General features: G+C 65.2%; 50 protein-coding genes and 1 tRNA gene (1 of these 51 running past the window's edge). 12 read left to right on the top strand and 39 right to left on the bottom strand.

Annotated features, from left to right (window positions below; all coding sequences use genetic code 11):
* Together GT613_RS13045 and wecB are read left to right on the top strand one after the other, a co-directional pair.
* Positions 1-537, top strand: the 3' portion of a protein-coding gene (locus tag GT613_RS13045) for a hypothetical protein (protein WP_161172662.1). The gene continues 30 nt to the left of window position 1, outside the view; the window shows 537 of its 567 coding nt (coding positions 31-567); its start codon lies off the left edge, out of view; the stop codon is at positions 535-537.
* Positions 538-818: 281 nt separating this feature from the next.
* The gene (wecB, locus tag GT613_RS13040; RefSeq protein WP_009608691.1) at positions 819-1,940 is read left to right on the top strand and encodes a non-hydrolyzing UDP-N-acetylglucosamine 2-epimerase; all 1,122 of its coding nucleotides are present in this window, start codon (positions 819-821) and stop codon (positions 1,938-1,940) included.
* Here the strand turns inward: wecB and GT613_RS13035 are convergent.
* Complete coding sequence (locus GT613_RS13035) at positions 1,937-4,072, bottom strand: phage adsorption protein NrfB (RefSeq protein ID WP_009608639.1); 2,136 nt, start codon at positions 4,070-4,072, stop codon at positions 1,937-1,939. The two genes, wecB and GT613_RS13035, sit on opposite strands and share 4 nt — an antisense overlap.
* A 157-nt stretch (positions 4,073-4,229) precedes the next feature.
* Here GT613_RS13035 and GT613_RS13030 point away from each other — a divergent pair, with 157 nt between their 5' ends.
* Complete coding sequence (locus tag GT613_RS13030) at positions 4,230-5,054, top strand: Ku protein (RefSeq protein ID WP_009307007.1); 825 nt, start codon at positions 4,230-4,232, stop codon at positions 5,052-5,054.
* Between the two features lie 36 nt (positions 5,055-5,090).
* Here the strand turns inward: GT613_RS13030 and GT613_RS13025 are convergent, their stop codons facing one another.
* Genes GT613_RS13025 through GT613_RS13015 form a run of 3 tightly spaced genes read right to left on the bottom strand, consistent with a single transcriptional unit; the run spans position 5,091 to position 6,565 of the window.
* Positions 5,091-5,633: a phosphatase PAP2 family protein gene (locus tag GT613_RS13025; RefSeq protein WP_009307006.1), complete on the bottom strand. Its 543-nt coding sequence runs from the start codon at positions 5,631-5,633 to the stop codon at positions 5,091-5,093.
* A gap of 9 nt (positions 5,634-5,642) precedes the next feature.
* Positions 5,643-6,119 carry a low molecular weight protein-tyrosine-phosphatase gene (locus GT613_RS13020; RefSeq protein ID WP_009608582.1) on the bottom strand — a complete coding sequence of 159 codons (477 nt, stop codon included), beginning with the start codon at positions 6,117-6,119 and terminating at the stop codon, positions 5,643-5,645.
* Positions 6,116-6,565 carry a thioesterase family protein gene (locus GT613_RS13015; RefSeq protein ID WP_009307004.1) on the bottom strand — a complete coding sequence of 150 codons (450 nt, stop codon included), beginning with the start codon at positions 6,563-6,565 and terminating at the stop codon, positions 6,116-6,118. Before GT613_RS13015 ends, GT613_RS13020 begins: the two co-directional genes overlap by 4 nt.
* A gap of 41 nt (positions 6,566-6,606) precedes the next feature.
* Between GT613_RS13015 and GT613_RS13010 the strand changes: the two genes are divergently transcribed.
* From GT613_RS13010 to GT613_RS13000, 3 genes are all read left to right on the top strand, one after another.
* The gene (locus GT613_RS13010) at positions 6,607-7,779 is read left to right on the top strand and encodes an Mbeg1-like protein (RefSeq protein WP_009608584.1); all 1,173 of its coding nucleotides are present in this window, start codon (positions 6,607-6,609) and stop codon (positions 7,777-7,779) included.
* Positions 7,776-8,705 carry a prenyltransferase gene (locus GT613_RS13005; RefSeq protein ID WP_015760655.1) on the top strand — a complete coding sequence of 310 codons (930 nt, stop codon included), beginning with the start codon at positions 7,776-7,778 and terminating at the stop codon, positions 8,703-8,705. The genes GT613_RS13010 and GT613_RS13005 overlap by 4 nt, the downstream gene beginning before the upstream one ends.
* Positions 8,706-9,005: 300 nt before the next feature.
* The gene (locus GT613_RS13000; protein ID WP_021409074.1) at positions 9,006-9,443 is read left to right on the top strand and encodes a hypothetical protein; all 438 of its coding nucleotides are present in this window, start codon (positions 9,006-9,008) and stop codon (positions 9,441-9,443) included.
* On the opposite strand, the gene GT613_RS12995 is transcribed toward GT613_RS13000, so the two are convergent.
* The 25 genes from GT613_RS12995 to GT613_RS12875 all read right to left on the bottom strand — a co-directional run bounded on the left by GT613_RS12995 (position 9,444) and on the right by GT613_RS12875 (position 38,276).
* A complete protein-coding gene (locus tag GT613_RS12995; protein ID WP_161172661.1) occupies positions 9,444-11,000 on the bottom strand; it encodes a helix-turn-helix transcriptional regulator in 1,557 nt (518 codons plus the stop codon).
* Positions 11,001-11,063: 63 nt separating this feature from the next.
* The gene (locus GT613_RS12990; protein ID WP_161172660.1) at positions 11,064-11,747 is read right to left on the bottom strand and encodes a ferric reductase-like transmembrane domain-containing protein; all 684 of its coding nucleotides are present in this window, start codon (positions 11,745-11,747) and stop codon (positions 11,064-11,066) included.
* Positions 11,744-12,433 (bottom strand): molecular chaperone, encoded by a 690-nt coding sequence (locus GT613_RS12985; protein WP_114527090.1) that lies wholly within the window; start codon positions 12,431-12,433, stop codon positions 11,744-11,746. The genes GT613_RS12990 and GT613_RS12985 overlap by 4 nt, the downstream gene beginning before the upstream one ends.
* Positions 12,434-12,543: 110 nt before the next feature.
* Positions 12,544-13,158, bottom strand: a complete 615-nt coding sequence (locus GT613_RS12980; RefSeq protein ID WP_161172659.1) for a 4Fe-4S dicluster domain-containing protein — start codon at positions 13,156-13,158, stop codon at positions 12,544-12,546.
* On the bottom strand, positions 13,158-15,986 hold the full coding sequence (locus GT613_RS12975) for a molybdopterin-dependent oxidoreductase (RefSeq protein WP_181872252.1): 2,829 nt from the start codon (positions 15,984-15,986) through the stop codon (positions 13,158-13,160). The genes GT613_RS12980 and GT613_RS12975 overlap by 1 nt, the downstream gene beginning before the upstream one ends.
* A gap of 29 nt (positions 15,987-16,015) precedes the next feature.
* Positions 16,016-16,693: a hypothetical protein gene (locus tag GT613_RS12970; protein ID WP_015760648.1), complete on the bottom strand. Its 678-nt coding sequence runs from the start codon at positions 16,691-16,693 to the stop codon at positions 16,016-16,018.
* A gap of 358 nt (positions 16,694-17,051) precedes the next feature.
* Complete coding sequence (gene gluQRS / locus GT613_RS12965) at positions 17,052-17,993, bottom strand: tRNA glutamyl-Q(34) synthetase GluQRS (protein WP_015760647.1); 942 nt, start codon at positions 17,991-17,993, stop codon at positions 17,052-17,054.
* 10 nt (positions 17,994-18,003) lie between these two features.
* Positions 18,004-19,368, bottom strand: coding sequence for a phenylacetate--CoA ligase family protein (locus tag GT613_RS12960; RefSeq protein ID WP_231566093.1), 1,365 nt, complete (start codon positions 19,366-19,368; stop codon positions 18,004-18,006).
* Between the two features lie 5 nt (positions 19,369-19,373).
* Positions 19,374-19,808, bottom strand: a complete 435-nt coding sequence (locus GT613_RS12955; RefSeq protein WP_009306992.1) for an amino acid-binding protein — start codon at positions 19,806-19,808, stop codon at positions 19,374-19,376.
* A gap of 3 nt (positions 19,809-19,811) precedes the next feature.
* Positions 19,812-20,423, bottom strand: a complete 612-nt coding sequence (locus tag GT613_RS12950; RefSeq protein WP_015760645.1) for an indolepyruvate oxidoreductase subunit beta — start codon at positions 20,421-20,423, stop codon at positions 19,812-19,814.
* A complete protein-coding gene (locus tag GT613_RS12945; RefSeq protein WP_015760644.1) occupies positions 20,420-22,171 on the bottom strand; it encodes a thiamine pyrophosphate-dependent enzyme in 1,752 nt (583 codons plus the stop codon). Before GT613_RS12945 ends, GT613_RS12950 begins: the two co-directional genes overlap by 4 nt.
* 162 nt (positions 22,172-22,333) lie before the next feature.
* The gene (locus tag GT613_RS12940) at positions 22,334-22,771 is read right to left on the bottom strand and encodes an FHA domain-containing protein (RefSeq protein ID WP_009306989.1); all 438 of its coding nucleotides are present in this window, start codon (positions 22,769-22,771) and stop codon (positions 22,334-22,336) included.
* Positions 22,772-22,796: 25 nt separating this feature from the next.
* Positions 22,797-24,200, bottom strand: coding sequence for a D-alanyl-D-alanine carboxypeptidase family protein (locus GT613_RS12935; protein WP_161172658.1), 1,404 nt, complete (start codon positions 24,198-24,200; stop codon positions 22,797-22,799).
* Positions 24,193-24,621, bottom strand: a complete 429-nt coding sequence (locus tag GT613_RS12930) for an amino acid-binding protein (protein ID WP_009306987.1) — start codon at positions 24,619-24,621, stop codon at positions 24,193-24,195. The genes GT613_RS12935 and GT613_RS12930 overlap by 8 nt, the downstream gene beginning before the upstream one ends.
* A complete protein-coding gene (locus tag GT613_RS12925) occupies positions 24,618-25,928 on the bottom strand; it encodes a phenylacetate--CoA ligase family protein (RefSeq protein ID WP_009306986.1) in 1,311 nt (436 codons plus the stop codon). Before GT613_RS12925 ends, GT613_RS12930 begins: the two co-directional genes overlap by 4 nt.
* 16 nt (positions 25,929-25,944) lie before the next feature.
* The gene (locus GT613_RS12920) at positions 25,945-27,927 is read right to left on the bottom strand and encodes a VanW family protein (protein ID WP_370516129.1); all 1,983 of its coding nucleotides are present in this window, start codon (positions 27,925-27,927) and stop codon (positions 25,945-25,947) included.
* Positions 27,928-28,248: 321 nt separating this feature from the next.
* Positions 28,249-28,902, bottom strand: coding sequence for a CDP-alcohol phosphatidyltransferase family protein (locus GT613_RS12915; protein WP_114551430.1), 654 nt, complete (start codon positions 28,900-28,902; stop codon positions 28,249-28,251).
* 358 nt (positions 28,903-29,260) lie between these two features.
* Positions 29,261-29,617, bottom strand: coding sequence for a 4Fe-4S binding protein (locus GT613_RS12910; RefSeq protein WP_009306983.1), 357 nt, complete (start codon positions 29,615-29,617; stop codon positions 29,261-29,263).
* Positions 29,618-29,624: 7 nt separating this feature from the next.
* Positions 29,625-30,713 (bottom strand): nickel-dependent hydrogenase large subunit, encoded by a 1,089-nt coding sequence (locus tag GT613_RS12905; protein ID WP_009306982.1) that lies wholly within the window; start codon positions 30,711-30,713, stop codon positions 29,625-29,627.
* 1 nt (position 30,714) lies between these two features.
* Positions 30,715-31,452, bottom strand: a complete 738-nt coding sequence (locus tag GT613_RS12900; protein ID WP_015760640.1) for an NADH-quinone oxidoreductase subunit C — start codon at positions 31,450-31,452, stop codon at positions 30,715-30,717.
* Positions 31,449-31,892: an NADH-quinone oxidoreductase subunit B family protein gene (locus tag GT613_RS12895; RefSeq protein WP_009306980.1), complete on the bottom strand. Its 444-nt coding sequence runs from the start codon at positions 31,890-31,892 to the stop codon at positions 31,449-31,451. Before GT613_RS12895 ends, GT613_RS12900 begins: the two co-directional genes overlap by 4 nt.
* 13 nt (positions 31,893-31,905) lie before the next feature.
* Positions 31,906-32,775 (bottom strand): complex I subunit 1 family protein, encoded by an 870-nt coding sequence (locus tag GT613_RS12890; RefSeq protein WP_114513121.1) that lies wholly within the window; start codon positions 32,773-32,775, stop codon positions 31,906-31,908.
* An 18-nt stretch (positions 32,776-32,793) separates the two neighbouring features.
* Positions 32,794-34,623, bottom strand: coding sequence for an NADH-quinone oxidoreductase subunit L (locus GT613_RS12885; protein WP_021410215.1), 1,830 nt, complete (start codon positions 34,621-34,623; stop codon positions 32,794-32,796).
* A gap of 367 nt (positions 34,624-34,990) precedes the next feature.
* Complete coding sequence (locus GT613_RS12880; RefSeq protein WP_009306977.1) at positions 34,991-36,472, bottom strand: MATE family efflux transporter; 1,482 nt, start codon at positions 36,470-36,472, stop codon at positions 34,991-34,993.
* A gap of 217 nt (positions 36,473-36,689) precedes the next feature.
* On the bottom strand, positions 36,690-38,276 hold the full coding sequence (locus GT613_RS12875; protein WP_009608693.1) for a YfcC family protein: 1,587 nt from the start codon (positions 38,274-38,276) through the stop codon (positions 36,690-36,692).
* A 227-nt stretch (positions 38,277-38,503) separates the two neighbouring features.
* On the opposite strand from GT613_RS12875, the gene GT613_RS12870 reads away from it, so the two are divergent.
* The 3 genes from GT613_RS12870 to GT613_RS12860 all read left to right on the top strand — a co-directional run bounded on the left by GT613_RS12870 (position 38,504) and on the right by GT613_RS12860 (position 41,103).
* Positions 38,504-39,475 (top strand): LuxR family transcriptional regulator, encoded by a 972-nt coding sequence (locus GT613_RS12870; protein ID WP_035585391.1) that lies wholly within the window; start codon positions 38,504-38,506, stop codon positions 39,473-39,475.
* Between the two features lie 88 nt (positions 39,476-39,563).
* A complete protein-coding gene (locus GT613_RS12865) occupies positions 39,564-40,055 on the top strand; it encodes an RNA polymerase sigma factor (protein WP_009306974.1) in 492 nt (163 codons plus the stop codon).
* A 52-nt stretch (positions 40,056-40,107) separates the two neighbouring features.
* The gene (locus tag GT613_RS12860; RefSeq protein ID WP_240132892.1) at positions 40,108-41,103 is read left to right on the top strand and encodes a DUF4179 domain-containing protein; all 996 of its coding nucleotides are present in this window, start codon (positions 40,108-40,110) and stop codon (positions 41,101-41,103) included.
* Between the two features lie 91 nt (positions 41,104-41,194).
* Here GT613_RS12860 and GT613_RS12855 read toward each other — a convergent pair whose 3' ends face one another.
* The 5 genes from GT613_RS12855 to hemH form a co-directional block, all read right to left on the bottom strand.
* Entirely contained in the window at positions 41,195-41,446 is a 252-nt protein-coding gene (locus GT613_RS12855) for a GlsB/YeaQ/YmgE family stress response membrane protein (protein ID WP_009306972.1), read from the bottom strand.
* 319 nt (positions 41,447-41,765) lie between these two features.
* Complete coding sequence (locus GT613_RS12850; protein ID WP_161172657.1) at positions 41,766-43,028, bottom strand: RidA family protein; 1,263 nt, start codon at positions 43,026-43,028, stop codon at positions 41,766-41,768.
* Between the two features lie 393 nt (positions 43,029-43,421).
* Positions 43,422-43,498 (bottom strand) — tRNA-Pro (locus GT613_RS12845).
* Positions 43,499-43,642: 144 nt separating this feature from the next.
* Complete coding sequence (gene coaBC, locus GT613_RS12840; RefSeq protein WP_161172656.1) at positions 43,643-44,863, bottom strand: bifunctional phosphopantothenoylcysteine decarboxylase/phosphopantothenate--cysteine ligase CoaBC; 1,221 nt, start codon at positions 44,861-44,863, stop codon at positions 43,643-43,645.
* Entirely contained in the window at positions 44,856-45,887 is a 1,032-nt protein-coding gene (gene hemH / locus GT613_RS12835; RefSeq protein ID WP_015760634.1) for a ferrochelatase, read from the bottom strand. Before hemH ends, coaBC begins: the two co-directional genes overlap by 8 nt.
* A gap of 94 nt (positions 45,888-45,981) precedes the next feature.
* On the opposite strand from hemH, the gene GT613_RS12830 reads away from it, so the two are divergent.
* A complete protein-coding gene (locus GT613_RS12830) occupies positions 45,982-46,797 on the top strand; it encodes a putative ABC transporter permease (protein ID WP_161172655.1) in 816 nt (271 codons plus the stop codon).
* Between the two features lies 1 nt (position 46,798).
* On the opposite strand, the gene GT613_RS12825 is transcribed toward GT613_RS12830, so the two are convergent.
* The 3 genes from GT613_RS12825 to ileS are packed head-to-tail and all read right to left on the bottom strand — an operon-like array spanning position 46,799 to position 51,382.
* The gene (locus GT613_RS12825) at positions 46,799-47,833 is read right to left on the bottom strand and encodes an RluA family pseudouridine synthase (RefSeq protein ID WP_015760633.1); all 1,035 of its coding nucleotides are present in this window, start codon (positions 47,831-47,833) and stop codon (positions 46,799-46,801) included.
* A complete protein-coding gene (lspA, locus tag GT613_RS12820; RefSeq protein ID WP_009306966.1) occupies positions 47,830-48,531 on the bottom strand; it encodes a signal peptidase II in 702 nt (233 codons plus the stop codon). The genes GT613_RS12825 and lspA overlap by 4 nt, the downstream gene beginning before the upstream one ends.
* 4 nt (positions 48,532-48,535) lie before the next feature.
* Positions 48,536-51,382, bottom strand: coding sequence for an isoleucine--tRNA ligase (gene ileS, locus GT613_RS12815; RefSeq protein ID WP_015760631.1), 2,847 nt, complete (start codon positions 51,380-51,382; stop codon positions 48,536-48,538).
* Between the two features lie 215 nt (positions 51,383-51,597).
* Here ileS and GT613_RS12810 point away from each other — a divergent pair, with 215 nt between their 5' ends.
* Positions 51,598-52,476 carry a DegV family protein gene (locus GT613_RS12810; protein ID WP_009306964.1) on the top strand — a complete coding sequence of 293 codons (879 nt, stop codon included), beginning with the start codon at positions 51,598-51,600 and terminating at the stop codon, positions 52,474-52,476.
* A gap of 209 nt (positions 52,477-52,685) precedes the next feature.
* On the opposite strand, the gene dinB is transcribed toward GT613_RS12810, so the two are convergent.
* On the bottom strand, positions 52,686-54,014 hold the full coding sequence (gene dinB, locus GT613_RS12805) for a DNA polymerase IV (protein ID WP_181817015.1): 1,329 nt from the start codon (positions 54,012-54,014) through the stop codon (positions 52,686-52,688).
* A 103-nt stretch (positions 54,015-54,117) separates the two neighbouring features.
* Here dinB and GT613_RS12800 point away from each other — a divergent pair, with 103 nt between their 5' ends.
* Positions 54,118-55,254 carry a histidinol-phosphate transaminase gene (locus GT613_RS12800; protein ID WP_114513114.1) on the top strand — a complete coding sequence of 379 codons (1,137 nt, stop codon included), beginning with the start codon at positions 54,118-54,120 and terminating at the stop codon, positions 55,252-55,254.
* Positions 55,255-55,306: 52 nt separating this feature from the next.
* Here GT613_RS12800 and GT613_RS12795 read toward each other — a convergent pair.
* On the bottom strand, positions 55,307-57,671 hold a 2,365-nt coding region (locus GT613_RS12795; RefSeq protein WP_161172654.1), incomplete at its 5' end, for a heavy metal translocating P-type ATPase.

Here is a 57,671-nt window from a genome sequence, read left to right as displayed (position 1 = left end):
TGCCTTGCCGCGGTCGCGCTGAGCGTCGGAGCCCTATCGCTCGGCGCCTGCGGCCCGAGCGCGGAGGAAGTGGTGCGACAGGGGGTGACCGACGAGCTGGAACGCCTGAAGACCCACGACGAGGCGCTGCTCGACGAGCTGGCGGCCGACAGCGGGGTAGACCAGCTGGCAACCTACGGCATCGATGCCAAGTCGTTCATAGCCGCTTATCTCGACGGATTCGACTATCGCATCGACGAGGTGAAGGTGGACGGCGACAGCGCCACGGCGACCGTGGTGCTTACCTGCAAGAAGTTCGACGCGTTCGCCCAAGCGCTTACGGAGGCTACGACGGCGCTGGCAGAAGATGGGCAGACGGCCGAGCTCGATGCCGACCAGATCAACGAGAAGGTCGGCCAGCTGGTGCTCGAAGCGCTCGGCTCGGTGGAACCGACCGAATCCAACCCGGTGGAATTGCCGTTCACGCGCACGGACAACGCATGGGGGCCGGCGAGCGGAGCCGAGCAGGCGCTGTCTACCGCGCTGTTCTCAGGCTAGAGTCCGCGTCATCTGCGGCGGTTACGTTTAGGATACTGCACGGTAACCGATATGAACGCTTTGGTGCGTTCGGTCTGCGGAATGGTATCGTGTGCGCCATGGATACCGTAGGCTCTTTGCAAGGAGGAATCATGGGGTACGTGGTTTCCCTGCTATGCTTCCTAGGCGTGTTGGGATGCGTTTCGCTCGTCCGACGTCTTGCATAACGGGATACGAACGAGAAGGGCCGGCATATGCCGGCCCTTCCTCCGTCTTGGAGCCGCAAGGAAACGGAGGCTTGCATGAAGCGCAGGAAGAGCGTGCTCATCGCATTCGGCACGCGCCCGGAAGCGGTTAAGATGGCGCCGGTTTTGAACGCGCTCGAAGCCGACAAGGCGTTCGAGGTCGAGGCGCTCTCGACGGCTCAGCACCGCGAGATGCTCGACCAGACGGCGGCTGCGTTCGACTTGCGCATCGATCATGACCTGAACCTCATGCGCGACCGTCAGACGCTCGACGGGCTCACGGCGCGCATTCTGACGGTCGCGACCCCCGTGCTGGAGCTCGCGGCGCCCGACGCAGTGCTCGTGCACGGCGACACCACCACTGCTCTCGCGCTGGCGCTCGCGTCGTTCTACCGACAGATCCCCGTGGGGCACGTGGAGGCGGGCCTGCGATCGGGAAACCGGTACTCCCCCTTTCCCGAGGAGATGAACCGTCGTCTTATCTCAAGCCTCTCCACCTGGCACTACGCCCCCACCGAAGGCAACCGAGCAAACCTCCTCGCGCAAGGCGTCGATCCGGATAGCATCCGGGTAACGGGCAACACCGTCATCGACGCGCTCCTTGAAACGGTAAGCTCTTCCTACCGCTTCGAGGAGCCGGCTCTCGAAGCGGTCGATTTCGACGGATTGCGCGTCTTAGGGTTGACGTGCCATCGGCGCGAGAACCTGGGCGAACCGATGGAGCGCATGTTCGCTGCAGTACGCGACACGGCAGACGCCCACGCTGACGTGCGCGTGGTGTACCCCGTGCACAAGAACCCCGCCGTGCGCGCGATAGCCGAGAGGGCGCTGGGCGGGCATCCGCGCATCACCCTCGTCGAACCGCTCGGATACGCCGATTTCTCCAACTTCATGGCACGATGCGCCTTCATGCTGACGGATTCGGGCGGCGTGCAGGAGGAAGCACCGGCCCTCGACGTGCCCGTGCTCGTGCTGCGCGACGATACCGAGCGTCCCGAAGCGCTTGAAGCGGGCTGCGCCGCCCTGGTCGGCACGACGTACGAAGGCGTGCGCGCATCGTGCGAGGCGCTGTTGGGCGATGCGGCGCTGTACGCGCGCATGGCGGCCGCTCCCGACCCCTACGGAGACGGACATGCGGCCGAGCGCATATGCAGCGCACTCCATGACGCCCTCGACTAGGAGAAACGCGACACGGCGAGGCCCATCTCGCAAGCGATGTCGTCGACCGAGCGGCCGAGATGCAGCGCGTAAGCCAGCGCCATGCCCGCCTGTGGCAGCTCTACGCTCGTCTCCTCCAGAAGCGTCGCCGCCCCGGCAGGTTGCGGAGCTTCCGCCGCGTTGTCGAACGCGAGAGCGCCTTCGAACGCTTCGAGCAGGTCGGCTGTGCTGGAGAACAGGAAGAACGTCGGTTCGCCCAGCAGAAACGCCAGTTCGTCTCGCTCCGCGCACGAAAGGTCGTCGTCCACGGCGACGATCCATCCTTTTTCGCTCTCGACCAGCGGCAGCGCGGCGAACCGATCCGCCGCGGCGAACGGCATGCGATCCATCAGCTCCAGAAGCACGAGGTCGGGCTGTGCGCGCACGTGCATCGACTGCTGCTGCAAGGCGTAAGCCTGCGTGAGGTGCCTCTCTTCGACCAATCCCTGCCTCAGCAGCTCCTGCCCCAACCGCACGCCGCGCGCACGCGCCGATCCCACGGCGTCTTCCAGATGCCCTGGCTCCACGAAACCCCTCTCCAGCAGCGCGTCGCCCAGAAGGCGCCGATAGCGTTCGAGCACCGAAGCGGGGAGAAATTCGTGGTCGGTCTTGTTCCATGCGGGACCTTCCTGCGCAGACGTCGCATTCGAGGTTTGCGCGTCGTCTCCGTCCGTTGCAGGCTTTCCTTCGCCCTCCTCCTCTGCCGCGTTGCCCCGATGCTCGACGACCGGCGCGGCGGCCGCCTTGGCCTCTCGTCCGCGCAGCAGCACGTAGGCGATCTTCTGCCGCCATGCGCGAAACGTCGCGCACATGTTGATGAGGTTGCCCCACAGAAGCCTGAGCGGGAACAGCGGCGGCAGCAGGATGGAGAACGCCATCGTCTTCCAGCCGTACACGTTCGCAAGCGCGCGTCCGCGAAGCACCTGCCGTTCCACCATCATGAACAGCAGAAACACGCACATCCACCACGAAGGGCTGTGCAAGGGGTACATGACGGGCAGCTCCAGCTGCGGCGCGAACGTCTGCACGAGGAAGTACGCGAGCACGGCGTAGCCCGGCAGCAGCACGAAGTTCGCGAACTTCGCCTTGAGGTCCTTGTACAGAAACGTGCGCTCGGCGAACGTAAGCTCGCTTTTGCCGAACACATCGGCCATGCTCGCGCTCTGCATCGTGATGCCGTACACCCATCGCGCTTTCTGCCGCACCGCCGCCTTGAACGTCGACGGGAACAGCGAGCGCGTGGCGATGTAGTCCCACACGGTGCGCCCGCGCGCGTCGACGCGCGGCACCTTCTCAAGCACGTAGTGCACGCGGAAGCCGCGCATGCGCAAGGTGAGCGACAGCTTGTAATCCTCGGTCAGGCTGTTGCGCGGCAGCAGTTCCTCGTCGCGAAACGCGTCGAGGACGCGCCGGCCGATGGCGAAGCCCGTGCCCGCCGAAGGAACGAAGCCCAGCTCGTCGCGCATGACCATGGTGCGGAAGTGGTGCTCGGCGAACTCGTCGGCGTAGGTGGACGAGGTCAACGTCTTGAAGAACAGCCGCAGCCGCGGCATGCGCTGCAGCGGGAACACGGGGAACTGGAGGGCGTCGTAGTCGTCGATCAAGTAGTTCGTCATCTTGAACTCGTTGGGGTGCACCACGTCCTCCGCGTCATGGATGGTGACGCTCGCGAAGCGCACGTCGCGCTCGGCCTCGTATTCCCGGATGGCCCGCACGGTATGGTTGATGTTGGCGGCCTTCGACGTGGGTCCGGGATCGTCTCCCACCACGCACACCACGGTGCCTCCATGGCGCGCCTCGAGCGCGCGAGCCACGGCCACGGTAGCCGCATCGTTGGGATAGACGCCCAAAAACACCCGGTACAGCGAGCGCGGGTACTGCGCGGAGGCCACGAGGTTGTCCACCACTTCGCCCAGCACGGCGTCCTCGTGCCAGGCGGCGATGACCACGGCCAGCATCTTCGGCGGCTTCTCGTTGATGAGCGACAGCTTCACGCGCTTCTTGCCCGTGCCGCGAAACAGCGCGAACACGTCCCACAGCACGTCGTCCGCGCCGAACACGATGAACGCGAGCGCAACGAAGAAGCCGATCCAATAGACGACCTGCTCGTCCATGCCCGCTTCCGCCTCCTTTCCTCGCCTCAGCTCATCTGCCAGCTTGCCCGCGTGAAAACGCCATCGTTGCAGTTCGTCCTCGGTCGATCTCCGAAGCGAGGCAGACGGCAAGCCCGCGCTACGATGCCGAGAAGCATCCGCGAGGAAGGAGCAGGTCATGGCCGGTAGGAAAGGCGCAATCGCGTTCGGTCTCGTGTACATCCCGGTGGAGCTGTTCACGGCGACGCAGGATGACGCCGTACGGTTCAACCAACTTGCCAAAGATAGCATGAAGCGCGTGCGATACGTGAAGACGTGCCCTGACTGTAAACGAGAGCTGAAACCGGAAGACATCGTGAAAGGCTACCAGTACGAGAAGGGCAAGTACGTAGTGGTGGACGACGAGGAGCTGGACGCCATCAAGACCGATGCCGATCGCGCTATGAAGATCGTGCAGTTCTCCGACATCGACGAGGTGCCGCCTCTCTACTTCGAGAAGCCCTACCAGGTGGTAGCCCAGCCCGGCGGCGAGAAGGCGCTCGAACTGCTTCGACGAGCCATGGTGGACGAAGGCAAGATCGCCATCGGCACGACGGTGCTGGGCAATTCGGAAACGCCCATCGCGCTCATCCCCCACGACGATGACCTGGTCATGATGACGCTGCACTATCAGAGCGAGGTTAAGGACATCCCCAAGACGCTCCAGCACCCCGACGTGGCCGACGAGGAGCTGTCCATGGCGAAGCAGCTGGTGGAGAGCATGACTGCGCCGTTCGATCCGAGCCGCTTCCGCAACACGTACCAGGAGAAGCTCATGCAGCTCATCCAGGACAAGATAGCCGGCAAGCAGATCGTGGCCGAAAGCCAAGAAGCCCAGCCGTCGAACATCATCAATCTCATGGACGCCCTGTCGGCCAGCCTCAAGGCGCGCGACGGCAAGGACGGCGGGCCGAAGAAGCCCGCTCCGGCGAAGAAACCCGCGCGCAAGCGGGCGTCGGCCTAGAGGCTCGCGACGGGAGAGGCCTCTTCGGCAACGCTTTCAGTCTGACGACGATTCGGGCCAGGTCTTCTCCACGAGCCAAACCGAACCGATGCCGACCGCGATGCCGATGACGGCGCCCGCCAGGATATCGGAGGGATAGTGCACGTACAGGTAGAGGCGCGAGAAGGCGATGAGGCATGCGACGGCCACGGCCGAGACCTTGAGCGCCAGCACGCCTCTGCCCTTCCCCGGCAGACAGCACAGCGCCGCGGCAGCGGCGAACGACACCATGGAGTGGTTCGAGGGGAACGAATCGCCCGACGGCGGCGGGATGAGCAGACCGGCGAACTCGTAGGCGACGAACGGCCGTGCGCGCCCGAACAGCGGCTTCAGCACGAACATGCCGAGGATCGCGGTCGCGACGACGGCCAGGAGCACGGCTACGCCCCACCTGCGGTACCTCGGCTGCGCGACGAGCACGGCGCCGGCGACGAGCCACACGAGGGCGAGGTCTCCCAGATGCGTGGCCAGCAGCATGATCTGGTCGAGCAGCGGCGTGCGCAGATGCTGCTGGATGGCGTCGAGAACGGCGATATCCACGCGAGGCTCCTACGAGCGGGGCGCGCCGGAGTCCAACCACGCGAGAAGCCCCGCGCAACCGGCCAGCACGTCGTCGTACGTGACGTCGAAATCGCCTGTGTACCAAGGATCGGCCACGTCACGCGCGGAATCGGCGAACTCGAGCAGCTTGAAGCAGCGGCCATCCGCAGCCCGTCCCAGCTGGCGACGCATATCGCGCATGTTCGCCTCGTCCATGCCTACGAACAGGTCCCATTCGTCAGCATCGGCGCGGCGCAGGCGACGGGCGGTCTTGCCGGAGCAATCGATGCCCTGCGCTTCCAGCACGGCGCGGGTGCCGTGATGCACGGGGCTTCCGATCTCGTCGTCGTGCGTGGCTGCCGACCCGATGACGAAGGCGTCGGCCATGCCTCGGCGCGAGACGAGATCCTTCATCACGAACTCAGCCATGGTTGAGCGGCATATGTTGCCGTGGCACACGAATAGGATGCGATGCGGCGCGCTCATCGGCTCTCCCCCTCCTCGGGTTCGAGGACTTCGAGGTAGCGTTCGTACAGCTCGGGCACGGCGCGCTTCAGGCTGACCGGCTTGAACGTTTCGGCATCAACGAGGCAATGGGTGCTCCGTCCCGTGCAGCAGGGCTTCTCGACGTCGAGATCCTGGCCTTCCCGGAACACCTCGTAGGCGTATACGGTCTTCGTCGGGCGCGAGGACACTACGCGCGTGCGCACGACGGCCGTGTCGCCGTAACGCAAAGGCGCGCCGTAGTCGCATTCGAAATGCGTGACGGGCGACAGGTAGCCCGCCTGCTCGATATGGTCGTACGGAAACCCGATAGCCTCGAGGAACCGCGTGCGCGCATCCTCGAAGTACAGCAGATAGTTGGCATGGTAGACGATGCCCATCATGTCGGTCTCCGCATAGCGTATGGTGATTGGCGTGCAAACCCGCATGGCTTCGCTGTCCGTCCTTTGCAATCGGCTACAATGTTCGCATGAGGAATATCGTAACGTATATGGCCGAAGAGCAGCGCACCTTCGCGGAATCACCGTTTAACCCCGTCGACTCGCTTGTGTTCGCGACGCTCGCGTACTTCAACTACGAGGTGGCGCCCGGCGTCGACCTCGCTTCCCCCGACGGCGTCCTGCTGCACGACGTGGTGATGCTGTCCGATTGGGAAGCGCTCACCGCGCACAGCTGGATGGAGGACGCGAAGGACACCGAGGCGTTTCTGCACGTCCTGTCGGCAAGCCGCCGCATGCGCGACGTGCGCGCCTCGTTCTATGCCAACGAGCGATCGGAGATCGTGGAAAAGCAATTCTCCGCCGTCACGCTGACGTTCCCCGCCGCCGACGGCGAGGTCGCCTACCTCGCGTATCGCGGCACCGACGGCAGTTTCGCCGGTTGGAAGGAAGACTTCAACCTCTGCTTCAAGGAAGTGATCCCTTCCCAATGCACGGCGGCGGCGTACCTGTCGGGCGTGGCGTCGGCGCTCGCCTGCCCGCTCATCGTCGGCGGGCACTCCAAGGGCGGCAACCTCGCCGAGTATGCTGCGCTCGTAGCCGACGAGAGCGCCTTCGAGCGCTTGCGCGGCGTGTTCAACCACGACGGGCCGTCGTTTCTGGACGATCCTTCGCCGCGCATCGACGACGATCGATTCCACGCCCTGCTGCACAAGACCGTGCCCGAGTCGTCGGCGTTCGGCATGATCCTCGAGCGCCGCGCCGACTACCGCGTGGTGCGATCCTCGGCTATGTCGGTGTTCCAGCACGAGCCTTTCACCTGGTTGACCGAAGACGACGACTTCGTGTACCAGGAGGCGCTCAACCCCTCCGCCGTATTTTTCGACGAGGCGCTTGACGCGTGGCTGCGCAGCAAAGCTCCCGACGAGCGCGAGCGCTTCATCGACACCATCTACGAGCTGTTCGCCTCCACCGAGGCCGGAACCTGGAGCGAGTTCCAAACCAAGCTGTTCGCGAACACGAGGCAGCTTTTAGGCGCGCGCTCGAAGCTGGACGCGGAGACGAAGAGCTTCATCTGGCAGACGCTGGGCTCGCTCGGAGGCATACTCAAGGACGAGACCGTCAAGCGCTTCAAGCCCGCCCCGCCCACCTGGCTTCCCCGACGCCGCGAAACGTACGACCCCGAGAAAGGAACCGAAGCATGACCGCTAGCGCGTACGGACGACTGACCCCCCGCATGGCCTGGCAGCTGGCCGCGCCGCATACCTGGCCGGCCGCCATCCTGCCCGTGCTCGTCGCCGCCGCGGCGGCGGCCGTCACCTCCTTCAGCATCTCGGCGACCATGGTATGCGTGCTGCTGGTCATCTGCGTGCTCATGCAGTCGGCGGTGAACACGTTCAACGACTACTACGATTACGTGAAGGGCGCCGACTCGGCCGACGACAACGTCGACCCGACCGACGCGGTGCTGGTGTACAACAACGTGAACCCGCGCGCGGCGCTGGCTCTGGCCGTCGGGTTCCTCGCGGCGGCGTTTCTGCTGGGGGCGTACGTGATCTGGATCGCCGGATGGATCCCGCTCGCCATCGGCGCGGCGGGCGCCGTCGTCGTGGTGCTGTACTCGGCGGGCAAGACGCCCATCTCGTACCTGCCCATCGGCGAGCTGGTCAGCGGGTTCGTGATGGGCGGGCTCATTCCGCTGGCGTGCTACCAGGCGCTTTCCGGCACGTTCGACCTCCGTGCGCTCTTGTGGGCCGTGCCCACCATCCTGGGCGTGGGGCTCATCATGTTCACGAACAACACGTGCGACGTTGAGAAGGACGTGGAATCGGGACGCCGCACGCTGTCGGTGCTGCTGGGGCGCGAGCGGGCGCGCAAGCTGTACCACGGCGTCGTGTACGCCTGGGTGGCCGCCATCGTCGTGCTCGTGGCTGCGTTCTTCACGAACGGGCTTCTGGTGATGCCGTTCATGCTGCTGGCAAGCTACCCCCTGCTCAAGGCGCTGCTGGGCAACCCGTTGGCGCCGCAGGCCCGCATCGGCGCCATGGCGCAGGTGTGTAGCGCGAACATCGCATTGGGCGCGTTCTACGCGGCGGCCATCCTGGCAAGCGGCATCGCGGTCGCGCTCTAGCGGAAGGAACGGGATCCCATGGAAGCGACCGTCGCGGCGGGGCTGTAGCGACTCGGGCCGATCTACCTCGCTCGAAGCACGACGACGCGAGCTCCCGAAACATCGTGCTCGCACGACGCACCGTGCGAGAGACCCTTCCGCTTTCGGGACATCTCGCGTCACGTGGTGGTCGGAAGGGCCGTGCATGCCGTATACTTCCAAGGACGTGAAAACGACGAGGCGGGAGACGCCGCCCGGGGCTGCGGCTACGATGCGGCAACGGCGACGGACGCCGCTTGCGAGGAACAAAGGAGAATGCGGATGGAGATCGCTCGTTTGGTTCTAGGCGTGTTGCTGCTGGTCGCGTTCGCGCTGCTGACGGTGCAGCTGTACAACGGGCGCTGGCTGTTCCTCATCGCCAAGCCCGAGAAGACGAAGAAGGGCACGTTCTTCCCCGAAGGAACCGCTAATACGGGAAAGCGCGCGGCATGGGTGATGGTCGCCTGCTTCGCCGTGACGGCCACGCTCATGGCCTACGAGATGAGCAAGATGACCGGCGTGCCGGCGTTCGCGCAAACCTCCTCCATCCTCAACAACATAGCGCTGGTGGCGTTCTGCCTGAGCCTGCTTTGGACGCTGTTCGCGGGTCGCGACGAGCAGAACTATCGGGATCGCTTCAAGAAGGACGGCGTGCGCCTGCTCGTCTTGCTGCTGGGAGCCTGCGCCGTCATGACCGCGCTCTCGATTCTGTTCGTCTGATCAGCGCTCCTGCGTACGTTCGGTGGCGCGGTCGACGAGGTCGATGAGCTCTTGGCGCGAATGGATATCCAGCTTCGCGTACACGTTGCGGGTGTGGGTTCGCACGGTATTCCACGACACCTGAAGGCGCTTGGCTGCGGCGCCGGCATCGTAGCCCATGGCAAGGCAGCGCAGCACGTCCTTCTCGCGTCGCGACAGCCCCGCCTGATCGGCTAGCGCATCGATGGCCAGCCCGAAGCGCCCCTTTTTGTTCGTATGCGCGTCAGCGTCGTCGGGGCGCATACCGGGCAGCTCGTCGCCCAGCAGGTCGTCGAGCGAGGCCTCCCCCTCCCCTTCGGGCTTGAACAGACGATCGAACTCCTTCTCCGAGAACAGCACGAACGCGCAGGCCAGCACTGCGAACGCCAGCACGAGGTACAGCACGATCGAGTTGCCCGTGGCTGCTATCTGCGGAAACACGTGCACGCCCGCCAGCCATCCTGCTCCCGACCCCGCCATGAACGCTCCATAACCGAAGCCGAACACGAGTACGGCCGAGATGTGGCGTTGGTACACCACGAACGCGAGGATGCACCACAGCACGAATTCGAAGACCGCCGAGAGGAACGTGACGAGCGCGCTCCATCCAAGGTGCGTGACGCCAACGATGGGACAGAACGCGATGAGCGCTACGACGGCGGCCATGATGACGGAGTAGATCTTTCCGAAATCGAACCGCTCGCCCTCCACGCCGATGGCGGCCGCTGCGAAGACGAGCGCCATCGCCATGCGCAGCAGCATGACCAGGCGCGTGTTGTCCAACGTGACGTCGATCGGCGACACCTCGACGAGCATCGAGCGCAGGGCAACCACGACGAACGAGAACGCGAACGTGACGGCTGCCAGCTTCCAGAACGAGCGCGGGAAGCGGGAGCGGCTCTCGGCGCGCTCCGCCTTCTCGCCCGACGGTGCGATGAACGACAGCGCGGCGGCTCCGGCTGCCGCAAGCGGCATGCCCACGAAGGCGAGGATGCCCGCGAGCGACGGCCCGCCGGGCACGGGCTGCCACGAGGGCGATCCGATGACGGTGAAGTAGATGACTGCGATCGCCACGTGCGACAGCGCCGTGTACAGGATGGCCTTGCGCGGCGCGATGGCGCCGTAGAGCTGCCCGCACTTCAAGCCGACGACGGCCGTGCCCAGCCCCGTGCAGGCGCTGGCGATGTAGAAAAGAGCGGTGATCAGGTCGTACGGAAGCACCTTCGTGAGGTAGTACGGCCCGATGAGGACGATGACGAGGCAGCCGAGCGAAGCGAACGCGCCGCCGGCGATCACCACGGCGGGGCGTTCGAGCAGCTGCCGTATGCGAGCCGCCCGAAAGGTGGACGCCAAGAGCACGATGCCGAACGTCAGCGTGGACACGATGTACATCGTTGATATGTTGGCGCCGTTCATCTCCGTGTCGGAGAGCCATGCCGTGCCGCTGTAGGCGATGTAGGCCCATGCCAGCCAGACGCCCAACGCCAAAAACGGCAGCGACGGGTACGCCTTGACGAGCTTTTCGAAAAATCCCTTCATGAAGCCGTCGACTCCCCCTCCCGAAACGGACGACAGCCCGAACCGCGCGCTTCCCCTCGAGCGTCAGACGGCTTCGCGGATACGGCGATCCTTCGCCGCGCGGACGAGCCGCAAAACGACGTATGCCGCGAACACGATCGAGTATACCGCAACGCTTGTCGTCGCCGCAACGCCGCCATGCAGCGCCGAAGGGGCCAGCATCAGCAGTAGGTGCACGTACGTGAGCAGGAAGAACGGATAGGCGAGCTTCTGCACCTTCTTCCAGGTTTCGGTGCGCATGCGCCTCTTCACCAGGTTGAACGACGTGACGCCCAGCACGGCCAGCAGCGCCAGCAGCACGACGGCCACCGCGAACGAGGCGACCACGTTGCCGTTCGTCGCCCCGCCCGTCGCGATCCGCGGCAGGTACGTGGCCCCGTACACGGCCACGTGGCCGAGCGACAGGAGCCAGGCGACGATGGACAGCTCGGCGCGCACGGGCTTGAGCCACATGCACGCGCGCGATCCGCGATCCAGCACGCCGATGTACATCACCACGACGAACAGAGCCAGCGGCAGCAGGCATTTCTGGATAAGGACGAAGAACACGCTCCACACCTCGCGCGGCATGCCCCAGAACGTCCCCGCCACGAAGGCGACGTCCACGAGCAGGGCCGCCGCATAGAACGCCATCGGGCAGGCTTTGAGGGGGTTGCGCAGCGCGAAGCAGGCGGCAACCGTGCATGCGAGCACCAGCGCGAACGTCATAGCCTCTCCAACTCCTCCGCCATATCGGCCAGCACCTCGGCGTCGAACAGGAAGAAGCCCTTGCTCATCTTCAGCACGCCGCGGTAGAAACGCGTTTTCACCAAGCGCAGCGCCAGCTCCTCGAAGTCGTCGAACCACGACAGGATATGGTCGTGCAGCACGTGCTGCGAAAGGCGCACTTGCTCGAGCGCGCATTCCGCATCGTTCGCCTCGAGCGAGCGCACGGCCCGCCTCGCCAGGAGAGCCTGGAACTCGCAGAGGTACGACAGGTGGTCGTCGGGGAAGTCGTAGCCGGGGCTTTTCCGCACGCTGTTCTGGCGGTACAGGCGGTACACCTCGTGGTAGGAGTCCTGGAACAGCAGGCCTTCCTCGCTCGTGAACACCGACTCGTAGGGCGTGGCGTAGCGGCCTTTCCACGACGACGTCCCGGCGAAGGCGCCCGTGAAGTCCACTGCCAGCTCCTGGCGCGTGCCGGAGTGCCGCTTCGACAGCGCGCGCTCCATGTCGTGCAGGCCCTCCGCCATGAGCTCTCCCGCGCCGGCGAATGCCGCAAGGCCTCCCTCGGCGATGCGGTCGATCTGCTCTTGGGCGAGCGGCTTGTAGTACAGCGCCGCCACCACGTCGTAGAACGCTGCGCGGCCCTCGAGCGCCGACACGAGGCCCGCGCAGGTCTGCGTCTCCATCATCGTGACTCCCCTTTCTCGTTGCTTCTCGACCCCTGGCTTGGACGCGCCGCCGCGTCCCGGCAGGCCTTGGGAGGGGTTCGGCCTGCCGGGACGGGTTGCAGCGCGCGGGCTTACGATGCGGACACGCGGTCCGTCGTCACAGGATCGCCCTGCCATGCCGCCGTTGCGGCAGACAGGATATAGACCGTCGCCGGTTTGAGCCCGTGCGGATCGTCAAGCTGGTGGCAGTTCTCCGCGCCGGCCGCCGCAACGGCCTTCGCAGCGGAGCTGTCGGGATCGTCCAGGTCGCCGAAGTAGCGCGCGCCGCAGCAGCAGTTGTGCACGCACGCCGGCACCCAGTTCTCCTCTTCGTGTCGCTGGAAGCACAACGTGCACTTCTCCACCACGTTCGTGTTCGGATTGAGCGTGCGCACGTTGTACGGGCAGCCCTTCAGGCACGATTCGCAGCCGATGCACTCCTCGGCGTTGACCAGCACCACGCCCGTGGCTTCATCGCGGTACGATGCGCCCGTCGGGCACACTTCGATGCAGCCGGGGTTCTCGCACTGCTGGCATTGCAGGGGAATCCAGTACTGCTCGATGTCCGGGAAGGTGCCCGTGGGTCCCACGGCGTGCACGCGGTTGTAGCACACGCCCAAATCGACGTTGTTCTCAAGCTTGCAGGCCGCAACGCAGCCGTCGCATCCGCTGCAGCGGTCGAGATCGATAACCAGGCAGTTTCTCATCAGAACACATCCTTCGTCTGAGCTTCGGACAGCATTTCCTCAGTCGGCAGGAACGGCGCGAACTCCTCGGGCTCCACCCATACGTTCGCGGGTTTCTGGGACTTCTCGATCTTCACCGTGAAACCGCGGTTCGTGTAGGAGCCGTACACTTCGTTGAACGGGGCGTCGTTCTTCGTGAGCACGTTCACGTTGCACTCGCGCCAGCCGGCCGTCGGATTCGTCTGGGACTCGTCGTAGCACTCCGGGTTCCAGAAGCGCTCCATCCACACGGTTTTCGGATGCACGCCCTCGGTGAGGTAGGCGCGCGCGTGCACCTCGCCGCGGCGGCTGGTCACCTTCACCCAATCCATATGTTCGATGCCCAGCTCCTTGGCGCTCGCCGGATTGATGCGGATCTCGGCCGTGGGGAACAGCTCGCGCGACAGCGCGGCGTGGCGCATGGTGCCATGGTGGAAGTACGGCACGCGGCCCGACGTGAGCACGAAGGGGTATTCCTCGTCGGACAGCGGGCTCTCCGCCGGCTCGATGTACGAGCAGATGGGGCTGTAGTCCTCGCAGGGCTCCTGCGGCTCCGGATAGCAGAACGGATATCCCGTGCGCGCCAGCTTGAGCAGGATCTGGCAGTACACCTCGATCTTGCGGGACTCGGTGCCGAAGCCGGCAGGCAGGCCATCGTCCACCACGGTTTCATGTTGGCCGTAATGGAAGTACTCGCTGGCCGGCGTGACGTAGGGCACGTACTTGTCGGCGTCCTTCACCAGCTCGTCCCAGCTGGGCGCGTGCAGCGTCTCGGCGACGGAGGCCTTGACCTCCTCCTCGGTGGCGCTGCCCAGGTATCCGGGCTTGAGACCGGGCAGCTCGCCGCCCATCTTCTCCGCGCATTTCGCCACCACCTGCGCGGCTGGGATGGAGTGCGACACCGTCTCGCCGATGTGCACGCACTCGTTCTGCAGCCACTGGGTGTTGAGCTGGGTCATGTTCACCATGGGCTCTTCCAGCCACTCGCGCACGGGGAACACGAGGTCGGCGGCCTCGATGTGGAAGGAGGTGAGCATCGGGTACTGGCCGATGATGTAGTCGACCTCGGGGAACACGTCGTACCACGACTTCGCGTTGCCCAGCATGGCCAGCTTGTTGCCCGACATGTCGAACCACACGCGCGGCTTGTACGGCTCGCCGGTGGCGATGGCCTCGCGCACCGTGGGGATATGGCTGTGGCACCATGCGTACAGACCCTTGTGGTCTTTCATGCCAAGTCGATCGACGAGCAACTGGTTCGCCAGCTTCTGCTGCGGGTTCTCCTCCCCCAGCTTCTTGGCGCGCGCCTCGTTCTCGGCATCGCTCATGCCGATGACCGCGCCGATGCCGTACATGTCCGAGAACATGCCGTCGAAGCCGTTGTTGTACGTGACCGGGCGCTTCGTCGGCGGCGCGCCGGCGGCGCCGTACTGCGTCATCGTGCAGCCGGGCTTGTTGACGTAGCCCATGATGGAGTCCAGGCCCATGCAGCCCAGCGGCACCTGCGAGGCGGACTCGGTCATATCCGACGCCACGCCGTTGGCGATGCCGGCCACGGAGGCCTCGGCGTAGATCTTGATGGCTTTTTCGATCTTGCCGGCATCGAGCCAGCAGTTCTCGGCGGTGTGCTCGAGCGTCCAGGGATCGGCTTCTTCCTTGTAGATCTGGCCGGCGGTCTTGTACGTCTTCCCTTCGAAGTCGCCCGTCCAGAAGATCTCGGGGTCCACTGCGGCGTCGGCGGGCGCGGAGAACTCGAAGGGCGCCACCGCGTTCGTCTTGAGGTCGTAGCAGACGTAGGCCGGGGTGTTCTCGGGCGTGGTCTGCTGGAAGTCGGGGAACAGCTCCTGCGCCTTCACCGGCAGCTTCGTCTCGGGGTCGATAAGGAAGGGCAGGTTCGTCCAGTACTTCGTGAACTGCTCGTCGTAGAGCTTGTTCTCGAAGATGTAGCGGAACCAGCACAGGAGCAGGCCCGTGTCGGTGGCCGGGCGCACCGGCAGCCACACATCGGCCTTCACCGCGTCGGGCGAGAAGTTGGGATCGACCACGATGGTCTTCACGCCCTTGGCGCGCAGCTCGGCCATGCCGCGACCCGATTCTGCCGTCTGGCTGACGGAAGGCTGGGCGCCCCACAGCACCACGACCTCGGCCTTGTTGTCGGGGTCGGGACGGAATATCTCCTGCACGGCGTTGTCGGCGATGGACTGGTCGTTGCCGCCGTAGAACAGTTTCGACATGCTCCAGCGCGGCAGATAGCACTGGGCGCAGCCGGGCTCGAACACGGTGGGCGACCCGAACGCCATGGGCAGGGTCATGGCCTCCATGAACGAGTAGGCCCCGCCGCCGCCCACGCTGGCGAAGAAGGAATAGGGGCCGTATTTGTCGATGGCGTCGCAGATATGCGTGGCCGCTTCCTCGACGGCCTCGTCCCAGCTGATGACCTCCCATTTGTTCTCGCCGCGCTCGCCGGCACGCCGAAGCGGATGCAGCACGCGGCGGGGGCTGTACATGGTGTGCAGCTGGTTGAGGCCCTTGATGCACAGGCTTCCGCGACTTACCGGCGCGTCGGGGTCGCCTTCCAGCTTTACGACGACGCCGTCCTTCAGATACGCGATAGCCGGGCACATCTGGATGCAGCCGTGGCAGGACGTCTTCATCCTCACGAGACCCTCGTCGGCGCCGCCGCCGGACGGAGCCTGCTCCTGCGGAGCCTCCTGCATACAGCCGGCCATCGAAGCGCCGAACGCCGCCGTCGCGCCCACCAGAGCGGACGCCTTGACGAAGCTTCGACGTGTCAACGTGGTTTCAGCCATGTTCTCCAACCTTTCTCCTTATGATGGTTCTACTCGCTTGCCTTCAGATCCCGTAGAAACGCGTCCCCCTCCTCCGTCAGACACCAACCTTCTTTCCAGACCAAAGCGCCCGAGCGCTCCAGCTTGTCCACGAACACGCTGGGCTGCATGCGCCGCCGCTCGCCGTCGATGACGGTTTCCAGCGCGGGGCGCCCGCGCAGCAGTTCCGCGATGTCGTTGTAGGCGCGCGGACGAGCTCGGACGAACTCCAGCAGCTCGATATACACGTCAGCGCGTTCCGGCGCGAGCTGCAGCAACTCCACGAGGCGCGCCCGAGGGCGATGCTGCTCGACGAAGCGCACTCCCGCTTCGGTGGTGCGAAACGCTACGGAACGCACGAGGTCGTCGACGGCGTCCTCGTCGAGCCCCTCCTTGTCCTGTTCCATGACAATGGCGCCGCGCTCGTCTCGCTCGATCCTATCCAGCCCGCCGGCGCGCACGAGATGCTCGGCCAGGCGGTACTGGTTCTGGGTAGCGGTTTCGAATTCGGGCCAGGATGCTGCTTCGCGCTCAAGGTCGTCCAACGCGCGCTCCTCGGCGCAGTACGCGAGCATGCGATAGAGCACCTCGCGGTTGAGCGGATGGCGGCATACCGCGTCCTCGATTGCGGCCAGCCGATCCTCGACGGCTTTCGCGTCGACGACGGTTTCATCTTGCATGGCAGTCATGCGCCTCCCCCTTCGCTGCATTCCTCCGTTGGGCTAACTTTAGGCAGCGAACGATGGCGAAACTATCTGCATTCTGGATGAAATGTGGAGGAATTATGGCGAAAATTCTCACGCAAAATGCGTGAGTGAGGGAATTTCAGCTGAGAAAACAGGGGGTCGGCGAGCGATTCGCCGTTGTGGGCGCAAAACGGCACCCATGGCAATTTGCGCGTGCCGTGCGGGTGCGACGTCGACCAAAGCCCCTGATGGCGAATTTTTCGATATACGATTTCCTAGTGGATAGCCTCAAGAAAACGTCATGGGTGCCGTTTTGCGCCCACGGCAGCGGAGTCGCTGCGGCGGGGCGACTCCGGTAGGCTTACCTCCAGCGCACTTGCACGAGGTCGTCGAAGGTCGTCGGCAGCGCGGCGAGATCGAACGTCGCCAGCAGCTCTTCGGGCGTTGCGGGGTCGCATGTGGGCGCAAGGCCGGTGATGCCGGCGATATGGCCGATGACGGCTTCGGGCGTCTTGAAGCGCGCGAGCAGCGCATCGAGGGCGGCGTCGCGGTCGCGCTTCGACAGGCGCCGGTCGCGCTCGGCCACGAGCAGCGGTATGTGCGCGTAGGCGGGATGCGGCAGACCGAGCAGCTCCTGCAGGTAGAGCTGCTGGGGCGTGGAGCACAGGAGGTCCACGCCGCGCACCACCGAGGTGACGCCCTGAGCCGCGTCGTCCACCACCACGGCCAGCTGGTAGGCGAACGCGCCGTCCGAGCGCTGCACGAGGAAGTCTCCGCAGTCGGCGGCGAGGTTCTGCGCGTAGGATCCCTGCACCTGATCGACGAAGGCGACCTCCCGATCGGGCACGATGAGGCGTTGCGCGGGCATGCGCTGCTGCGCGCGGACGGCGCGCTCCCCGTCGCTCAGATGCCGGCAGGTCCCCGGGTACACCGGCTTCTCGCCGCGATGCGGCGCCGATGCCGCATGCAGGTCGGCGCGCGTGCAGAAGCAGGGGTACACAAGGCCGCGTTCGCGCAGCTCATCGTACGCGGCCCGGTAGGCCTCCGTGCGGTCGTGCTGGAAGTACGGCCCTTCGTCCCAAGTCAGCCCCAGCGCTTCGAAGTCGCGCTGCACGGCATCGATGTAGACGGGCTTCGAGCGCTCGGCATCGAGGTCCTCGATGCGCAGCACGATGCGGCCACCTTGCGACTTGGCCACGAGCCATGCCGTCAACGCCGCGAACACGTTCCCCGCATGCATCCGCCCCGTCGGCGAAGGAGCGAACCGCCCCACCACGGGAGCGGACGACGAGGCGGCTTCCACGCGGAACCCTCTACTTTCTCAAATCTTCGACGTGCTTGGTTTTGCCGGTGCTGCGCTCGATGCCGCCGGGCTCGACGAGCTTCGCCTTCACACCCACCAGCAGCACGCCCTTGAGCTTGTCTTCGATGGAGCGGCGCAAATTCTCCATGTCCTCGTACGAGTCCGAGAACGCCTCGGGCTTGAGCTCCACGTGCACGGTCATGCGGTCGAGGCCGCCTGCGCTCTCCACGACGATGCGGTAATGCGGCGTGACGCCGTCGATGCCGGCCAGCACGTCCTCCACCTGCGAGGGGAACACGTTCGTGCCGCGGATGATGAGCATGTCGTCCGAGCGGGCGCGCACCTTCTGCATGCGGGCCGTGGTGCGGCCGCACGCGCACGGCTCCGTGACCACGCGGGTCAGATCGTGCGTGCGGTAGCGCAGCACGGGGATGGCCTGCTTGCCCAGCGGCGTGAGCACGAGCTCGCCCATCTCGCCGTCGGGGACCGGATCGCCCGTCTCGGGGTCGACGACCTCCCAGAGGAAGTGGTCCTCGGCGAGGTGCTGCATGTCGCGCGAGGCCAGGCACTCGCCCGACACGCCCGGCCCCATGACTTCGGTCAGGCCGTAGTTGTCGGTGCACACGATGTGCATGCGATCCTCGATCTCGGCCTTGAGGCCCGGCGGGCACGGCTCGCCGCCGAACAGGCCCACGCGCAGCGGGGACTTCGCCCAATCGTAGCCCATCTTCTCCCCCACCTCGCACACGTGCAGCGCGTAGGACGGCGTGGCCACCAGCACGGTGGTGCCGTAGTCCTCGATCATGGCGATGTGGCGCTCGGTGTTGCCGGAGCCGGCGGGGATCATCATGCAGCCCAGCTTCTGCAGCCCGTAGTGCAGGCCGAAGCCGCCGGTGAACATGCCGTAACCGAAGGCCATCTGCGCCCGATCGCCCGGCACGACGCCCGCCATCTGCACGAGCCGCATGATGCAGTCGGCCCACATGGCCATATCGCTTTCGTTATAGCCCACCACGATGGGCTTTCCCGTGGTGCCTGACGACGAGTGCAGTTCCACCACTTCGTCCAGCGGCACGGCGAACAGGCCGTACGGGAAAGTGTCGCGCAGCACGGACTTGTCCGTGAACGGCAGCATGCGCACGTCCTCGAGCGTCTTGATGTCGGAGGGGGTCACGCCCGAATCGTCCATGCGTGCACGGTACCAGGGCACGCGCTCGTACGTCCAGCGAACCTGCGCGACGAGCTTCTCCAGCTGGATGGCGCGGATGCGCTCGCGCGAGGCGCATTCGACAGCCGGATTGTGGATGGGCAGGCTTGAGAAATCGCCTGCCGCGACGGCGGCCAAAGCCGCTCCTTTCACGGTGATGTCGGTCACGCGGATCACCGGCTTTCCGGCGCGACGGGGCGGGCGAGGTCGTCCTGCCCGATGAGCTCGACGGGCTGAGCCGCCAACAGCTTCTCGGCGCGCGCGATGTCCTTGACGGACAGCGCGATGTAGGTGGAGATGAGCGAATAGCTGTACGTCACGTTGATGCCGCAGTCGGCCATGATGCCCATGACGCGCGCCAGCTCGCCAGGCACGTCGTCGAGACGCGCGCACAGGACGTCGGTCTGCGTGGCCGCCGCGCCCATATCCTGCAGCACGGCGAGCGCCTTGTCGGGCGCATCCACGATGAAGCGCACGATGCCGTAGTCCCCCGTGTCGGAGGCGCTGTAACCGCGCACGCTGACATGCGCGTCCTCGAACGCATCGAGCACGCGGCGCAAGTGCCCGGGGCGGCTTTCCAAGAATACGCTGATCTGTTGAACGCTCACGCCTTAAGCCCCTTCCCCGCCCGCAGCCTCGCGAGCGAACGCGAGGCCCGCGCGAAACGCTGCCAAGTTGGCATCGACGGTCTTGGGAGGCACGCGGCGCGCGACGACGCGCTCCCATGCCTTTTGCGAGAAGTCGAGGCGGGTCGCCAACGCCCCGAGCAGCACCACGTTCACCGACTTCGGCGCGCCCACGCCGACGGCGATGTCTCCGGCCGGGATGAGCGTGGCGCCCGCAGCGGCCAGCGTCTCGCGCGCATGCTCGGGCATGGAAGCGCGCCCGATGAGCACGGGAAGCGGCTGGATGGACTCGTCGGCAACGAGAAGGTAGCCGCCCTCGCGCACGTTGGGAAGGTTGCGCAACGCCTCGGTGGTCTCGAAGGAGACGACGCAATCGGCGCATCCCGGGTCGGACACCATGGACTGCACGCCCGCGCGCCCGAAGCGCACGACCGTGGTCACCGCGCCGCCGCGCTGCGACATGCCGTGGATCTCGGACACCTTCGCGTCGTAACCGGATTCCAGCGCCGCATGGGCCAGGAGGTCGGCCGCCAGGATGGTGCCCTGGCCGCCCACGCCGCACAGAAGGACGGTGACAGTATCGTTCGAGGTCATCATGCGACGCCTCCTTTCTCCCCAGCGGGTTGCGCGATGGCGTTCCAAGCGCAGTACTGGGCGCACTGGCCGCATCCGATGCACTGGGCGGCATCGATGAGCGCGTGGTCGTTCGCCGGATCCTTCGCGATGGCCGGACAGCCTAAAGTCGAGCACACGCCGCATGCCGTGCAGGCGTCGGTCACCGCGTAGGCGGGCTCGCGATGCCGGTCGATCAGCACGCAGGGGCTGCGGAACACGAGCACGGAAAGCTCCTCCGAGGCCACGGCCTCCTTGAGCGCGCGGCGAACGGCTTTGGCGTCGTTCGGGTCGACGGTGCGCACGTCCTCGACGCCGATGGCGCGCACGACGCTCTCAAGGTCGAGCTCGCGCGAGAGGCGGCCTTGCAGCGTCTCGCCGTTGAAGGGGTTTCCCTGGCGACCCGTCATGGCCGTGGTGCGGTTGTCCAGCACGCAGACGGTTCCGCGTCCTTGGTTGTACACGGTGGAGATCAGCGCCGACAGGCCCGAGTGCGCGAACGTCGAGTCGCCGATGACGCCCACGACGGGACGGTGGTCGGTGCCCGCCCAAGCCAGCTCGAAGCCATGCGACATGGAAACCGACGCGCCCATGTCGATGGTGGTGTCCATGGCGGACAGCGGCGGCAGCGCGCCCAAAGTGTAGCAGCCGATGTCGCCGGTGACGACGGCCTTCATGCGGGAAAGCTCCTTGAACACGAGACGGTGCGGGCACCCGGCGCACAACGCCGGCGGGCGGCCCGGAAGGCCGGCGGGCAACGGCTCGTGAGCAGGCTCCTCGAAGCCGAACGCCGCTCTGATGAGGCCGGGGGTCAGTTCGCCGTCGCGCGGCAGCGGGCTCTCGAACGCGGCAACCTCGATGCCCAGCGCCCGCACGCCCTCGTCCAGGTACTCGGAAGCCTCCTCCACCACGTAGAGCGCGTCCACGCTCTCGGCGAAGTCGCGCAGCGCCTGCTGCGGAAGCGGCCAGGTGAGGCCCAGCTTGAACACGGACGCGTCGGGCAGCGCTTCCACGACGTGCTGGTAGACGGCGCCGGCGCACACCACGCCCACGGCGCTCCCCTTGCGCACGACCTCGTTGTAGGGGCACTCCTCGGCCCAGGCGCGCAGCGCGTCGATGCGCGCCAGCTGCACCTTGCGGCGGGGCTTGGCGAACGCGGGCATCATGACCCACTTCGCCGGATCGCTTTCGTAGGGCTTGAGCGCGATCTCGGTGCGCTCGCCGGGCTCCACCGGCGTTTTCGTGTGCGACACGCGCACTGTGGAACGGATGAAGACGGGCACGTCGAAGCGCTCGGACACGTCGTACGCCTCGCGCGTGAAGCGCAAAGCCTCGGCGGAATCGGCAGGGTCGAGCATGGGGATGTGGGCTGCGCGTGCGTACCAGTGGGAATCCTGTTCGTTTTGGGACGAGTACATGCCCGGATCATCGGCAGCCAGCACCACGAGCCCGCCGCCCACGCCCGCGTATGCCGCAGTGAACAACGGGTCGGCCGCCACGTTCACGCCGACGTGCTTCATCGTGGACAGCACGCGCGCGCCGGCGACCGACGCCCCGATGCCCACCTCGACGGCCACCTTCTCGTTGACGCACCATTCGGCGTACACGCCGTCCTTCTTCGCGAACGCCTCGAGCGTCTCCGTCGACGGCGTGCCGGGATAGGCCACGCCGATGCGCGCGCCGGCCTCCCATGCCCCCTGGGCTATTGCCTCGTTGCCTGACATCAATTCCATGAGCGAACCCTTCCGTGTGATAAACCCACTGGGGAATTATACGGCAACGCGCACCGCCCGCCCCGGTCAAACGTCCAAAACCGAGCCGAACGGCGCGCGTTTTGCGCATGTTGCCATCCTGGGTGCAGTGCGAAGCGCGCCTGTCGACACGCGAGATCGCGTCTACTCCTCCTTGTAGACCAGGCAGAAGGCGCCGATCTGGATGACGTCTCCCGAGACGAGCCGGCGCGTTTCCACGCTTTCGTTGTTCACCCATACGCCGTTGAACGAGTTGGCGTCGCGGATGACGTAGCCGCCGTCCGCAGGCTCGACCGAAGCGTGCTCGCGCGACACGGTCATATCGTTGAGGAACAGGTCGCACTGCGGGCTGCGCCCGATGGTGAGCGCCTGATCGCCCAGTTGGTAGGTGACCCCGGTCTGCGGGCCGCGCACCACGTGGAGGGCGGCAGCGGCCTGGGGGGCGGCCGCGACGGGCAGTGCATCGTCGCCGAACGACACCGGCTCGAAACGCTGGGTGGATCCGAGCAGCTTGAACCCGCAATGCGGGCAGACCGGAGCCTGCGAATCGATGGGGTTGTTGCAAACAGGGCACATGCTCATGGCGTATCCTCTCTTCAGTCCGGCGCTACGCTGCGGACGCGGTCTTGTCGATGACGAGCGGCGTCTCGTTGAGCGTGATGGAACGCGCCACTTCCTGGCCTCCGGAGAAGCTGCGGAACAGGCGGTCCCACCACACGCCCACGCCCTCGAAGAAGTCGGGCGCGTCGACGTCCTCGCATGCCACGAGGTCCATCGTGGCGATGACGGTGTTGCGCTGCTTGAAGGTGATCGTGCCCACCTTGTCGCCTTCCTTCACGTTGCCCGCCAGCTCGTCGAACTCGAGCGACTGGCTCACGTTGCCGTTCAAGTCGAAGATGGTGACGGCTGCCGCAGGGTCGCGCAGCGTCGCCTTCACCGTCTTGTCGATCCAGCCGGAATGGGCCACCTCAGCCACCACCGGCACCTCGGTGCCGTTCATCGTGGCGGTTTCGGGGCTGTTCGCAAGCTGGTAGGATATCTCGTGCTGGTACACCCATTCGCAGAGGCTCTCGGCGTCTTTGAAACGCTGCGCCTCGGAGGACGAGTTGATGACGATGGCGTACAGCTCGCGGCCGTCCTTGTTGGCGGCGCCCGCGAACGACGGGCCGGCGAGCAGGGTGACGCCGGTCTTCACGCCTATGGCGTACTCGTAGATGTCGAAGAACCCGTCGGTGGTCTCAAGGTAGATGTCGGCCTTCGCGCCGTCGGCGCGCGTCACCTGGATGGTGGTGCTCCCGCCGCCCACAGCCGCGCGAAACGTGTCGTTGGTCATGGCGTACTGCACCACTTTCGCCACGTCGGCCGCCGTGCTGTGCAAATCGCCCGCGTAGGCGTCGAAATCAAGCCCGTGCGGGTTGTCGTACACCGTGTCGGTGCAGCCCAGCTCCTGAGCCTTGGCGTTCATGGCGTTCACGAACACGGCTTCCGGATCGGACGTGCCCGGCTCCATGAGAGCACCGATCGTCTCGGCGATGGCCACGGCGGCATCGTTGCCCGAAGGCACGAGCAGCGCCTTGAGCGCCGCATCGAGATTCATGACGTCGCCCTCTTGCAAGCCCGCCGACGACTCGCCTACCGCGGCGGCGGCGGCGGAAACCGTGACGGGCGAATCGAGCGACAGGAGCCCGTCCTTCACGGCATCGAGGGCAACCACGCCGGTCATGATCTTCGTGATGGACGCGATCTGCGTGGGGCTTTGGGCGTTGCGTTCGAAGTACACGGTGCCGTCGGCCCCCATGACCATGGCGTACTCGGCGTCGATGCTGGGGCACTGCGCCACGGCCAGGCCGCGTGCATCGACCGTTTGGCCGTATACGACGTCTGCTTTGCGCACGTCGGCGAAGGCGGGTGCCGTCCAAGCGGCGCCCGAAAGCGCCAGCGCGCAGGCGAGCGCGCATGCTAGAAGGCGCGCTCGCCCGACGGATGCGATATGCTCGAAGAAGTTAGTCAATGCGGTAGATGTCCTCCGGTCGCACCGGCTCGAAACCGGCATCGGTCAGCTTCTGCTCCAGGTCGTCCGAACCGTCGGCCTTGAGCACGTCGACGGCGTAGTCCTCGTTCACCGAGAAGCAGTAGCCGTACTCGACGTTGGCGTCCTGCTCGTCCATGAACTCGAGGAGCTTCGCCAGGCCGCCCGGCACGTTGGGAACGCGCACGGCCAGCACCGGGGTGACGGTGGCGCGGTAGCCCTGCTCGCGCAGCGCTTCGGCTGCGGCCTCGGGCGTGTCGGTCAGCATGCGCACCACGCCGAAGTCCGACGTGTCCGCCAGGTTCAGCGCGTGCATGTTGATGCCCGCGTCGGACACGGCGCGGCAGGCGGCCGCGAGGCGGCCCTTCTCGTTCTCGAGGAAAACGGTCAGCTGCGAAATCATGCCTTCTTCCCTTCTCTCAGGTCGATGATGCGCTTCGCCTTGCCCTCGCTGCGCTCGATGGTCTTCGGCTCCACGATCTTGATGTCCACGGCGATCTGCAGGTTGCTCTTGAGCTCGGCGGCCAAGCGGCGTTTGAGGTCCTGGAGCTTGCGGATCTCGTCGAACGGGAATTCGGGCACCGTCTCCACGTCCAGCTCGACGTGGTCGAGCGGGCCCTTCGAGGTGAGGATGATCTGGTACTGCGCCGCGATCTCCGGGAAGCTGACGATGACCTGCTCGATCTGGGACGGGAACACGTTCACGCCGCGCAGGATGAGCATGTCGTCGGTGCGCCCCACGATGCGGTCGATCTTGCGGTGGGTGCGTCCGCACGCGCACTCCTCGGGGATGATGCGCGTGACGTCGCGGGTGCGGTAGCGCACGAGCGGGCAGCACTCGCGCGTGAGCGTGGTGAACACGAGCTCGCCGTACTCGCCGTCGGGCAGGGGCTTGAGCGTATCGGGATCCACGATCTCGGCGTAGAAATGATCCTCCGCCACATGCAGGCCGTGCGACTCCGCGCACTCCATGGCCACGCCCGGGCCCATGACTTCGGACAGACCGTACACGTCGCAGTACTGGATGCCCAGCTTCTTGCGGATGTCCTCGCGCATGCTTTCGGAGGCGGGCTCAGCGCCGAAGATGCCGGCCGAGATCTTGAAGTCGACCGCCGGGTCGTATCCCATCTCGATGGCGGTGTCGGCGATGAGCAGCGCATAGGAGGGCGTGCAAGCGAGAATATCGGTGCCCAGGTCCTTCATCATCTGGATCTGGCGCTTCGTGTTTCCCGAGGAGGTGGGGATGACCGTGCAGCCCGCGGCCTCGCCGCCGTAGTGCGCGCCCAAGCCGCCCGTGAACAGGCCGTAGCCGTAAGACACCTGGATGGTGGAGTCCTCGTTGCCGTTCACCATATGGATGCCGCGCGCGAAGCAGTCGCCCCAGTTCTTGAGGTCGTTCGCGGTATGCCCCACTACGGTGGCCTGGCCCGTCGTGCCCGACGACGCGTGGATGCGCGCCACGTCCTTCTGCGGCACGGCGAACAGCCCGAACGGGTAGGCGTCGCGCATGTCCTGTTTCACGACGAACGGGAACTTCGGCAGGTCCTCGAGGGTCTTGAGGTCGCCCGGCTCGACGCCGGCCTCCTTGAACGATCGCTGGTAGAACGCCACGTTGTCATAGGAGTGCTGCACGGTCTTCTTCATGCGCTCCAGCTGCAGGTCGCGCAGCTGCTCTACGGGCATGGTCTCGATGTCTGGCTGATAGTACACCTTGGATGCTCACCTCTCAATTGCTCGTGACGTTGGATGAAGAACCCTCCGTCGCAGCGTCGCTTTTTCCGTCGCCCGCGACTTTGGGACCCTCGACGACGACCTCCGTTACCGGATCGTACACGGAGCTGAACGGATCTTCGTGCAGAACCTCGCCGGATTCGTCCTTGACCGTACGGATAATGGTGATGGTGCGCCCATCGGTTCCGCGCGTCTTGACGTAGCTCGCGTTCGGCGCGAGCGTATCGTCGATCGTCGTCCTCGTCTCGTACTTCCGGCCTTCGCCCCAGTCGCCCGTCGTCGTGGACACCTTGTATCCGGGGTCGACTCCGTATAGTGTAGCCGTTACGGACCCGTCCACACAAGAAAGACGCACCAAAACATCGCTAGCGGAATCGTTTTGCCATACGAAGTCAAGATCGGGCCAGCTGACCGCCGCATCGCGCCCCGTGGGGTAGCTGGCGATGTAAAGCGAGTGGTTGTGCCTCGTGAGCACGGGGAATCCTGCATCGTACACGGCGTTGAACACGGTGGTGGCCACCTGGCAGATGCCCCCGCCGATGGCGTCGTCGTACTCGCCGTCCACGATGGCGCCCGCGCCCTTGAAGCCGCGCTCCTCGGTGCTGCAATCCCCCGCCGTCCCGTTGAACGACCAGCTGTCGCCGGGCTTCGCCACGGAGTCGCTGAGGTACTGGGACACGAGCGCGATGTTGTGGTTGCGCGCCTCGGTGCCGGGGCCTGTGGCGTACTCGGTGGTGTAGGAGGCGATGGCGCCGATCACCCCGAGATCCATCGCCTCGTCGAACGGCATCGCCTCAGGTGCGGGACCGGAGCCGATGGCCACTTCGACCGGCGCGCCCGCTCCCACGCCGGTACGCGCTTTGCCGTCATCGCCGAACAGCGCGGCATCCAACAGCCCCGTAGCTTCCGCGACTAGCGGAATGGCGCCCTCGCCATCGGTGCGGACGATCACATCGTCGTCTGCGACCTCGAACGACACGTGCACGGGATCCCCTTTGCCCACCTCGGCGACATGCGCCAGCAGCGCAGGCTTCGCCTTGGCGGCGTCGACGAACGCCGCGAGAGACGACCCGTCGATGCGCGTGGACACCCAGCTGCCGACGTCCGAAGCCGACGCGCTCCAAGCGGCGCCTTCGTACGTGAACCGCGCCCCGTCGGCAATGGCCGCGTTCACAGCGTCGCATGCATCCTGCGCGGCGGACTCGTCGATGCGCAAAGGCGCATGCTCGGCTCGGGCGACGAACGACCTGCTACCGTCCTCCTGACCGAGCAGCAGCTCGTCGAGCGTCCGCCTGAGCTCGTCGCGATTCACCATGAAGCCGTCATGGCCTTCGGTGACCGAAGCCGTGCCGTCCTCCACGACGATCCCGTAGTCGACGCGCGGGTCGCCGATGGCCGCGTCGATGTCGGAAGCCAGCGACTCCACCGCCGTCTCCGCATACGCGGCGCGAGGCTTCAGCTCGCGGCCCGTCGCCAACGCAGCGAGACGCGCCAGGATGCCGCCGTCCTCGCGACCCACGGCGAGCGCCTCGGCGGCCAGCTCATCGGAAGGAACGCGCGCCTCGAGCGAGGCCGCGTCGGCCGTCCAAGCAAGCTTGTTGGCGCGCGCCTCCTCCAACGCCAGCTGCTCGGCAAGCGCCGCGTCCTGCGCGGCGGCCGTCTCGTCGGCGATGCGCGCCTCCGCTTCGTCGTTCGCGTAGATGGTCACGCTGCCTTGGGCCAGGCGCGCGCCGTAGACCTCGTCGATGAGGGCGGCCAGCTCGTCGGCCATCTTTCCGGCGGCGTCGATCTGCCCCACCCGCACGCCGGGGTAAGCTTTGTTCGCGTTTACGGCGAAGTCCGCAACGCCGAAGACGAGCAGCGCCGCGCACACGAAGACCACGGCGAGCGCGATGCGGCTGCGCGCCACGAGAGCCGCGAGCGCGCGGAACAACGTCGCAAGCCCCTTGCCGACCAGGGCGAGCAAGGACAGCAGCACGCCGCCGACTGCGCCGAGCGCTCGGCGCGCGGCTCCTCCTGCGAGATTCGAGCGTGGCGCCTCCTTCGTCCAGACGGCGGGCGTGTTGTAGGAACGGGAACCGCGCGGCCGTTGCGCGGAAGAACGAGTCTGCCGCGACCCCTTGCCCGCGTTCGGCCCGCCGCGGCGGGACGGCGTCGTCGGAGCGCGCCGCGGCGCGGAGGCGGCGGGACGCTGGGGGGCGCGCTCGCGCATCTCGCGCGCAGAAGGCGCTCGGCGAGCAGGATCGGGTCGTCCGGTGCGGCTCGCGTTCGCTTTTCTGGGCGTCCGAACGGCCATGCGCTACCGCGTGCTCTCCGCCTGCGCATCCTTGACAGCACGCAGCTTCCGCAGTGCCGCAGCGATGTAATACGCGGTAGTGACCAGCCCCAGCGCAAGTCCGGCATATACGAACCAGATGCCCCACGAACAGGGCAGCCCGTTCAAACCCGGCAACCAAACCGCGTCCACGAGACCGAGTCCCGGTACGAGCGGCCAGTTCAGCAGCAGGCCGGCGAAGCCGACGAACAAGAGCGTCGTGGCCACCTTGCCCGGAAAGATGACGGCCACGCGCACGCGAAAGCGCTTGAGCAGCACCGCGCCGCCCACGAGCAGCAGCAGATCGCGCACGAGCACCACGAGGATGATCCACAGCGGCAGACGTCCCACGAGGAACAGGCCGCACACGCCCGAGATCATGAGGATGCGGTCGACCGCCGGATCGAGCAGCTGGCCCAGGCGGGACACGGCATTCGTCCGGCGGGCGATCTGCCCGTCGATCCAGTCGGTGCCCGCTGCCAGCGCGTACAGCAGCGTAGCCGCGACGTTGAAACCGTTGAGAAGCAGCACGAGGAATACGGGCACGAGGCACAGCCTGACGAACGAGATGATGTTCGGCACGGTGAAGATGCGGTCGCTCACCTGGTCGGCTGCGCAGCCCTCATCCTTCTGTCCCATACGAGCATCCTTCCCTTCCGCGCCGTCTCTCGACGCAAAAACCGGGCCATGCGCTCGGGCCCGGTAGAACGTGTTCCGATTTGCACCATTCTAGCAGGTTTCCCCAGAACCCCGTCCTTGTTCACGTCTTCAACGGGATTTCCATTCGCCCGCGCACCTCGCGCGACGACGGCCAGAGAGTTCCCCTCTGGCGCGTTCGTTTGGTTCATGCACGCTTTTGTCAAGCGAAAGGGATCCATATGCCCGCACCTGGTTGACAAAAGCGTGCATGAGGAACTGCATCCCCGGGGCCGGAAACGAAAGAAGACCCGGGAACCGTCAGGGTTCCCGGGTCTTCGCAGTTCCGACGGAACTCGTCTTACGCCGTTTTCTTGGTCTCCGGAACCTCGAAGGAGTCGACGTGCTTGCTCGTCGCCGGCGGCGTGTACGTGGGCTCCATGGTCAGGCAGTCCTTCGGGCATTCGCGCACGCAGCTGCCGCACTGCACGCAGCGGAAGCGGTCGATGGTCCAGGTGCGCGCCGGCTTGTCCACTACGATTGCGGCGCAGGGGCAGCGCTTCTGGCAGATGCCGCACAGGATGCATCGGTCAACGTCGTTCACCACATGGCCCTTGAGACCCGCGGGAGGGGTTTTCGTCTCGACGGGGTACATGAGCGTCTCGGGCTTCTTGAACAGGCCCCCGAGGGTCATTTTTCCCAGCTTGAAGCTTCCCATGGTCCTCCTACCTTTCCGTGCAGCTGATGCAGGGGTCGATGGTGAGCACGATCATGTTGACGTCGGCCAGGTCGCACCCGGCGAGCGCCGTGGCCATGCCGGCCAGGTTCTGCGACGTCGGCGTGCGCATGCGCATGCGGTCGAGGAACTTCGACCCGTTGCCGCGCGCATAGTAGTAGCATTCGCCGCGAGGCTGCTCCACCACGTTGGCGGCCTCGGCACCGGCCGCAGGGGAGCCCTTCACGTCGACGGCGATGTCGCCGGCGGGGATCTTGGCGATCATCTCCTCGATGATATCGATGGACTGCAGCACCTCGAGCGCGCGCACCTTCACGCGAGCGTAGCAGTCGCCTTGGCCGTCGAGGATGGGCTGGAAGTCGGACAGGAAGCCGTAGCCGCCGTTGCCCAGCATGCGCGCGTCGTAGTTCACGTTGGAGGCGCGCGCGAACGGACCCACCATGCTCTGGGCCAGCGCATCCTCATGGCTGATATAGCCCACGCCAACGGTGCGGTTCTTCACCGAGCTGTCTTTGAGGAACGCGTTGCACAGCTGGCGGTATTCGTCCTTGATGCCCTCCAGCACGCGCTTCATCTCGGCGAACTGCGCGTCATCGATGTCGCGGACCACGCCGCCCACCTTGACGACCGAGAAAATGACGCGCCCGCCGGTGGTCTTCTCGAAGATGTCCAGCACGCGCTCGCGCAAACGCCAGCAGTGCATGAACAGGCTCTCGAAACCGAATGCGTCGGCCGCGAGTCCCATCCACAGCACGTGGGAGTGGATACGCGAAAGCTCGTGCCAGATGACGCGCAGGTACTCGGCGCGCTCGGGGATCTCGACGCCCATGAGCTTCTCGACGGTCTCGGCGTAGCCCATGGAATGCCCGAACGCGCAGATGCCGCAGATACGCTCGGCCACGTAGATGAACTGGTTGTAATCGCGCGTCTCCACGAGCTTCTCGAGGCCGCGGTGGATGAAGCCGATCTGCGGAACCGCCTCGATGACGGTCTCGTCCTCCACCACGAGATCGAGGTGCAAAGGCTCGGGCAGCACCGGATGTTGGGGGCCGAACGGGATGACGGTCGCCTTTCCCATGCTACTCACCTTCCTTTTCTGTTTCCGTCTTCGCCGCTTCGCGCGCGGCCTTGGCTTCCAAAGCGGCCTTCACTTTGGCTGCTTTCTCAGGGTCGAGGTTCGCGATCTTCTCATCGGCGGCCGCCTGCTTCGCCGCAGCCTCCTTCTTGGCCTTCGCGGCGATGGCCGCCTTGACGCGGGCGACCTTCTCGGGATCCACGCCGGCCAGGCGCGCGTCCAGGTCATCGGAGCCCGAAGGCTTGATGACGTCGCCTGTCGGCTTGGACTTCGCCTCGGGATGGCTCGCCACGTACGAGGCCTCCGCGGCCTTCGCAGCGCGCTCCTTGGCGGCTTTCGCCTCGGCCACCTTCCTCGCCTTCTCGCGAGCCGCCTTCTGCTCCGGCGAGATGATGGTCATGGGCTCTTTCTGCGCGAGCGCGTAGAAGTTGCCGCCGAAGTCGATGGCGATGCCCTCGATGTCCACGCCGAACAGATCGTGCGCCTCGTTCTCGAACACGAACGCCGCCAGGAACTGATCGGTGACGCTGGGTACGGTCGTGCCCTTCTTCACGCCTTTGATCTCATGGTTCGTCAGCACGCCGTCCTTCATGAACGAGTACACGAGATCGATGCCTTCCTCGGTGTTCACGCACAGCATCTGCACGAAGCGCGCGCCTTCCGCCTTCTTTTCCGCTGCAAGCGCCGGCAGGCCCTCGATGGTGAGCGGGATGAATTCCGATTGCAGGGTCACGTTTCTCACGCCCCTTTCTTTTGCGCCTGCAGGGCTTTCGATTTTTCTTCCAGGATACCGAGTCCCTGCACGACCGCATCGATGATGGCTTCGGGACGCACGGCGCAGCCAGGCGCGTACACGTCCACGGGGATGGCCTGGTCGACGCCGCCGATCACGTTGTAGCAGTCGTGGAAGATGCCGGCCGAGCATGCGCAGATGCCGCACGCGATGACCACCTTCGGCTCGACCATCTGGTTGTAGATCTCCTGGACCACGCCGATGTTCTGCTCGTTCACGCTGCCCGTGACGAGGAAGATGTCGGCGTGCTTGGGATTGCCCGTGTTGATGATGCCGAAGCGCTCCACATCGAACCCGGGGCACAGCGCGGCCAGCACTTCGATGTCGCAGCCGTTGCAGCTGGAACCGTCGTAGTGGATGACCCACGGTGATTTGGTTGCATACGTCATAGGTGCAGCTCCTTTACAGGTAGGCCAAGAACGCGATGTTCACGCCGCCCGCGACGAGGGCCACGCCCCACGCCGATGCCAGCAGGGCCTGCCACTTCACGCGAGCGAAGTTGTTGTCGATCCAGATCTCAAGGAAGTACACGAGCACCACTACCACGAGCGCCAGCACGATGGACAGCGGGTTGCCCCAAAGGAAGAACAGCGCGGTCCAGCCGAGGAACAGCACGTTCTCGCACCAGTGCATGATCTCCACCTTCGCCAGCGTCTTGCCGCTCATCTCGGTGGTGATGCCCTTGACGATCTCCTGATGCGCATGATGCGAGTACGACAGGTCGAACGGCGACTTGCGCAGCTTGATGGTGAGCACGAACAAAAAGCCCAGGAATACGAGCCAGATATTGGTCACTAGGGGCGCGTCGAGGAAGAACACGCCTGCGGAGTTGAAGGTTCCGGCCGCCATGTAGAACGCCACGGCCATGAACAGCACCATGGGCTCGTACGCCATGACCTGCAGCGTCTCGCGGTTCGCGCCGATCTCGGCGTACGGCGAGCGCGTGGAGTACGCGGCCACGATGAAGAACAGGCCCGACAGCGTGATCACGAACACGCTCATCAGCAGGTTGCCGCCGGAGAAGAAGATGCCGCCGGCGATGAGGGTGAACACGAGGGCGCACGTGATGTAGGTGCCCTCGGTGGAGTTCACCGACACGTTATCCTTCTCGATGAGCTTGCGGACATCGTAGTACGGCTGCAACAGCGGGGGTCCCACGCGACCCTGCATACGAGCCGAGATCTTGCGGTCGAGGCCAGCGAGTAGGCATCCCAGAACCGGCGCGACGATGGCGAAGACGAGGGTGCCGATAAGAGCGAAGAGCATTGTCATGTCAGATCACACCCTTTCCTAGAACAATCCCGGAACGCCCACGGCCGCCGCCGCGAATGCGATCACGATGATGACGGTGCAGCACGCGGTGCCGAACGGCGACAAGCGCTTCTCGCCGAAGATGCCCTCGAGGTACCAGTTGCGCGCCGATGCGGTGGATTCGCCCGACAGCGAGTTGGAGAACGTGCGCTCGGCGTTGTCGCGGCTCACGCCTGCCAGGTAGATGTCGACCTTCTTGGCCTTCGAGCGGCCGAGTCCGGCGAACAGGACCACGGCGATGAACGCCGACAGGATGGAGGCGATCCACAGGTTGGACGACGAGATGTCCTGGCCCACGGTGCCGAACACGCTGTAGATGTACGGTTCCACCACAGCCCACGAGATGATGGGCAGTCCAATGCAGCACAGGATGACGAGCACGGCCATGACCATGATGGCCACCCACTCGCTGGAATGCACCTTGGCCTCGACGTTCTCGGGACGAGCGGCGATGCCGGAAAGCTTGCCCAGCCACTTCGCCCAGAACATGAACGTGGCCGCGGAGCCGAACGCCAGAAGCACGATGAGCGCCACCTGACCGGTATCCGCGAAGGAGACGAGCGTGGCCCACTTGGCCAGCAGCATGCCGAACGGGGCGATGAACATGCACAGGATACCCAGCATCATGAAGCGGGCTAGACGCGGCATGCGCTCGAACAACAGGTCCATGTCCTCGATGTCGCGGCTGCCGATATGGTGCTCGGCGGTGCCGACGCACAGGAACAGCAGCGACTTCGCGATAGCGTGGAACAGCACGAGGAAGGCCGCGGCCCAGACCGCCTCGGGCGTGCCAACGCCCGCACAGGCCACGATCAAGCCGAGGTTCGCGATGGTGGAGTACGCCAGCACGCGCTTGGCGTTCGACTGCGAGATGGCCATGAACGAGCAGAACAAGAACGTGAGGCCGCCAACGAGGATGACCATGACGGACGGAACGGGACACGCCATCATGATGGGCGCCAGCTTGATGAGCAAGAAGACGCCCGCCTTCACCATGGTCGAAGAGTGCAGCAGCGCGGACGTGGGAGTGGGCGCCACCATGGCGCCGAGGAGCCACGTGTGGAACGGCATCTGCGCAGCCTTGGTGAGGCCGGCGAACGCGAGCGCCGTGACCGGCAGCACGACCATGCCGGGGTTGGCGATGCCGATCTGCAGGAACTCGAGGAACGACAGCGTGTTGAACTGGATGGCCATGACGTACAAGGCCGCCAGGAAGGCGATGCCGCCCAGCAGGTTCATGATAATCTGGCGGAAGGCGTTCTTGATGGCCTCCTCGGTACGGGTGAAGCCGATGAGGAGGAAGGAGCACACCGTGGTGATCTCCCAGCCGGTGAACAGCCACAGCATGTTGTTCGAGAACACGATGAGGAACATGGCCGCCAGAAAGACGAACATGAGGGCGAAGAACGTCGGCCGGCGGTCCTTCGCGCCTTCCGGCTCGTGCGCCTGGAAGTCTTCCATGTAACCGAGAGCGTACACGCAGATGCCGGAGCCGATGACGCCGATGATAAACGCCATGAGCAGCGACAGCGAGTCGAGGTACAGCCCTTCGGTCACGAGGACGTCGTGGGCGAAACCGAACTCGAACACAAGCGAGCCGACCACCTGGACGGCTGCGAGCACGCAAGCCCACAAGTTCTTGTACTTAATGCCGAAGTACAAGATGGCGGCAGCGATGAGCACGCTGACGGCCATGCAGACGTAGTCGACCACCGGGGAGTAGAAATCATACGTTATCCACGGAGCTCCCAGATAGGACACGACGAGCCACACCGACGCTAACCCGATGACGAGCGCGGAGGCTCCCACAATCACGTTTCTCGCTCGGTTGTTGCGCACGACAAGCAGAACGCCGGCAACAACCAGCGGGAAAAGGATTAAAAACCCGAGCATAGCCACGTAGCTTCCCCCTTTACCTTTACCGATTGCACTTGAACAATAAAAGCGAGCGATATCGCCCGCCAGGCCACTCTACCAGAGAAAAGTAAACGGTCGGATGACATGGCCCCTCCGGAGGCGATTGCTCGGTAAAAGGGAGCCAACGGCGAACACGGATTCGATCAGCGGCGAGACGTTGAAGGCAAACGGTTTCGCATTGACGAGCCGCTTCTTCTCCGTTACCCGACCGTTATTTCATTGTGCACGCACACAAAACACGAGGGAACGGCTCGAGCCGCTAGGCTCGATGGAGGCCATTCGAGCCCTCCCCCGCTTCCGCAGCGCGCAGGCGCCGCCATTCGAAGGCGAGAAAACCGCTTACGATGAGCGTGGATGTTATATCGGATATCGAGGGCGCCAGCCACACGCTCTCAAGCGCCGTGATGGGCAGCACCTGCGGCAGAACGAGCGGGCAGAACACGAGCAGCGGAATAAGGAACAGGATCTGGCGCGTGAGCGTGAGCACGGTCGCTTTCGCCGCCTGGCCTGTGGCGTCGAAGTAGTTCGAGCCGATGGTCTGAATAGGCAGGATGGGAATGAACATGAGGTACAGCACAAGCGCCCAAGCCGTTTCCTTCATATATATCTCGGGCAAGCCGAACAAGTGCGCGTACAGGTCGGGTGCGAGGACGACCGTTGCCCACAAAGGCGTCGTGATGGCGATACCCAGCACTATGGCCTGCACGAGCACGAGCTTCATGCGGCCGTAAGCGCGAGCGCCGTAGTTGTAGCCCACGATAGGTTGCGCCCCCATGGCGATGCCCATGGCCGGCATGAACGTGAACAGGCCCACGGCCGACAGCACGCGCATCACCGCAAGCGCTCCGTCCACGCCGAGCGCATCGGCGGCACCGTACAGCACCAACAGGTTGTTCTCTATCATAGACGACACGGCGAAGCCCAGTTGCGTGACGCACGGAGCGATTCCGAGGGCGCAGACGCGCAGCGCGATGCGCGGGTCGAGCGACAGCGACGGACGGCGCAAAGGCATGGGTGAGCCCTTCTTGAGGAAGAACTGCATCACGAACAGAGCCGACAGCGCCCATGAGCACACGGTGGCCAGCCCGGCGCCGCGCATGCCGCCGTCGAGCACGATGATGAACAGGTAGCCCAGCACCACGTTCGCGCCCGTTCCGACGAGCATGGAGCCCAGCGCTCGGTTGGGGTGCCCTGCCGTGCGGATGAAGTTGTTCATGCCGAACGCGATGAACTGCAGCGGGCAGCCTGCCACGATCACCGTCATGAAGTCGAGCGCGAGCGGCAGCACGGAGCCGTCGGCGCCCGAGTAGCGAAGGATGGGCTCGAGCGCGAAGATGGCGATGCCCCACAGCACCGCCGTGGCGATCAGCAGCAGCACGAAGCTGTTGCCCATCACGCGTTCCGCCACGCCCTTCTTGCGCTCGCCCAGCTTGATCGCCGCCAGCGCGTTGCCGCCCACGCCCACGAGCATGGCCACGGCCACCATGGCCGTCATCATGGGATTCGCGACCGTGGTGGCGGCCAGGCCGTCGGCGCCTACCGCATGTCCCACGTATACCGCATCGATGACGTTGTACAGCATCTGCACGAGCATGCCCGCCACCGCCGGGATGGAGAACTCCAGAAGCAGCTTGAAGGTGCTCTCAGTGCCCAAACGGTCGATCTTCCGATCGCTTCTCGACTTCGGTGCGATCTCGGCGACGACGCCCTCGCCGTCCACAGCCTCTTCGGTTCCGTGCATGATTCTTCGCTCCATACGTGCGCGAGCATGCGGCCCGCCGCTCGGCGCCGCGCGAAGCGGGCCGTCGGATGGGCCGCATGCTCGATGGTTTCCCGGGTTGTCCCGGCAGACGGGCTTGCGGCGGAGCAGCCTGCGAGGGGCTCGACGCCTGGCAAGGATCGGGTCATCCCGATCCTTGCCAGTATACGCAAGCCGCCTGCCGAGAACAACCAGCAGATCAGGCGGCGCCGTAGACGAGGACTTGGGCGACCAGCAGGATGCCGCCGAAGATGAGCACGAACAGCACCATAGGCCACACGAACTTGAGCCACTTGGAGTACTTCATGTCCAGCATCGTGAGCGTGGCCAGCACGAGGCCGGTGGGCGCGAGGTACAGCATGGCGTATTGGCCCCACTGGTAGGCGCACACCACCACCGAGCGCGGGATGCCCACGGTGTCGGCCAGCGGCGCCATGATGGGCATGGACAGCACGGCCAAACCCGACGACGACGGCACCACGAAGCCCAGCAGGAAGAAGATCAGCATCATGACCAGGATGAAGACAGGTCCGGTCATGCCTTGCACGAGCCCCGACGACCAGAACAGCAGCGTGTCGGAGATGAGCCCCTGCTCCATGATCAGGTTGATGCCGCGCGCGAGCCCGATAATGAGCGACACGCCCACCAGGCTTGACGCTCCGTGGATGAACGCATCCACCACCTTCTTCTCGGCGATGCCCGACAGGAACATGATGATGATCGCGATGGCCAGGAACGAGGCTGCCATCTGTGGGAACCACCAGCCCTGGCTCACGACGCCCCACACCATGATGGGGAACGCCGCCACGAACAGCACGAGGATTGCCTTCTTCTTAAGCGTGAAGCCGGTCGCGCGCGCCTCCTTCGTCTCCCCCGCCTCCACGTTGTACAGTTTGGCGAACTTCTCGCGATCCTCGTAGGTGTAGGAGAACGCCGGGTTCGCCTTGATCTTGCGGCTGTACCAGTACAAATACGCGATGACCACGATGGCGCCCACGACGCATCCCGCGATACGCCATTCGATGCCCTGCGTGAAGTTCACGCCCGCGGCGTTCGAGGCGATGACCACCGAGAACGGATTGATGGTGGAGAACGTCGTGCCCATGGAACCTGCCAGGAAAATAGCGCCGACGCAGATGATGGAATCGTAGCCGAGCGCCAGGAATATAGGCACGAGGATGGGATAGAAGGCGACGGCCTCTTCTTCGAGACCGCACGTGGTTCCGCCGAGGACCATGAGGGCGCTGACGAGGAACACGAGTAGGAACTCATGGCCCTTCGTCTTCTTCGTGAGGGCCATGAGGCCCGACTCGAACGCGCCGCTTGCGTTCACCACGCCGATGAGGCCGCCCAGCACGAGGATGAACACCATGATGTCGGCGGCCTCCACCGTGCCCGACACCATGCTCACCGTGATGTCGGCGATGCCTTTGGGCTGCTGCTCCAGGCGCTCGTACGTGTTGGGAACCGAGATGGGCTTGGACAGCGCGCCCGAGGTGAACTGGTCGATCCCGATGTTCACGCCGATAGCATCGAGCGTCTCCTGCGTGGCGGGCTCTTCGCTCACCGCGCCCTGGGGGCTCGTGATCTGAAGCGTGCCCGCGTCGGCGTTGTACGCGAGCTTCGCGTACTGGCCCGCCGGCACGAACCATGTAGCCGCCACCGCGACGATGGTGAGCGCGAACAGGATGGTGAAGGCGGTGGGGAAGCTGAGCTTCCTCTTCTTCTTAGGCGGGCCTTCCTTGGGCGAGGCGGTGCTGGTGGGCAGTACGGCTTCCGTCGACATGCGCTTGTCCCCTTTCGTCTACCTTCGTCGTTTCGTTCGGCAGGTTCCGGACGTTGTCTTCATCGTGTCGCGCGAACGAGCGCGCGGGCAGTCCTAATCTGGTGGTAGGAGCGGGTGTATTTCGGGTGTAGAGCCGTTTGATCTGGCGCGTTGCGGCGAATCGTCTATACTGTTCGAGATGTGCGCCCGCTTGGGCGCGAGGCCGGCGACCGCGAATGAGGAAGCGCATGGATCTGGGACTGGGTCTTTTCTACTACACGCTCATCGTGCTTTTGGCCGTCATCCTAACGGCGGCGACGTGCCTCGCGTCGTACCTGGTGACGCGCAACAAGACCTACCGCTACGCGTTCGCCGGGTTCCTGTTCTACTTCTTCGATGTGGCGCTCGTGTTCCAGGACGATTTCCTCATGCAGCGAGCCTCCGACGCGTCCGCCTCGCCCTTCTTCATCGGCAGCCCTGTCGCTTCCGTCCTCGTCGGCGGCGGCGCGCTCATATCGTTCTGGCTCGTGCTGTGCGAGTACCTGGAGGAGGATAGGCCGGCGGTACGCTGGATCCCGGGTGCGGCGTTCGTGCTGGCAAGCTTCGCCGTGCTTCTGCTCGCGCCCGAGGGCAACGGCCAGATGTTCCTGTTCTACAGCATGCGCGAGGCCATGCTGTACGCGATGCTCGTCTACCTCGCCGCTCGCTACATCGGCACGCGCGACGACGTGTTACGGCTTCGCATGCGGCGCCATCGTGCTCTGTACGGCGCGCTATGGGCGCTCGTCACCTGCGTCCTGCTTGAGAACGTCGTGTTCCTGCTGGTCATCGACCCGCATGCGATCGCAGGTCAGAGGCTGCCCTTCTTCCCCGAGCGCAACTTCGCCGAGAACGCGCTCGTGCTGTGCTGCGGCTTCGCCGCCTGCACGAGCGCGTGGCGCAGCCTGTCGCTACGACGTACCGAACCGCCCACGCAGGGAGGCGCATCGCTCGAGACGTTCATCGACCAGAATCTCGCAGCCTACGCGGCCGCGCGACAGTTGTCGAAGCGCGAGGCCGAGGTGCTGCGACTCGTGCTGCTGGGCAAGGACAACCAGAACATCGCCACATCCATGCATCTTGCGCCGAGCACCGTCAAGGTGCACATGCACCATATCCTCCAGAAGGCCGAGCGGGCTAACCGCAAGGAGCTTATCCAGGATTTTTGGGAATTCTCCTAGAAGATTCGCCCGCGCTGTCAGGATTCGCCCTGCTCGTTCGTATTGCAGGTGAAACGGCGTTGCCCGAAGAACGACAGGAACGGACTCTATGCGCAAACGACAACCCGATACCGAGGCGCAGCGGCTCGTGCAGACGTACGCCGACCTCATCCTGCGACTTGGCTACACGTATCTCAAATCCACGCACGACGCCGAAGACGTCTGCCAGAACGTGCTGATCAAGCTGCTGCAGACCGATCGCGCCTTCGAGAGCGCCGAGCACGAGCGTGCCTGGATCGTGCGCGCGACGGCGAACGCCTGCAAGGACGTGTTGCGCAGCGCGCGACGCCGCACGTCGGTGGCGCTCGACGCCGTCGCGGAGGCGGCCGCGCCCGAGGTTCCCGACAGCGCCGTACTCGAAGCGGTGATGGAGCTGTCGCAGCCGTTTCGGGAGGCCCTGTACCTGCACTACTACGAGGGCTACACCGCGCGCGAGATCGCGGACATGACGGGCGGCACCGAGGACGCCGTGGCGGCCCGCCTGAGCCGCGGACGCAAGAAGCTGCGCGCCCTGTTGGAAGGAGCGGACGATGATCGATGAATACAAGGAAGCCCTCGACGAGCTGCGGTTCTCGCCCGAGGCCAAGCGACGCATGGCGCAGCGCATCGAAGCGGTCGCCGCCGCAGAGCCCCTTCCCCGTCCGACACGGCGCTCGCGCGCCCTTGTGATAGCCGCAGCCGCAGCCGTGCTGGCCCTGGCAGTAGGCTGCACGGCGTATCTTGCAGGAGCGTTCGTGAGCTTGGAAGACTTCGCCGAGGATCTGTTTGGGGGCGCACCGTCGCAGACGGAGGTGATCGACAAGATCGGCCGCCCAATCGGCGCAAGTGCCGTTTCGAACGGTGTTGCGATCACAGCAGATGCGGTGATCGGCGACAACGAACACTGCGTTGCGGTGTTCAGTATCGCCCGAACCGACGGCATGCCGATCGAGGGCGTCGATACGATTTTGGACAAGTCGTTTACGACGGTCTTCACTGGTGCACAGCTGTTCAGAGTGGGAGACACCAAAGTAGGCCCGGAATACTGCTTCTACGACGCCGATCCTTCCGACAACTCCGTGCAATGCATCGTGAAGATGACTTCGTTCATAGGAGGCGACTCGTTCATAGGCAAGATCATGCACGTCGAACTAGGAGATTTGGCGACGGGAGAAATGACGGCAGGCGGCAAAACCACTCTCCCGTCCCTCCAGACGGTCATCGAAGGATCTTGGAACATGAGCTTTCCGCTCAACTACGAGGACGCATCGATTGAACTGAGCGCCGGGCAACGGACGAAGCTCGACGGCATCGACGTCGCAATCGACTCCGTAGTCCTCTCCCCCATCGCCATCGTAGTCGAATACACAGCAGACGAGCCACTCATGACGAAAGATGAAGAAACGGGAAAGCGCAGAGGCTCCGCAGGCATCGACGTTCCCATAACGGTGGATCTGCGAAACGGCTCGTCTATCGACGTACCGTCTGTCGGCGCCATGAACGATGGAGGAGCCACCAAACGCCGCGCGGACCTTATGTTCGACAAGATCCTCGACCTCACCCAGGTGAAGTCCGTCACGGTCGGAGGCGTGGAAATCCCGATGCCGTGAAAAACGCGAAGCGGCCGGGAACGTTCTATCCCGGCCGCTTCGTCCCGAAAGAGGACTGCCGCCCCACTTTCGGCTCGTACGCACAACGTCGCTAGGCGCGCTTGCCGGTCAGCAGGTTGATGACGGCGATGAGAATGATCGAGCCTATCAACGCCACCAAGAACGACCAGAGGTTGAACCCGGTGAATCCCGCGGCGCCGAAGAAGCTCATGACGAAACCGCCGATCAGCGCACCGACGATGCCCGTCACGATGTTCTTGACGAGGCTGCCGTCCGTCTTCATGATCATGTTCGCGATCCAACCGGCCAAGCCGCCGATGATGATCCATACGATGATGCTCATAGCAGTTCCTTTCCTCGAAGCTCATAGGTGATGCTGACGAGGATAGACGAGCGTTGCGCTTAGAACAGCCTGACCAGAAAGCCGTATGCAGCCTGTAGTCGGTTGGATGCCGCCCCGTGAGCGGCGTCACGCCGACGGACATCATCATCGCTCCGAAAACACGCCTCAGCGCACGAGGCGTGTTTTCGGAGCGATGATGGCTTCCAGGCAAGGGCAAGATCGCGGCCACGAGGGCCGCGCCACGGAAGCATGCATTCTCGACGTATAAAAGGCTGGAGATCGATCTCCAGCCTTTTCGTTCATCCGATGCTCAGACGAGCTACTTGATCGGCGGGGTGCCCTCGGCGTTGCCGAAGATGGCATCGATCTGCACGAGCGCGTCCATGGGCAGCGCAGCGGTGCCGACGGCGCGGAACGCAGGGGTGCCGGTGAAGTAGCGGGCGCACACGTCCTCGACGGCAGCGAGGTCGTCGATGTTCTTCAGGTAGACGTTCACCTTGACGGCGTCTTCCATCACGTGGCCGACGTTCTCGATGATGGCCTTGATGTTCTTGCATGCCTGCTCGGCCTGCTCGGCAACGCCGCCAGCGACGAGCTTGCCCGACGCGGCGTCGACGCCCAGCTGCGCCGAGATGTTGTTGTAGTGCGAGAACGCGACGCTCTGCGAGGACAGCGGGCTCACCGGAGCAGCGTCCGTGTCGTTGGCCTCGATGATCAGGCCGTGACGGGCCTCCACTTCCTGCGGCGGGGTGCCGTCGCCGTGCGACACGACGGCCTCGATCTGCACGAGCGCGTGCATCGGCAGCTCGGCGACCTCGACCACGGTGCGGGCCGGCATGTAGGCCACGGCGCGGGCGATGCCCGAATCGGGGAAGAAGCGCGTGTACACTTCGTTCACGGCATCGATGTCGGAGAGGTTCTTCAGGAAGACGGTGACCTTCACGATGTCATCGAACGGGACATCGATGCTCGTGAGGACAGCCTTGATGTTCTTGAGGCACTGAGCGGTCTGCTCGGCGACGCCGCCGACCACGATCTGGTTCGACACGGGGTCGATGGGGAGCTGAGCCGAGATGTTGTTGTAGTGCGAGAACGCCACGGTCTGCGTGGACAGGGCGTCGTAAGGAGCGTTGTGCGTGTTGTTCACGTACTTGACGAGGTCGCCGGCCTGGGGCTCGTTCGGGATGGTGCCCTCACCGTTGGTGATGAGCGCCTCCACCTGCACGAGCGCGTCCATGGGCAGCGCCGCAACAGCCATAACCGTGCGGGCAGGAAGATACGTGGTGAAGAAGGCGCGGTACACCTCGTCGACCACGTCCATGTCGCGGATGTCGCGCACGAAGACGGTGATCCTCGTGACGTCGTTCAGCGAGTGGTCGATGCTCTCGACGATGGCCTCGAGGTTCTCGAAGCACTGCTCGGCCTGCTCGAAGATGCCGCCCTCGACGATGGCGCCGGTCTCCGGGTCGATGGGGAGCTGAGCCGAGATGTTGTTGTAGTGCGAGAACGCCACGGTCTGCGCAAAACGGTCGTTCTGAGGGGCCTCGTCCGTGTTACGAGCCAATACTACGTTATCAGCCATTGATCGTATCCTCCTTTTGGGGGCTTCGCTGTACGCTCCTTAAGGAGCGCTCCGTATTCGGAGGGCTGTAGTATAACGTTTTGTGCAGATGCACAAAACGTTTACGCGAAGATTTCCAACCAACGGTAACGCACGCATCAGACCGCTCGCCGCCAATTTTGGAACCCCCTGCGCGCACCATGCAGAAAACAGAATCGTAAGGTGCGTTTCATGCAGGATTATCGCGCCTACCGTTCACCGATTGCTATCCGGCCTTCTCAGCGTTCGTCACACGATGACCACAAGTCGCCACGCATCCCATCGGAAGCGTCAACGCTTCCGATGGGATGCGTTCACGCCGCTGAGCATAAAAAAGCAGGCCACCGGTTTCTCCTATGACCTGCTCTAAGTTGCTGGTCGGGTTGACAGGATTTGAACCTGCGACCCCTTGACCCCCAGTCAAGTGCGCTACCAAACTGCGCCACAACCCGTTGTGCTCGCCCGGTTGCTCTTGCGAGCTTCCCAAACAGCGTTGACTATCTTAACGGTAACCTGCCGGCTTTGCAAGAAGAAATTTATATCTTCTTCAAGCCCGGGGAAAGCCGAAGGCGTTCAGCCCCGTCCATCGCACTTCGCTACGCCAGGAACCGCATGGCCTTGTTGAGAATCTCGTCGGCGAGACGGGTCTTGGACATGCGGGGAAGCTCCTCGACGTCCTGATCGTCCACGAACCATACCACGTTGTCGTCGGCACCGAACGCGCGACCGCCTCCCACTTCGTTAGCGACCACCAGATCGGCGTGCTTGGATACGAGCTTCTTCTCGGCGTTCGCCACCACGTCGTTCGTCTCGGCGGCGAAGCCCACCACCACCTGCTGCTCCTTGCGCTCGCCCAGCGTGGCCAGGATGTCCGGGTTCTCGACGAGGTCGATGGTGCCCAGCTCGGCGTCGGCGATGCCCTTCTTCAGCTTATGCCCGGCCGCCTCGCGCGGACGCATGTCCGCCACCGCTGCCGCGAAGATGGCGATGTCGGCGTCTTCGAAAGCGTCCTCGGCCGCCGCGAACATGTCGCGCGCCGTCTTCACGTGCACCATGTGCACGCCCTGCGGCGCCGCCAGCGACACGGGGCCCGAGATTAGCGTCACGTCGGCGCCGCGCAGGGCCGCCGCGCGCGCGAGGGCGTAGCCGGTCTTGCCGGAGGAGTGGTTCGAGATGTAGCGAACCGGGTCGATGGGCTCAACCGTGGGGCCCGCGGTGATCATGACACTGCGCCCGGCCAGGTCGCGCTTCACGCCCAGCTCGTCCAGCGTTGCCGACACGATGTCGTCCACCTCGGCCAACCGGCCCTTGCCGATGTCGCCGCACGCCAGGTAGCCGTCGCCTGCGTCGATGAAGCGCGCGCCGCGGATATGCAGCTTGCCTATGTTGTAGCGCGTGGCGCCGTTCTCGTACATGTTCACGTTCATGGCCGGCGCGATGACGAGCGGCGCGGTGGTGGCCAGCGCCGTGGTGGTCAAGAGATCGTCGGCGATGCCGTTCGCGATCTTCGCGATGACGTTCGCGGTGCACGGCGCGATGAGGAACACGTCGGCCTCCTGCGCGAGCGACACGTGGTGGATGGGGTCGGACGGGTCGTCGAACAGGCCCACGGCCACCGTCTCGTGCGTAAGCGCACGGAACGTCGTGGGTCCCACGAACTCGGTGGCATGCTCGGTCATGACCACCTTCACGCGCACGCCCGCTTTCTGCAGGCCCCGCACGATCTCGCACGATTTGTAGGCGGCGATGCACCCCGTCACGCCCAAAAGCACGGTCTTCTGCGCGGGGTTTGCCGCGCCTTCGTTCACATTAGTCATGAGAGCCCTCCTCTATATGCGGGCGCAGCACGTCGGAAAGCACTCGAAGGTGCGCGCGGCTGCGGTCGAGGCAGGGCACGTACGTGAAGCTTTCCTCACCGGGCGTGCGACCCGCCTGCTTGATCTGGTCGAAATAAAACGGCTTGAGCTCGTGGTCGATGTCGTAGAGCGTCTCCAAACAATCGACGGCGAAGTTCGGGCAGATGAAGAACACGCGTCCCACCCCGGTTTCCGCCCAGCGCGTCAGCACGTCGCGCGTGTACGGGGAGAGCCATTCGCGGCCCTTGTCGAAACGGCACTGGTAGCCGATGGTCCAGCGGTTGCGGTCGATGCCCAGCTCGCTGGCCACCTGCAAGCTGGTGGCGCCCGTCTGCAGCTCGTAGGTGTCCCCCGCCTCGATGTCCACGAGCGGGATGGAATGGTACGAGAACAGCACTTTATCGTCAGAGTCCACCTTGAAACCGGCATGCTCGATGGACGCAGCGATGGCGCGGATGTAGGTGGGGTCGTCGTGGTAGTTGTCGACGAAGTCGCACGGCACGTCCCAACGCGCCTTCTTGAGCGCGCGCTCCACGCTGTCGGACACCGAGCCGGTGGTCGAGTAGGCGCTTTGCGGGTACAGCGGAAGCACGATGAGACGCGTGCAGCCCGCGCCCTTGAGCTCGCGCACGCAATCGAGCACCGACGGGTCGCTGTAGCTCATGGCGCAGCGCACCGCAACGTCCAGCCCCTCGTCCTCGAACGCGGCCCCCAGGCCGGCCTCCAGCTTCTGATGGGCGATGGTGAACGGCGATCCTTCGTCGGTCCAGATCTTCTGGTATTTCTCGGCAGACGCGCGTCCCCGCTTCGGGAGGATGAACAGATGAAGGACGAACCACCATCCTGCCCGGTTCATCGGCGCGATACGCTTGTCCATCAAGAACTTGGCGAGATATTTCCGCACGGCGCGGGGCTTGGGCACGGCAGGCGTGCCGGTGTTCACTAGGAGCACCCCCGAGCGCTTCCCCTCTGGCACGATGTTCATCACCTTCCCGCGGAGTAGACATGACGAAACGGTTGAATTCCGCCCTGGAAAATCTGTTATAGTTTAGCCCATTGACTATCGACAGGGCAGGTGAATGGAGAAAGAACCGAAAAAATCGGCTGTGGAATCGACGCCGCGACAGGCCGAAACGTCCGATCGGGAACCCGAAGCCGGCTCCTCCCCCTGCGAAAGCCCCGAACCGCATCCGGGCATCCTCCGCGAGATCGGCAAAGAGGCGCGCGAGCAGGTCCGTCCGAACCAGGGATACCTCAAGATCGACTACTTCACGCTGTTCTGGCTGTTCGTCGCAGGCAGCGTGTTCGGCCTCGTAGTGGAGACGGTGTTCCACGCCATCGTGTACGGCGGCTACGAAAGCCGCGCCGGCCTCGTGTGGGGCCCGTTCTCGCCCATATACGGCGTGGGTGCGGTGGTGCTCACGGTGTCGCTCAACCGCTTCTACCACTCGCACAACCTCATCATCTTCCTCATAGCCATGCTGCTGGGCTCGGTGATGGAGTACGCGACGAGCTGGCTCATGGAGGTGCTGTGGGGCGCCATCGCCTGGGACTATACCGGCACGTTCGGCAGCATCAACGGCCGCACGAACTTCGCGTTCGGCGTGATGTGGGGGCTTCTGGGCCTCGTGTGGGTGCGCACGATCCTGCCGTTCATCAAGCGGGTGTTCTCGCACGTGGATGCCAGGAGCATGCTCGCACGCCTGGTCACCGCGGCGCTCAGCCTGTTCATGGCGCTGAACATCGCCGTCACCCTGCTCGCGCTCGACCGCGAGGGGCAGCGCGCCGCGGGCGTGCCCGCCACCACGTGGGAACAGCGGTTCTTCGACGAGCACTTCCCCGACAGCTACTTGCAATCCCGCATGCAGAACATGAGCGTGTACGGGAAGGGATAGGCTACAGCCGCGGCCTCGGGGCGTCTTCCAGCAACGCTCGCACTTCCTCCCCCGCCGTCGTGCGGCCCGTGCTGCGGGAGGCGAGGTCGTCGAGCGCTTCCTGCAGGTCGACGGGCAGGTTGTCCGCGAAGCGCAGGCCCTCCCCCGTGACGGGATGCTGGAACGACAGCTGGAACGAGTGCAGGAACTGGCGGTCGAGGCCGAGGTCGGCCGCAGGCGCGCTCGGCGCGCCCGACGTGTACGCCGGGTCGCCCACAAGAGGGTGCTTCGCGTACTCCAGATGCACGCGTATCTGATGGGTGCGCCCTGTGAACAGCTTGCAGTCGATGAGCGTGTAGCCGTCGTCGCGCGCCCCGTGCTCGAAGCGCTCGAGCACCCGAAACGTCGTGATGGCCTCGCGAGCCGACGGCGTGTCGCGGACGGCCATGCGCGTGCGCTCCTTCTCGGCGCGCGCGATGGGAGCGTCGATCATACCGGTGTCGTGGGCGATCACGCCGTGCACGAGCGCCAGGTAACGTCGGTCGACCGCGCGATCGCGGATGTCCGACATGAGGGCATAGCCCGTCTCGTCGTTCTTCGCCGCCAGCATGAGGCCGCTCGTGTCGCGGTCGAGGCGGTGCACGATGCCCAGACGGTCGTCCTCGCCCTGCACGTTGCACAGGTTCTCGGCGCCGCAGTGGTAGATGAGGGCGTTCACCAGCGTGCCGTCGTCATGGTCGACCGACGGATGGCACACGAGCCCCACCTGCTTCGACAGCACGATGAGGTCTTCGTCCTCGAAGCGTATGTCCAGATCGATGGGTTGGCCGCGCAAAGGGCCGGGCTCTACCGGCTCCTCAACCTGGTACACGATCGTGTCGCCCGGCGCCACGGGATGCTTCTTCGCAACCTCCGCGCCGTTCACGAACACGAGGCCGTCGTCCACCGCGCGCGCAGCCGCGCTACGGCTGGGATACAGACCGCGCGCGGCCAAAAGCGCATCGAGGCGCTGACCCGCGTCGTCGGGTGCTGCGACGTAGCTCAACATGCGGCTCATCGCGCGTCGGTTCCTTCGCCTTCGCCGTCGGACGCGGCAAGCTCTGCGGATAGGCGATCCTCGTGGCGCCAGCTGACGATAACGCCGACAAGGAATAGCACGAATCCGCATGTCACGCCAATATCAGCCACGTTGAACACGGGGAAGTCGATGAACACCGGCTCGATGAAGTCCACGACGTAGCCTAACGCGAAGCGATCGAACGCGTTGCCGAGGCCGCCCGCCACCACGAGCGCCGCGCCCACCACCTGCACGATGTTGGGACGATACGCCAGGAAGAACAGATACACCGTGAGCAGCACGCATACGATCAGCGACATAACGCCCAGAAGGAACGTGGAGTCGCCGAACATGCCCCAAGCCGCACCCGTGTTGTGAACGAGGTGGAACCGCACGAGGCCGAGCAACGGCCCCGTGATCACCTCCCCCATGGAATACGAGCCGTTGAAGTAGTTCTTCGTGAGGGTGTCGAGAGCGAGCCATGCAAGCACGACGATGCCGAACACAAGCGTGTGACGCGAGCGATCGGCCTTCAATTGCCGGGCTTCTTCCTCCGAAAAGGCGGCTTCCTTCGAATCGCCTCGCTCGTCCGAAAGGGTCGGAACGCTTTCGGACGAGGCCGCATCGATTCCATCGACCCGCTCCGGTCGTTCGGGACGACGCGAGGAGGGCTGCTTGTCGGGCGATTCCGTATCCAAGAACCTATTCCCCTTCCGCGAAGCCGATGGCGTCGAGCGCATCGCCGCAGCGCTCGCAGACGGATCCGTGGTTCGCGTTGCCGCCGAGCGCACGGTGGTTCCAGCAGCGCGGGCATTTCTCGGCCTCGGTCTTCGAAACCGTCGCCGCCAGCTCCTCGCCTTCGGCGAACGACACGGACGCCACGATGAACAGCTCCTCGAACACCGCCGCGTCATAGCGCTCCACCGCGTCGAGCACGGCGCGGGGCGCGGTCACGACGACGGCCGCCTCCTGGCTCTTGTTCACGACCTTCTGACCGCGCGCGTCCTCGAGCGCCTTGGTCACGACTTCGCGCACGCCCATGATCACGCCGAAGTCCTCGGACACGCGCTCCCCGTCCGCGGGGATGGCGGGCGCGAAGTCGGACGCCTTGGGCCAACCGGCCAGCTGCACGTTCGTCGGGCGGCCTGCGCGCTCGCGCATGGCCTGGGGGTAGTGCTCCCACACCTCGTCGGTGGTGAACGAGAGCACCGGCGCCAGCACGCGCACGAGCACCTCGAGGATGTTCATCAGCACCGTCTGCACGGCGCGGCGGCGCGGCGAGTCAGGCGCCTCGGAGTACAGGCGGTCCTTCGTCGCGTCCATGTACACGGCCGACAGGTCGTTCACAATGTAGTCATACACGGCGCGGTACACGTAGTGGAACTTGTACGCGTCGTAGGCGGCGCTCACGTCGTCCAGCAGGTGCTTCGTGCGCACCATGGCCCACTGGTCGAGGGGCTCGAGCGCGTTCCAATCGGACACGGCGTCCTTCTGATCGTCGAAGTCATCCAGGCTGCCCAGCAGGAAGCGGAACGTGTTGCGGATGCGGCGGTACGCCTCGGAGGTGCGCTGGAGGATCTCGTCGGAGATGCTCACGTCCTGCGAGTAATCGACGCTGGCCACCCACAGGCGCAGCACGTCGGCGCCGCTCTTCGCCATGACCTCGGCCGGATCCACGCCGTTGCCCAGCGATTTCGACATCTTGCGGCCTTCGCCGTCCACGGTGAAGCCGCAGTGCATGACGGCCTTGTACGGCGGCACGCCGTACGCGCCCATGCTAGTGAGCAGCGACGACTGGAACCAGCCGCGGTGCTGGTCGGAGCCTTCCAGGTACATGTCGGCCGGGAAGCGCAGGCCCTCGGCCTCGCGATGCTTCAACACGCTGGTGTGCGACACGCCGCTCTCCCACCACACGTCGAGGATGTCCTTCTCGGGGGTCAGCTCGGTGCAGCCGCACGTCTCGCATTTCACGCCGCGCGGCAGGTACTCGGACGGCTCGCGCGTGAACCACGCGTCGGCGCCCTCGCGGTAGAACAGGTCGATCACCGCGTCGAACGTCTGCTCGTTCGCCACGGTGGAGCCGCACTTCGCGCATTTGAACACGGGGATGGGCACGCCCCACGAACGCTGGCGCGAGATGCACCAGTCGGGACGGTCGGCCACCATGGATCCGATACGGTTCGAAGCCCACGCGGGAATCCACTCGACGTCGTTCTCGATGGCCTTGAGCGCGTTCTCGCGCAGGCTGTTCTTGTCCATGGACACGAACCACTGGTCGGTGGCGCGGAAGATGACCGGCTCGTGGCAGCGCCAGCAGTGCGGGTAGCTGTGCAGGATCTCCTTTTGGGCCACCAGCGTGCCGCGTTCGCGCAGCCATTCGATGATGACCGGGTTCGCCTCGTCAACGTCGAGGCCCGCGAAAGGGCCCGCCTCGTCGGTGAGAACGCCGTTGTCGTCCACCGGCATGAGCAGCGGCACGTCGAACTCCAGCGCCACGAGGTAGTCGTCCTGACCATGGCCGGGAGCCGTGTGCACCGCGCCCGTGCCGGAGTCCAGCGTGACGTGGTCGCCGTAGATGATGGTGCCCTTGAGGTCCTGGCGGACGGGGCACGTGTAGGTGAGGCCGGTGAATTCGCGGCCCTTGAGCGCGACGGGCTCGCCGTCCTCGCCGCGCACGAGGTCGTAGGATTCCCAGCCCGCGATCTCGGCCACCTGTTCCACCAGCTCGCGCGCCATGATCATGTTGGAGCCGTCCGCCTGGACCATCACGTAGTCGGCGTCGGGCGCCAGCGACACGGCCGTGTTCGCCGGAAGCGTCCAGGGCGTGGTGGTCCAGATGAGCACGTAGGCGTCGCCCGCAGCGCCTGCAGTCTCGAACATGCCGGGCATGATATCCATCTTGAACTTCACGAAGATGGACGGCGACGTCTCGTCGGAGTACTCGATCTCGGCCTCGGCAAGCGCCGTGTGGCAGCGCTTGCACCAGTGGATGGGTTTGCGGCCGCGGTACACCGAGCCGTCGAGGTACATCCGCTTGAACACCTCGACGTTGCCCGCCTCGTAGTTCGGCGTGAACGTGAGGTACGGATGCTCCCAATCGGCGTTCACGCCGAGGCGCTTGAAGCCCTCGCGCTGCACGTCGACGTATTTCTCAGCCCATTCGCGGCAGAGGCGGCGCAGCGTGGGCTGGTCGATCTTGGCCATTTTGTCGGGGCCGAGGGTCTTCTCCACCATATGCTCGATGGGCTGGCCGTGGCAATCCCAGCCGGGCACGTAGGGCGTGAAGAACCCGCGCTGCGCATGGGACTTGTTCACGAAGTCCTTGAGGATCTTGTTGAAGGCATGGCCGATATGGATGGGGCCGTTGGCGTACGGAGGGCCGTCGTGCAGGATGAAGGGCTTGCCGTCCTTGTTCTTCTCGAGAACCTGCTCGTAGATATGCTCTTCTTCCCACTTGGCCAGACGCTTCGGCTCGCTCTCGGGCAGGTTCGCCCGCATCGCGAAGTCGGTCTTCGGCAGGTTCATCGTTTCTTTGTACGTGTTCGCCACGGGTGCCGTACCTTTCCTCAAAGCATGTGCGCTTCTGTCGCCATAAACCGCTATAGTATAGTGGAACGAACGCCGTTTCCGGCGAGCCTGCCCGCACTTTTCAAAATTGCGACACAGGAGCGCGACGCTAAACGGTATACTTTTAACGATCGCATATTCACAGCGGGAAGCTCGGGTTTTTCCGACCGCTGCAGTTTCAAGGAAGGACGCGTCGTATGCCGATGAACTTCGAGATCGTCACCGATTCCAGCTGCAACCTCGTCGAGGACATGATCGACGAATTCGGTCTGCATATCCTGCCCCTCACCTTCATGGTGGACGGCGAGCAGTATCAAAGCTATCTCAAGGGGCAGCACACCGACCTCAAGCAGTTCTACACGATGATGCGCGACGGCAAGGTGATCACCACGTCGCTGCCGAACCTGGCCGACTCCGAGGCGCTCATGCGCGGGCTGCTGGAACAGGGACGCGACGTGCTGTACCTGGGCTTCTCCAGCGGGCTGTCGGGTACCTACGAGGCCGTCGAGCTCCTGGTGAAGCAGCTGGCCGCGGAGTTCCCCGAGCGGAAGCTGCGCTCCGTGGACACGCTGGCCGCCTCGGGCGGCGAAGGCCTGCTCGTGTGGCACGCCGTGCAGCGCGCCCGAGGCGGCGCCTCCATCGACGAGGTGCGCGACTGGGTAGAGCAGCACAAGTTGAACCTGGCGCACTGGTTCACCGTGGACGACCTCATGTTCCTGTTCCGCGGCGGGCGCGTGTCGAAGACCGCGGCGTGGGCGGGCACCATGCTCAACATCAAGCCGGTCATGCACGTGGACGACGAGGGGCGCCTCATCCCCCTGGAGAAGGTGCGCGGACGCAAGAAGTCGTTGCACGCCCTGGTGGACCACATGGAGAAGACGGCCATCGCCCCCATCGACCAGCAGATGGTGTTCATCACGCACGGCGACTGCCTCGAGGACGCCGAGTACGTGGCCCAAGAGGTTAAGGAGCGCTTCGGCGTGAAGGAGGTCGTCATCAACTACGTCGACCCCGTCATCGGCGCCCATTCGGGACCTGGCACCATGGCGCTGTTCTTCCTGGCCGACAAGCGATAGCCTGGCGTCTATTGTCGTTTTTTCAACCTGTTGGAGGTCGGGGCAGACATGCCGTGCTCAAACAGTCCTGAGCTCGCTCGAAGCGTCCACAGGACGCTTCGGCTCGTGCGGAACTGCGCGCGGCATGTCTGCCCCGACCTCCTCAGGCTGGCTCTCTCGAAGGGTTCGCGGCTGCATATCGCTTGCGTCCGGCTTCGCTTTGAGAACGTCTACTTGTAGTCGGCCGGGTTCTTGCTGGCGGAGCCGGTGGTGTTGCCCTCGCCTCGCAGCTCGCGGCCGAAGCGGACCGCGGATTCGCCGAACTTGTCCTTGACGAGGTCGGTTGCCTCTATGAGTCCGCGCCGCTTCGCCTCGTCTTTGATGACGGGGTCCACATCGTCGTCGCTGGGAGCAGCCTCGGCGATGTTGAACAGGCTGCCCTGCACGCTTTCGCCTCCGCCGAACCCGGTCATCGCCACGCCGATGAGGCGCACGGGCATGCCGGGGCGCCACAGCTCGTCGGCCATGCGGTACAGAAGCGGCGTGTAGGAAAGCTCGTCGTCGCTGGGCGCCGGCAGCTGACGCTGCACCGAGCGCACGCTGCGGTCGTCGTAGCGCATGCGCAGGCCCAGGGTGCGGCCGCGCAGCCCCTTGCGTCGCAGGCGGCGCCCCACCTTCGCGGCGATGGTGGCGATGGCGCCCTCGACGTCTTCGCGCGTGGTGAGGTCCACCGCGAACGTCATCTCGTTCGAAACCGATTTCACCGTGTCGTCCTGCTCCACGGGCGCGTCGTCGCCCCCGTTCGCCCGCACGTGCATGACGCGGCCGTTCTTACCGAACGCGCGCAGCAGCATTCCTTCGTCCGCATCGGCCAGCTGGCCGAGGGTGCGTATGCCGCGGGAGTGCAGCTTCTCCTCGGCTGCGGCTCCGATGCCGCTCATCGTGCGCACGGGCAGGGGCGCGAGGAAATCCCGCTCGCCTCCGGGGTACACCACGGTCAGCCCGCGCGGCTTGTCCATGTCCGAGGCTATCTTCGCGACGGTCTTCGACGTGCCCACCCCGATGGAGCACGTGACGCCCAGCTCCTCGACGCGCTGCTGGATACGCTGCGCGACGCGCACGGGATGCTCTCGGTTCACCGACGTGGGAGACACGTCCATGAACGCCTCGTCGATGCTGACCTGCTGCACGTGCGGCGTTTCGGCGCGCAGTATGTCCATGATGGCGTTCGACATCTCGCGGTAGCGGTCGAAGCGGCCGTGCGTCCAGATGGCGTGAGGGCACAGGCGCTTCGCCGTGGAAGAGGGCATGGCGCTTCGCACGCCGTACGGGCGCGCCTCGTAGGACGCCGTGGACACCACGCCGTGCTTGTCGGCGTCGCCGCCCACGATGACGGGCTTGCCGCGCCAGGCGGGATGGTCCAGCTGCTCGACCGAGGCGAAGAACGCGTCGAGGTCCACGAGCAGGATGGCCGGGCCCTCCCACGGCTCGAGCGGCATGGCGTAGCCGCCGCCGCTGGCGGGCCGTTCGGGATCGGTCTGTGGTGAATAGGATCGCATTGCGCGAATAAGTCTACCATGCCCTGTCCGGGCGTAATGAACTTGTGCTAGGATATTCATTCCTTGCCTCGAGCCACGAGGTAACATGCGGGGAGGGAGAGACATGACGATGACGCAGCGAGACACCGACGCGCTTCCCAGCGTACGAGCCTGCGTGACCGCGCTGCCCGAGCAGCTGCTGTCTCCTCCCTACGAGATGCGCTCGGAGATGAACTGGATCGACTTCTCGGGCACGGCGAACCCCTTGGGCACGCCCCCTTCTTTCATCCGCGCTATGGAGACCGCGCTCGCCGCCGGCGAGCTGAACTACCCGCCCGACCGCGAGGCTCACGCCCTGCGCAGCGTGCTGGCCCGCAAGTTCGGATTGTCCGTGGAATCGTTTCTCGTGGGCTCCACCGTGGGCGACATGGTGCGCGCCGTAGCCCAGACCTACCAGCCCTGCACCGTGGGTGTGGCCGTTCCCGGCCCTGTGGAGTACGCGCTGGCCGCAGGAAATGCCGGGCATCGCGTGGTTGAGATCGCCAGCCCCGCCGGCTTCACCGTGCCCGATCCGGCCGCGGCCGAGCGCCACGGCATCGTGTTCGACGCCGCCGTGCTGGCGAACCCGGGCTACCCCACCAGCCGCCTGCTGCCGAAGCCGACGCTGCTTGCCTACCTCGACGCCTGCACCTGGGTGGTGGTGGACGAGCGGTCCATCGAGCTCACGCTGGGCGGCGAGAGCATGGTGGCCCTCGTGAACGAGCACCGCAACCTCGTGGTGGTGCGCTCGCTGTGCGAGCCGTTCGCCATGCCGGGCATCCCCATCAGCTACTGCATCGCGCATCCCGACACCATCGCGCAAATCACGCGCTTCTATGACAGCTCGTGCGTGCCGATGTTCGCCGAGGTGATCGGCGAGCTGGCGCTCACGGAGACCGAGCACCTCGAGCGCACGCGCGAGTTCTTGGACTCCGAGATCCCCTGGCTGCAGTGCATGCTCAACCTCATCCCCGGCATCGACATCTTCCCCGCCGAGGCGAACTACGTCATGTGCACGTTCGACGCCGGCCCCGACCTGGCGCTAGGGGTGGCGAACACCGACGAGCTGGCTCAGCGCCTGCAATTGGCCGGGTTCCTCGTGCGCAAGCTGGAAGGAACGCCCGCGCTCGAAGACAGCCGCTACTTCTGCGTTGCCGTGCGCACGCGCGAGGACAACGAGAAGCTGGTGGCGGCCCTGCGCGAGATCGTCGTGGGGTGCTAGGGCGCAGCTCGCCTTGACACACACCGCCTGCGCTCAGGATGACAGTCGGGGCCTACTTCACCTCGTAGCCCGCCTCTACGATCGCGGCGGCCAGCACGTCTTCCGGCACGTCGTGCGCAAGCTTCGCGGTGGCGGTGCCGGCATCGAGATCGACGACGGCCTCTTCCACGCCTTCCACGCTTTCCAGCGCCCTCTTCACGTGGGCGACGCAGTGCTGGCACATCATGCCTTCGACGTTCAGGGTCTTCTCCATGGTACTCTCCTTTTCGTTGGGGTTGTCGGACTCGGTGCTGTCGATGGGCGCGGACGCGGGGGCGTCCGACGGTGCCGCAGGGAGGTCGGGCTTCCAGCCGCGCAGACGCAGGGCGTTCGTTACCACGCACACCGAGCTCAGGCTCATGGCGGCCGCAGCGATCATGGGGTTGAGGTTCAGGCCCATGAACGACAGCGCGCCGGCGGCCACGGGAATGCACACGGCGTTGTACACGAGCGCCCAGAACAGGTTCTGCTTGATGTTGCGCAGCGTCGCGCGCGAAAGCTGGATGGAGGCGGGCACGTCTAAAAGGTCGTTTCGCATGAGCACGATGTCGGCGCTCTCGATGGCCACGTCGGTGCCGGCTCCGATGGCGATGCCGACGTCGGCGCGCGCGAGCGCGGGGGCGTCGTTGATGCCGTCGCCCACCATGGCCACGCGTCCTTGCTCAGCCAAGCGGCGGATCTCGCGCTCCTTGCCGTCCGGCAGCACGCCGGCGATGACCTCGTCGGCGCCCACCTCGCGCTGGATGGCGGCGGCCGTGCGCTCGTTGTCGCCGGTCAGCATCACCGTGCGGATGCCCATGCCCTTCAGCACGACCAAGGCGGCGGCGCTCGAGGGCTTCACCGTGTCGGCCACGGCGACGATGCCCAGAAGCTCGCCGTCCTGGGCGAAGAACAAGGGCGTCTTGCCCTCGTCGGCCAGCCGCCCGGCGGCCTCGGCGAACGTGCCCGTCTCGATGCCGCGGGCCTCCATCATACGCAGGTTGCCGGCGAGCGAGGGGTGGTCGTCCACGAGCGCGGCGACGCCTTCGCCGGGAATCTGCCTGAAGTCCTCCACCAGAAGCGGGTACACCTTTCGCTCGCGGGCGTAGGCGCACACGGCACGCGCGAGCGGGTGCTCGGAGCGGCCTTCGACAGACACCGCCAGCTCCAGCAGCCGCTCCTTGCCCACGCCCGGCGCGGCCAGCACGTCGGTGACGCTCGGCGCGCCCTCGGTCACCGTGCCGGTCTTGTCCAGCACCACGGTGCGCACGTCGTGGGCGGTTTCCAGCGCCTCGGCCGACTTGACGAGGATGCCGTTGGTCGCCCCGCGCCCCGTGCCCACCATGATGGCCGTGGGCGTGGCCAGGCCGAGCGCGCACGGGCACGAGATGACCAGCACGCTGATGGCGTGCGACAGCGCGACCTCCAGCGTCGCGCCACCGAGCATCCACACGGCGAACGTGACCACGGCGATGACGATTACCACGGGCACGAACACGCCCGATATCTTGTCGGCGATCTTCTCGATGGGAGCCTTCGTGGAGGTGGCCTCGTCCACGAGCCGGATGATGCCGGCCAGCGCAGTGTCGTCGCCCACGCGGTCGGCGCGCATAGTGAACCATCCGGTGCTGTTCAGGGTGGCGCCGGTCACGCGGTCGCCCGGGCGCTTGTCCACCGGCACGCTCTCGCCGGTGATCACCGACTCGTCCAGCGTGCCCGAGCCTTCCAGCAGCGTGCCGTCCACGGGCACGCCCTCGCCCGCGCGCACCGCCAGCACGTCGCCGACGCGCACGGCCTCCACGGGCACGCGCTCCTCGACGCCGTCCGCAAGGCGCACGGCCTCCTTCGGCGCGAGGTCCACGAGCTTGGCGATGGCGCCGGTGGTCTTGCCCTTCGCGCGCGCCTCGAAGTACTTGCCCAGCGTGATGAGCGTGAGGATCATGGCCGCCGACTCGAAGTACAGGTCCATGGCCGCCATATGCGAGGCGTGCAGGTCGCCCGCGCCCAGCGCGATGCCGATCTTGTAGATGGCGTATATGCCGTACGCCGAGGCCGCCGTCGAGCCCAACGCGATGAGCGAGTCCATGTTCGGCGCGCCGTGGACGAGCGTCTTGAAGCCCACGCGGAAGAATTTGAAGTTGACGAACACGACGGGCAAGAGCAGCAGGAACTGCGTGAGCGCGAACGTGAGCACGTTCTCGTCCCCCAGGAAGAACCCGGGCAGCGGCCAGCCGAACATGTGTCCCATCGACAGGTAGAACAAGGGGATCGTGAACACGGCCGACACGATGAGGCGCATGCGAACATGCTTGGCCTCGGCGGCCGCGTCGGCCACGGGGCGCGCCTGGGCCGCACGGCTCCCCGCGCCCTGCCGGCCGCCGCTCGCGCCTGCCGGGACA

The organism is Eggerthella sp. BIOML-A4 (assembly GCF_009875575.1).
In the GTDB taxonomy this organism is placed as follows: Bacteria; Actinomycetota; Coriobacteriia; order Coriobacteriales; family Eggerthellaceae; genus Eggerthella; species Eggerthella lenta.
The sequence above is the reverse complement of the archived record's forward strand: the minus strand, read 5'-3'. Positions and strand labels throughout refer to the sequence as shown.

Bases quoted from the DNA above. Each gene is read 5' to 3' on its own strand.
- coaBC (WP_161172656.1), bottom strand. From the start codon at position 44,863: ATGACTAATGTGAACGAAGGCGCGGCAAACCCCGCGCAGAAGACCGTG.
- GT613_RS12905 (WP_009306982.1), bottom strand. From the start codon at position 30,713: ATGGGAAAGGCGACCGTCATCCCGTTCGGCCCCCAACATCCGGTGCTG.
- wecB (WP_009608691.1), top strand. From the start codon at position 819: ATGAAGCGCAGGAAGAGCGTGCTCATCGCATTCGGCACGCGCCCGGAA.
- GT613_RS12930 (WP_009306987.1), bottom strand. From the start codon at position 24,621: ATGATTTCGCAGCTGACCGTTTTCCTCGAGAACGAGAAGGGCCGCCTC.
- GT613_RS12980 (WP_161172659.1), bottom strand. From the start codon at position 13,158: ATGAGAAACTGCCTGGTTATCGATCTCGACCGCTGCAGCGGATGCGAC.
- GT613_RS12880 (WP_009306977.1), bottom strand. From the start codon at position 36,472: ATGCACGGAACCGAAGAGGCTGTGGACGGCGAGGGCGTCGTCGCCGAG.
- GT613_RS12985 (WP_114527090.1), bottom strand. From the start codon at position 12,433: ATGATGGAGACGCAGACCTGCGCGGGCCTCGTGTCGGCGCTCGAGGGC.
- GT613_RS12865 (WP_009306974.1), top strand. From the start codon at position 39,564: ATGCGCAAACGACAACCCGATACCGAGGCGCAGCGGCTCGTGCAGACG.
- GT613_RS13035 (WP_009608639.1), bottom strand. From the start codon at position 4,072: ATGGACGAGCAGGTCGTCTATTGGATCGGCTTCTTCGTTGCGCTCGCG.
- GT613_RS13020 (WP_009608582.1), bottom strand. From the start codon at position 6,119: ATGAGCGCGCCGCATCGCATCCTATTCGTGTGCCACGGCAACATATGC.
- GT613_RS12970 (WP_015760648.1), bottom strand. From the start codon at position 16,693: ATGACTGCCATGCAAGATGAAACCGTCGTCGACGCGAAAGCCGTCGAG.
- GT613_RS13030 (WP_009307007.1), top strand. From the start codon at position 4,230: ATGGCCGGTAGGAAAGGCGCAATCGCGTTCGGTCTCGTGTACATCCCG.
- GT613_RS12870 (WP_035585391.1), top strand. From the start codon at position 38,504: ATGGATCTGGGACTGGGTCTTTTCTACTACACGCTCATCGTGCTTTTG.
- GT613_RS12860 (WP_240132892.1), top strand. From the start codon at position 40,108: ATGGCGCAGCGCATCGAAGCGGTCGCCGCCGCAGAGCCCCTTCCCCGT.
- GT613_RS12825 (WP_015760633.1), bottom strand. From the start codon at position 47,833: ATGAGCCGCATGTTGAGCTACGTCGCAGCACCCGACGACGCGGGTCAG.
- GT613_RS12850 (WP_161172657.1), bottom strand. From the start codon at position 43,028: ATGGCTGATAACGTAGTATTGGCTCGTAACACGGACGAGGCCCCTCAG.
- GT613_RS13000 (WP_021409074.1), top strand. From the start codon at position 9,006: ATGGAGATCGCTCGTTTGGTTCTAGGCGTGTTGCTGCTGGTCGCGTTC.
- GT613_RS12895 (WP_009306980.1), bottom strand. From the start codon at position 31,892: ATGACGTATGCAACCAAATCACCGTGGGTCATCCACTACGACGGTTCC.
- GT613_RS12940 (WP_009306989.1), bottom strand. From the start codon at position 22,771: ATGAGCATGTGCCCTGTTTGCAACAACCCCATCGATTCGCAGGCTCCG.
- GT613_RS12855 (WP_009306972.1), bottom strand. From the start codon at position 41,446: ATGAGCATCATCGTATGGATCATCATCGGCGGCTTGGCCGGTTGGATC.
- GT613_RS12800 (WP_114513114.1), top strand. From the start codon at position 54,118: ATGACGATGACGCAGCGAGACACCGACGCGCTTCCCAGCGTACGAGCC.
- GT613_RS12975 (WP_181872252.1), bottom strand. From the start codon at position 15,986: ATGGCTGAAACCACGTTGACACGTCGAAGCTTCGTCAAGGCGTCCGCT.
- GT613_RS13015 (WP_009307004.1), bottom strand. From the start codon at position 6,565: ATGCGGGTTTGCACGCCAATCACCATACGCTATGCGGAGACCGACATG.
- GT613_RS12950 (WP_015760645.1), bottom strand. From the start codon at position 20,423: ATGATGACCTCGAACGATACTGTCACCGTCCTTCTGTGCGGCGTGGGC.
- GT613_RS12945 (WP_015760644.1), bottom strand. From the start codon at position 22,171: ATGGAATTGATGTCAGGCAACGAGGCAATAGCCCAGGGGGCATGGGAG.
- GT613_RS12995 (WP_161172661.1), bottom strand. From the start codon at position 11,000: ATGAAGGGATTTTTCGAAAAGCTCGTCAAGGCGTACCCGTCGCTGCCG.
- GT613_RS12915 (WP_114551430.1), bottom strand. From the start codon at position 28,902: ATGGGACAGAAGGATGAGGGCTGCGCAGCCGACCAGGTGAGCGACCGC.
- GT613_RS12810 (WP_009306964.1), top strand. From the start codon at position 51,598: ATGCCGATGAACTTCGAGATCGTCACCGATTCCAGCTGCAACCTCGTC.
- GT613_RS12990 (WP_161172660.1), bottom strand. From the start codon at position 11,747: ATGACGTTCGCGCTGGTGCTCGCATGCACGGTTGCCGCCTGCTTCGCG.
- GT613_RS12875 (WP_009608693.1), bottom strand. From the start codon at position 38,276: ATGTCGACGGAAGCCGTACTGCCCACCAGCACCGCCTCGCCCAAGGAA.
- GT613_RS13010 (WP_009608584.1), top strand. From the start codon at position 6,607: ATGAGGAATATCGTAACGTATATGGCCGAAGAGCAGCGCACCTTCGCG.
- GT613_RS12890 (WP_114513121.1), bottom strand. From the start codon at position 32,775: ATGACAATGCTCTTCGCTCTTATCGGCACCCTCGTCTTCGCCATCGTC.
- hemH (WP_015760634.1), bottom strand. From the start codon at position 45,887: ATGAACATCGTGCCAGAGGGGAAGCGCTCGGGGGTGCTCCTAGTGAAC.
- GT613_RS12910 (WP_009306983.1), bottom strand. From the start codon at position 29,617: ATGGGAAGCTTCAAGCTGGGAAAAATGACCCTCGGGGGCCTGTTCAAG.
- GT613_RS13005 (WP_015760655.1), top strand. From the start codon at position 7,776: ATGACCGCTAGCGCGTACGGACGACTGACCCCCCGCATGGCCTGGCAG.
- dinB (WP_181817015.1), bottom strand. From the start codon at position 54,014: ATGCGATCCTATTCACCACAGACCGATCCCGAACGGCCCGCCAGCGGC.
- GT613_RS12830 (WP_161172655.1), top strand. From the start codon at position 45,982: ATGGAGAAAGAACCGAAAAAATCGGCTGTGGAATCGACGCCGCGACAG.